Consider the following 41,848-nt stretch of genomic DNA (forward strand, 5'->3'; position numbering starts at 1 on the left):
TCGATGCCGCAGATGTCGAGGCCGACGATGCGGGCGGTGCGGATGCACACTTCCGCGACGCTCGGATGGACTTTGCCCGTCACGTCGATCGCGATCCCGCCGGTGGAGAGGTTGGCGTTGTCGCGCAAGATCACCGTCTCGCCCTCGTGCGGCACGTCGTCGAGTTTGCGTCCCTCGCGCGCGAGCACGTTGTGCATGACGTCGTCGATTTTGATCTTGGTCAGCGGCGCTTCATGTCCTTCGCCTCGGCGCGGGTCGAGGTTCTCGCGCGCGATCAGCTCGGCGATCGTGCTTTTGCCGTCGCCCGTCACGTACGCCGGCATCCGTTCCGCCGCGGCGGCGACCTGTTCGCCGACGACGAGCACGCGGTAGTGGCGGCCTTCAAGATAGCTCTCCACGATCACCGCTTCGGAGAAGCCTTGCGCGATGCGAAACGCCTCGCGCACTTCTTGCTCCGTGACGAGGTTCAGCGAAACGCCCTTGCCTTGGTTGCCGTCGAGCGGCTTGACGACGACGGCACGTTCGATGTCGCGAAAATGCGCGACCGCTTCGTCCTCCGTGTACGCCACGCTGCCGTACGGAACGGGAATCGCGGCGAGGTCGAGCATCTGCTTGGTCAATTCTTTGTCGCAGGCGATGTCGACGCCGATGCAGGACGTGCGCTCGGTGATCGTCGCTTGGATGCGCTTCAGATGCCGGCCGGTTCCCAGTTGGATCAGGGAGCCGGTGTTGAGGCGGTAGTGCGGGATGCCGCGCTTCTCCGCCGCTTCGACGAGCGCTTTTGTCGATTGACCAAGCCCGGTGCGGGCGATGAGTTTTTTTGCTTCTTCAAGTTCGGGTTGCCAGTCGTAGCTCTCCCCGCGTGCAAGCGCGTCCACGAGCGCGAACGACGTGCGCAGGAGATGCGCCATGCCCGCTTCGTTTTTGCATTCGACAAACACGTCATAGACGCCCTCCGCCGCGTAACTCGTCTTGCCGCGGTTGGCGCCGATGCCGGCGAGTTCTGCCAGTTCGATGGCAACGTGTTCGATCACGTGACCCAGGTACGTGCCTTCGTCGAGCCGTTCGACAAAACCGCCCGGCTCGCCCTTGGCGCAGTGATGCTCGCGCAGACCGGGGAAGAAGTCCAGAAGTTTGGCGTTCAGGTTCGGGAATTCATACGATTCCTTGCCCGCGCATTCTTGCAAATCTATGCGCATCACCATGGCGGGTTGATGCGAGTAGAGATTCGGTCCTGGGATGTACCGAATATCCTCGATTTTCATTCGTTGTCCACTCCTCGTCGTCTTGCAATCGGGGTTCGATCGCGCAAGTGAAAGCCGTAGCCGCTCGGCAGGATATGCACGTGAATGCCGCAAAGCGCGAGATCGTCGCCGTTGCGGACATCTTCGATGTTGGAATGAGTGAGAGCGCCTGCGTCAATCACATTGACGGCTCCGGCTCCGATGACGCTGAATTCGAGGCCGTCGACGACCATCGCGGTGTTCTCGTCGATCCCAAGCCCTAAGTGATGCGGGTACTGCGCTACGGCAGAGAACAAACGTCCGAATCGCCCGCGTTGGGCAAAGTGTTGGTCGATGACCACACCGGAAATAAACTCCATGCCCGGCGCCATCTCCACGATGCCGACCTTCGGGTTGGTCTCCGAGACGCCGGAGACGATCATCGTGCTCGACATCATCGAAGCACCGGCGGACGTGCCGGCGAGCAGGAGACCCGATTCATGGCGTTCGTGCAAGGCCGCGTCCATTTTGGTGCCCCCGAGGAGCTTGGTGACGCGGACCTGATCGCCCCCTGTAAAAAAGACGCACGTTGCGTCCTCGATGGCTTTGATCGCGCTTTTGGCGTTCGCGGATTCCCGGTTGGAGACGTCAAACATGCGGACGTCCGCGACGCCGATCGTGTCGAACACTTCGATGTATTCGGCTCCGACATCGATGGGGAGTTCGGTTGCAACCGTCATCACCACGATGCGGGCGTGTTTGCCGCCTGCGAGCCGGACGACTTCGCGGAGGATGGTCATGTCGTGCTTTTTATCCTCTGCTCCGCCGATGATGACCAATTTACCAGATCGAGTACTCAATCCGCTTTTCCTCCTCATTGTGGGAACGTAGACATGTTCAGGATGTAAGTCTGCCCTAGTTGGGCGGGCAATTATTCATGACTGCGCGCTCTTCATGGAAAGACCAGAGCCGAAGCTCTGGCCCGGGGAGATCATCGGTCTTGGTTCGCCATCGCCCGCTCTGCGATTTGCAACGCCCGTTTGACGATGTTTCCCGCATCTTTGGCTTTGATGGCGCCCCAACCTTCCTGTTGCACCGTATCGTAAATCCCCAATTCCTTGGCGGCCTCCATCTTCAGGTGTTCCGACATCACGCCACCGCGACGTTTGCGTCCCATGATGATGTCCCTCCTTTGGTTGTAAAAAACTGAACAACACGCGGGTAGTATGCCCAGAGAAACAAAAAACCACCTCGCTCGTACGAGGTGGCTTGTTTTACAATCAATCGCGAAACGAAAAAAACTCCTCCACACACGCCCTGGCGTGTCGGAGAAGTTTATCTCGTGTTTCATTTATGCATCGTGCCCTTGCGAGAGGGTTACACGTACTTGACCCTCGTCTTTGCAGACCATGAGTTCGACCGTTTCGGTCAGGATGTCTGCATAGCTGTAGGAGACGCGCTTGAAGGAGTTCTCCTGATCCAGCTTGATGACAAATACAGAAGGGTATGTCTCTTCGAGAACGCCGGTGCGCTCGATGGTCTTACGGCGTCCACCGTTTGCACGCAACAAAATTTTCTCACCAACGTGGCGATCCAGGTTGCGCTTGATTTCGTTCAATGCGTTTTTCGCTGTCATCGACACCACCTCTTTCCATCTAAGAGTGTAGCACGAATGACGAACTTTGTCAAATGAGGTTAATTATTATATCAGTGTCCCGAAAAATCTGTCAATGGGCTTTATTTGCCTGTTTTGGCCATTAATAGCCCGGCAAATGTCAGAATCTTCGCTCACACTTCAGTATCCGCTTCCTTTTGTCTGATCGATCAATAGGGGGATCTGGGCAGCCCGATGCGGTATTTGCCCCGCGTTTCCAAGCCTCCGAGACCGTCTGTGCCGGTGATCGTGGACTTCACGACATCGAAGATGTTCACCGTCTGGTTGATCGGCGTGTAGGCGATTTTCTCGGCGATGAACACGGGATCGAGCGCGTGAATCAAGATGCGGTGCGGCGACGACGCAAAGTTTGCCCCGGAATCGAGCAGCGCTTCATAGTGCGACTGGCAGGCGCCCGCGAAGATGATCAGATCGTCGAAACTGCGCTCGTACTTGCGCGCCGCTTTGACCGCTTTGATAAAGTTTTCCGAGTTGCGGTAGTTGAAGACGTTCGACAGATCCTGCCCCTTGCGCAACAGACCGTCATGCCCGGTCAAGATCAAGATGTCCGGGTGATATTGCTGCAGGAAGTGCGGCAGCACTTCCGCCATTCTGGCTTCCGCGACATGGTGCCCGATCGCCGGGATGCGCAGTTCTTCATAGAAAAGCAAGCACTTGTCGAGGTAGGACCCGTCGCCGTCCAAGTGCAGAACCCGCCCCGGCTTTTCAAAAAAATCATGGCTCGCCCGAAACTTGGCGTCTGACCGCATGGCGCGCTTTTCTTCCTCGATCAGACGGCGCATGCGAATCAAGCGCAGCGCGTCGTCTTCTTCGCGCCGAACTCCTGCTGTATAGTCGCGCAGCTCGTTGTCGGTCACGCGTTCGAGGTCCGTCAGGGGGGCATCGGCGAGCAGACGGACCTCCATGCCTTTGAGGACCGCGATGCTTTGGCTGCGGTCGATTTCTACGATGTGAAAACAGATGTCCTTGCCGTACGACTTGCGGGAGACCAACTCCCCGACCTTCCACATCCGACTCCCTCCTTTTTTGTGCGTGATATTGTATGACACCCTTCGCGAGATGGTCACTTGCCGCATATCGTAAAGGAAAGAGGAGGTGATGTCTCGTGTTTGCCGTGATTCCGGCCCGCAATGAAGCGTCCCGCATCGCGTCGGCCGTCCGCAACGTGCGCCTCGCCGGCGCCCGCCAGATCGTCGTGGTGGTCAACGGATGTCACGATGGCACGAGAGAGGTCGTCAAAGGACTGCAAGGCGACGATCTGACGGTCATCACCTTTCGCGAGGCGCTTGGCGTCGACATTCCGCGCGCAATCGGGGCGGCGTATGCGTACTCCCGCGGGGCCGAGCGGGTGTTGTTTTACGACGGCGATCTGATCGGGCATCACCGCGACGAGTTGGCGAAACTGGTGGAATCGGCGCAGAAATTCAACGTCGACCTCGCCCTGACCGACACGTACGGCACGGTGCACGACGCCGCCGACGCCCGCGACACGCTGATTCGGCTGCGCTATGATCTCAACCTCAAACTCGGCCTTGCCGGACGTCTCGGGCTCAGCAACCCCGCGCACGGACCGCACGTCGTCTCGCGGCGGCTGCTGCGGGACGTGCCGCTGTCGTCCTTGGGCAAACCGCCGTTGCTCTTGGCGGAAGCGGCCCGACTCGGGCTTCGCATCGACACGCTCGCCCGCATCCCGCACGCGCGCCTCGGCTCCGCGCACAAAGGGCCGACGCATTACGAACGAATCCGCGAGACGATCATCGGAGATCTGCTGGAAGCGCTGTGTCTCGTGCAAGGGCGCAAATCCGTCCGGGAGTACCGCGGACTGGTGTTCGACGGCTACAACTCCGAGCGCCGGTTTGACCTGCTCTACCGATTCGCCGCCGCTCTGAACAACAAGAAAACCGACTGAGCTTCGTGCTGAGTCGGTTTTTTCTCGTCATGAAACAGAAAACCCCGCCCTCACGAGCGGAGTCTCTCTTGAAAAGATTGAACGATATTTGCCAACAGAGTTTTCAAATCCCCCTTGGCGCGGTATCCCGCAAACAGCGAGTACCCCCAAGCGGTCCCCTTCTCCATGCCGGGGACGTTGCGGAACACATCGGCGGCGTCGAGCTTGTGGTTCGCCGCCAACTCTTGGCGAATGTACATGCGGATCTCCACTTCCTCGCCCCGCGTGTAGCCGACCACCGACACGTCGGCGCCCAAGTCAAACAGCGCCCGCGCGGCAAACGTCGGGATGTTCTCGCAAATCGTCGCCACCAACACATGGTAGCCGCCGATCTCGTGCTGCTCGGCGTTGATCGCCGCTTGGCAGATCGCCCCGCGGTCGCGGCGTTCGTCGGTCATGTAGAGTCGCTGAATCGCTTCATACGTCAGACCCGTCGCGTCTAAAATTTCACCAAACGAGCGGAACGCTTCGGCGTCGCCCTTATGGAAGTTGATCGTATCGGTCATGATCCCCGCCGCCAGCGCCAGCCCTGTCTTGCGGTCGAGCTTCACCCCGAGTTCCTTCAGCAGCCGATACACCAACTGGCAGGTCGACGAAACGGGGTCGTACAGACCGCCGAGCGCCAACTTCTGCAAGTCGTTCTCCGGATGGTGATCCACAAACCAAAACTTCGTCGGAAGCGATTCCCGCAGTTGCACGGGAGACGCGGCGTCCACGACCACGACATGTTGGTACGAAGCGGTGTCCGGGGCGATGATGACGCTCAACTCCAACTCTTCGATCAAACGGTAGGTATGCGTCGCCACCGCCTGCGGAACGCCGACGTCTCCCCCGATGTACCGGGCGAGCGCGTACGCCGCTCCGATCGCATCGCTGTCTGCTTGGTCATGGCAAAGCAACAACGTGCGTTCACCCTTCAATTTCGCGATCGTCTCAGAAAACTTCATGAAACCGTTGCACCATCCTATACGTTCAAATGCCGAATCCTTTAGGTATAATTTCTTATTATATAGGATATGAGTCCACTAGCAAATGCGTTCTTCTTGTCTTACCTCTTATCCTTGCCGAAAAAGCCCCCCCGGATTCAGAAAAAAGCGCCGCACGACGTGCAAAAAAACCACCCAACACGCGGGGTTGGGTGGCCTTCGAAGATACAGCTCGTCCAAACAAAGAACTAGTTCAGTTCGTTTTTGTCGTCGAGAACTGCGAAGTTGTAGTTGACGGAACGGGTGAATTCTTCGCCCTTCGCGTTCACCGCGGTGACGTCCATCGAGACGTTGTAGACGCCCGATTCGGTCGGAGTCGCGATCGCAGCGGTCACTTTGCCGTTTGCGTCGGTGTTCGTCTGCACGTCTTGCACCACGTTGGACTTGCCTTTTTTGTTCGCTTTGACGACTTTTGCGTTCTTGACTTTGCCGGTCGCTTTCGCGCCGTCGAGTTCCACGTTGAAGGCGACGTCCTTCTCCGCCTTCGTGACAACTTTCTTGGACGCGTTGAGTTTCGCTTTGGAGCCTCCGTCGATCGTTGCGACCATGAAGTACGCATCGAGGTCGCCCTTCGCTTGCAGGGTCCAGGTGCCTTTCTCCGGCTTGTCGATGGAGAAGACGTTGTGGACAGCCGTGTCAAACATCACCGAATCGTCGGTGCCTTGCTTCTTGCTTTGTGCTTTGTAGACTTTGCCGGACGGAGACACCAGTTGGACATCGGTTGCGGTCGAGGAGGTCATCACGTCCACGTTCGCGCCGTTGATCCCGCTCTCCAATTGGAAGGAATCGGACACGAGGCCGTTGATCGCGCCGCCGCGCATGATGTTGTTCGACGATTCGTCGATCGAGGTCGAGCCTTCCAGGCCGGTTTTGTTCGCCGAAGCGGTCAGGCCCGCTGCCGGAATCGCCGCGTACGACGTGGTGGTCAGACGCGGACGAACTTGCCACCAGGTTTTCGATGCGTAGTGCATCTTGGTGTGCGAGAGACGTTCCGAGCCGTTGTCGGTGAAACCGTTGTAGCCGTTCGGGAGGCCGAACGCGGAGTAGATCGCAACCGCGCCGTCGTCTTCGCCCGGCAGGAACGCGCGGGAGTAATAGCTCGACGAGAAAATTCCGTCATCTCCGGTGCCGCCCGACATATACGTACGGGTGTAGTTGTTTTCCGCACGACCGTCCGTTTGGGCGCGGTAGTTCGCCATCCACGACGTTTGCAGGGAGTAGACCGCATCGTCCTTCTGGCCCATGATCGAAGCGAGCCAAGAGGTCCAAGTGCTGTACGCCATGTCCGCGAGCTCCGAGCCTTTGTTCGGGGTGGAGAGTTGGTGCACGAGGTTTACGTACGGATACGCGCCGTAGTAAACGAGTGCGGTTTGCGTGTCGATACCGCCCTTGGAGTGGCAGATGATGTTGATTTTCGGCACGCCGTAGTAGTTCGCTACTTTCTTGATGACATCGGCGAGTACCGGACCGTTCGTCCACGGGTTGCCGCCGTTGCCGTCCGCGTCGCGCAATTGAACGAAAGCGGTACGGTAGCCGGCGTTGTACGCCGCGTCATAATACGCATCGGTCGCCGTCCAGGTGGTGTAGTCAGAGTGCAAACCTTGCACGAAGAGGATAACCGGTTTCGAGTAGTCTACGTTGCTTGGAATTGCGCCGGTATACCAGTCACCGAAATTCGCCGTCGCGTTGTCGTTGTGCAGGGTCGGAGCCGGCGCTGCCGCGTGAGCTGCTTGCGGAAGGTTGAGAGCCGCGCCGAGAAGCAGAGCTGCGGTCGCCAATTTTACGAATCGTTTCGCCATTTTGAACGCCTCCATGAGTTTTATTTTTGAAATGTGACTGACATGGCTCTATTTTACCAGAAAAACCTGAATGGTAAGAATATATTTTAATAATACCATGTAAATTTTTACGAAACTGACTGGTCGGTACAAATTAAAGTCCTGCTGGATACGGAGACGATCTCCAATTATAATAAGAAGAAATAGAGAGAAATAAATCATCAGAATATTCACAATAAGTAACAATGGGGGATTCAATCGCGATGAAAAACGTCAGGCAGGCACTTGCACTGGCTGCTATGGCCACGGGAATGACTCTTACAGGCTGCCACACACCTCAAACGGTCACGGAGACGGCCGCTTCCACGGCCCCTCAAGCGCAAAAGTCCACCGACGTCACGGTCACGGCGGTCGCGCCGCAAGACGAAGACGCTTGGCTGTTCCGCAAGCGCCTTGCCAAAGCTGAAGTGCCGGATGCGGTGAAAGCCGCGCTGCAAGCAGGGAAACCGGCCGATGCCAAGTTGATCCGCAAATTTCCGTATCCGTACCGCTCGATGGTGGCGATCTCGTCGGACATCGACGACACGACGCCGGAGGAGTTTGCGGAGTACCACCGCTTTTTAAATACCAAGGAAGAGACGCCGCACGGCAGGGGCTTGGGGCTGGATGTGGGGGATTCGTTCTGGATGTACATGGCGAACGACCAGGGCGGCAAAACCGACCAGTCGGGACACGGCTTGGACGGCGTTCTGACGTACTTCCAAGGCACCGACCCGACCAAGAAAAACTTCGCTCAAGCGATCAAGCACTACTGGAAAGCCGGATGGTTGGACTCCATGCACACGTTCGGCGATTTCTCCCGCAAAAACCACGGCGACGCGGTGTTCAAGCGCGACTATGCGGTCAAAGCGTGGGAAGCGCTGCAGGCGGACGACATCCGGCTCGACGTCTGGATCAATCACGGCAACGAAGCGAACGTGGACGCGTTCGGCGCGTACGACCCGCACCGCTTCTCCGCGTATCAGTCCGGAGACGACCCGAAATCCCCGAATTACCACACCGACCTCACCGTCAAAAACGGCGTGCACTTCGTCTGGGACTCGGTCGGCGAATCGACGGTCGGCTGGGACTCTCCGCTGTTTGAGATCAAATTGCGCGACGGGCAGAAAGTCTGGGGCTTCCACCGCGACACGCAAGACCGCGCCGCCAACGGTTCCATCGACTGGAATTGGGTGCCGCGGGAAATTCACCGCCAGATCAACCAGGGCAACTTGGATTCGCTGGTGGATCACCAGCAATACGCGATCTTCGCGCAGCATCTGGGCGGCTACAACATCGGATTCCCGTTTGACGAGCGCGGCTTGGCGTCGTTGCGCTTGCTGGCACAGTACCAAGATGACGGCAAAGTGCTCGTCGCCCGCACGTCGCGCCTCCTGCACTACGAAGTCGCCCGCAAGTACGTGCAGGTCGCCCAAACGGACTTCGACGGCGAGACGTGGTTGAACGTGACCGGCATCGCCGATCCGCTGTTCGGCCCGCAGCCGCTGACGATCGACGCGGTGCGCGGACTGACGTTCTACGTGAAGAACCCGTCCAAAACCCACCTCCTCCTCAACCTGAAACCGATCAAACCGGAGGACTACCAGTTCAACGCGGCCGATGCGACGGGACAGGAGAGCATCGAGTTTAAGTGGTTCAAACCGGACTACACGGACTACACGTTGACTTCGACCGATCAATAGAAAAAAGAACCCGGCCCGCTTGGGTCAGGTTCTTTTTTTTGCTTACAGCCAGCCTGCGTCTTGCGTTTTTACTTGAACAGTTTGCGGAAAAACGCCAGCGCCGCTTCTGTGCAGACGTTCTCCAGATGGGCAAAGAGATGCGCTTTCGCTTCTTCGCGGGAGAGCGCGAGCGGTGCAGCGCCGTGCTGTTCCAGCCAGCGGTCGGCGAGTTCGTAGCAGGTGGAGTTCCAGCCGCTCTTCAGCCCTTGGTCGTTCAAGCGGCGTTCGTCGATCCCGGCGATGACGAGGTCGCCCGTCTCTTGGAGTTCGATCAGGGCTTTGTCGTAGTCGTTTTTGGAGTCTTTGTCCTGCATGCCGACGGCAACGCGCAGGGCTTTCGTGTCGATGCCGCCGTTGTCACGGACCGCTTCGTAGATGCGCTTCGCCGCGTGCGACAGCTGGCCGTCTTCGTAGCGGGCGTCCACCTCCCACTCATCGCGGAGCACCGCTTGCAAGTACGGGTACAAGTCCCGCGAGACGAGGATCGGTTTTTTCTTGAAAAAACGGCCGTATGCCGCGACGCCCTCGCCCGCCGCGCGGTCCCGCCACAGCCACGGGTCGGTGTCGCTTCCGGTGTGCCACGCTTCCTTGCGCGTGACTCCTTCGAGTGACGGATATTCCGGGATAAAAGAAGACAGCGGCAAGATGCCGATCTCGCGAATCATGTCTTGCACCTGCTCATATGTATCTACAACAGTCGCCAACAAAGCAGTACCTCCTCTTGAATACAAAACCAATTCTTAACATTCAGTATAGACAAAAAGCGCACAACAAAAAAGCACCCGGCGGGTGCTCTTTTAGACGCGCGTGTAACGGTCGGCTACTTTGGAAGCGACGAAGGAATCCGGTTTGATTTTGGCTGCGTAGCCGCTGCCTTCGACCCAGCCGATCAGCTCTTTGATCAGCGCTTGCGTCGCGCCGTTTTGTCCGACGTCGAGATGGACTTCAAGGTTGCGCTTCTGTTCGCGCTTCAGCAACGCGAGCTGTTCGCGCAGTTCGCCGCAGACGAGGAGGGACAGCGACGCTTCGGTGAAGATGCGCTGGCGCATGTTTTGGATCATCGGACGGCTGCGGCGGTGGAAATAGTACCGCGCTCCTTTGCCGATGCGGTGTACGATGATCGCCGTCACGAACGTCGTTCGGTGGCGCGATTCTTTGTTTTGCGAGTCGGAGCCGATGATGATGCGATAGTCGCTCTCCGGCGCTTCGCCGATGTACTCCAACATGTCCTGCACAACGAGAGGGAGCGAGAGTTTGCCTCGGGTTGGGTTGACAAAGTCCATGAGATCACCGCCCTTATACCTGTAGTGTATTCGGACGGTGCTGGAATCATGTAGGTTGTCAGCTCTTTTGGGCGGCAAGCAAGGCGTCTGCCGTGTCGCGCATCAAGCCGGGTTTGTCTTCGAAGCGGACGTGGTCGACATGCGCTTGGTTGAGTGACCCGTCCGGCAGCGCGTCGGCGTTGAAGTTGAGGATGGCGTGGTAGGCGAGTTTAAGGATCGGGTCCATTTTCTCCGGCGTATCGCCGAGTTCGTCGCCGTTTAGCACCACCACTTGCCCCGCGTGTTTGAGCAGGTGGTTGTTGCCGATGAAGATGTCGCCCGCCTGTACATAGTTGGTGATCAGATGGTCGTAATCGCCGCGCAAAAACTTCATGTGCTGCTCAAACGTCGCTGCGTGCAATGCGCCCGGCGCGTTGAAGGTAAGCGTTTGGATGTCGTTTGCCATTGCGGCTTTTTGCGCGAGACCGCCGCCGAGGGAGTGGCCGGTGATCGTGAGGTGCGCGTCTTTGAATTGCGCGGAGACGGTTTGGTAGAGGGCGAGCGCGTCTTCCATCTGCGGGTTGATCAGCTCGGTGAGGTGCGACGCAAACGCGGCGTCGGCGAGGAAATCGCCGATTTTGTCCAGCACGGTTCCGCGATACGCCACGACGACCTCCTGCCCTTTTTGAAACGCCGCGCCAAAAAAGCCGGAGACCGATCGATCCATCGTCGCGACGAGCACCCAGTCGCCCACCACACTCACGTCGACGCCGTCGCGCCATAGAGGGATGCTCGACTGAAGCGCGGTGATCGTATGTCCGTTCGGCAAGTCTTTGAGGTTGGCGGTGTAGACGAAATTGCTCAACTGCGCGTATTCGAGAAACGTTGCCACAGTGATCACTCCTGTTTTTTCAATGAGACTTATGACTTTATTATAAGCAAAAAGCCGACCCGCTGGAGTGGGATCGGCTTTTTTCATATACCGATGATAATTGAAAAGCACGCCTGATGAGCCTCTTCGAACTTACTCTCCATAGAGGTTGTCCAAGCCCCATGTTGTTGCAACGTTTCTCTTATTTCTTGAAAAGGCTGATCATGAAGTAGAACCGTGGCGTACACAGCTGAGAAAGCCGATACACTCGTTGTTTTGAGGAGCAAACCATTGGTTTGACGTTGGATTTTTTCCCGAAACCCTGGGTTCGTGACAAGTTCCGATACCCGCGCCCTGAGTTCCTCTTGAATATCCTGTACTGTTTGTCTCATCTCGTCCACGTTGCGTTTGCGTTTTCGAAGCATTCGCTCTGCATCGTTCAACTTCAAAACCTTCACTGTTTGGATACCCAACTCATTGATTCCTTTGATTTCATACGTTTGATTCGCATATTGGAAGTGTTGATTTGGCCTTAACTTAGAGGGATCTAGAATAGGATTCTCTTTCACATCATGGTTTCCCTTACCAGATCTCGAATTACATTTTTTGCACGAAGGAAGGAGGTTTTTCCATGATACCACAGCAGTGGGATACCGCTCTTTCGGATAAAAATGGTCCGGTTCCATCATGTTTCCGCCGCTATCAAGTTTATCTTCACAGTACGCACACTTTTCATGAGACATTTGATTGAGGGATTTTTTCAAGTCTTTAAAATCTGCATATTTCCAGACCGACTTTTCCTTTCCCTCCTGACGGCTTTTTATAAAGATCTTGATCAGTTCACGTTTTCTCTTCTTGGTAAGCCTGTAGGGAGAGACAGGTCTATTCAAATAAATCATCAATCGCCACCCCAATACCAATTAACCGAAACTGAAAAAGCTCCAGCAACTCACTATTTGGATGCACCATCTTTTGAATTTGACGATATAGTTCCTTCGCCCGTTCACCGTTTTCATCCGAGACCGCTTCTTCAAACTCTTCCTTGATTCGCTCGTACTCTTCGGTCTTGGAGTACTCGACTCCCATCTCAAACTCTTGAATTTCGGAGAGCGACCAACCTTTAAAGGCTCCCGTTCTTTCTCGCCCCAATTCTTCCAAATTGATAAGTTGATCCGCGTTAAGAGATTGCACAATCGAAGCCGAATGCGTGGAAACAATGAACTGGCAATTGGGAAACGTTTCTCGAAGGTCGCGAACGATCCGTTTTTGCCACTTGGGATGCAAGTGTAAGTCCAACTCGTCAATGAGAACAAGAGCTTCTCCAGCAAGAGGGTCAGCCAATTGAGGATTTGCCTGTGCCAATCGCCCGGCAATATCCGCTATCATAGAAAATACAACTTTATAGCCCCCGCTCAGCTGTTCCACCTGCAACTCCCGGTTCTGATCATCGAGAAGCACCATTCGAATTGGATTGCTTCTGATTCTGACATCTCGATAATTATGATTCATCATGCGGGCAATGGCTGTACGAACAGCTGTCAAAGCTCTTGATCGATACGGACGGCCTAGATCACGTTGCATACGCAACTCGTCCTCTTCTTCTCCCTTAAACCATTCAAAAAATCTTCGGAAATCGCTTTTCAAATCCAGACAATGAGTGAGTGCTTTCAAAGGACTCATTTCTCTAGGATTTCTGCTCCTCATAGGAACATCAATCCCAACGCGGGCGATGCTGTAGTAGAGCACCAGAGGCACTTGTTGAATCGGTTGGTCCGAAAAAAAGGTTTCCGAGAGAAAGTCTTTGACCTCTCTCTGAGTTGCGGCCGGCGAACCTGGCCAATCTTGAACCATGGACGATTCTCTTTTGGAGTTTCTCCACTGAAAGCGTCGATTCTGGATGATCGACTCGATAGCAATCGAAGCCCATCTTCTCCCGATCTGTATGTCTAATTGGGAAATGTCAACCTTATCCCCGGCATCTGCTTGAAGCGCTTTGATAATCGGAGCAGCACCGCGAACAATACCCTCCAAGACAGCAGTCTTCCCCACGCCGTTATCCCCTACTAAAACCGTAAACGGCTTCACCTGGTCGTTCTCATCTAAAAAAGAAAATTCCTGATCCGTAAAACTTCTAAAATTTTGAAGTCTGATCTTCTCAAGCTTCATAGGAACCTCCAGTCTATCAATACCCTCGAATCTTCTATTTCCCTCTACATTCAATGTATACCAAATCGTTTCCTTCCAGTCCTCAGCGGAAAAGCGAATGTTTCCCTGCCAAAAAAACGCCATGTGCATCCCTAAGGATCACATGGCGTTTCTCTTCACTCTGCCAACTCATCCGCGAGCTTCGCGTACTCGTCCAGCGAGAGCGTTTCGCCCCGACGGGTCGGGTCGATGCCGGCGCGGTCGAGGGCAGCGAGGATGGTTTCTTTGTCGCGTTTGGGTTGGAGGTTGCTTTGCAAGTTGTTCAGCAGCGTCTTGCGGCGCTGGGCGAACGAAGCTTTGACGAGGTGGAAGAACAGGTCCGTGTCTTTCACCTGCACCGCCGGTTCCTTGCGCACTTTCAGCTTGATCACCGTCGATTCCACGTTCGGTGCGGGCATGAACGCCGACTCCGGCACGCGCGTGACCAACTGCGGCTCCGTCCAGTACTGCACGGCGATCGAGAGCGTGCCGTACTCCTTGCCGCCCGGTTTCGCCGCCATGCGTTCCGCCACTTCCCGCTGCACCATCACGACGATGTTGCGCAGCGGCAGTTTTTCTTCGAGGAGCTTCATGACGATCGGCGTCGTCACGTAGTACGGCAAGTTCGCCACCACGGAGACTTCGCTGACCCCTTCAAAGTGCTGCGCGAAGATCTCGTGCAAGTTCGCTTCCAGCACGTCGTTGTGCTCGATATGTACATTGTCATAGTCCGACAGCGTTTCGCGCAGCACGCCGAGCAACCGTCCGTCCTTCTCCACGGCGACGACCTGCTTCGCCGCTTCGCACAGCTCTTGCGTCAGCGTCCCGATGCCGGGGCCGATCTCCAAAGCGCCGGCGTTCTCATCGAGTTCCGCCGCTTCGACGATTTTGTCGAGAATGTTGCCGTCGATCAGGAAGTTTTGCCCGAGCGATTTCTTGAATTGGAATCCATGCCGGGTCACCACGTCACGGGTGACGGAGGGCGATACGAGTCGTTTCTGCGTCATGGGGTGCTCTCCTCCTTGATCTCGGTGAAGCACGCTTGGAATTCCTCGCGCGAGACGCCGAGCATGTTCAGCTTCTTCCACATCGCTTTGGCGTTGCCGTAGCCGATGCCAAGCTTCTCCCCGAGAATTTCGCGCCGGCGCGACGCGTCCGGGTGCGCGGTCAAACCGTACTCGATCATCTCTTGCCAGGAAAACTCCGGTTCCGTGCCGCTCCATTCCGTGCGCACGCTCTCCAGCGCCCGCCGAATCGAGTCCGGGCTTGCGTTCTCAATGCCGAGGTCGCCGTTCGCCAATGCTTCGCGCTTCGGCAAAAACGCATGCTTGCATCCCGGCACCCGCCGCGACACCAGCCGCCGGATGCGCTCGCCCGGCCCGTCCGGGTCGGTGAACACGATCACGCCGCGGTCTCTGGCCGCTCGCTCCACTTGTTTTAAGAAGCTTTCCGAGACGGCCGAGCCGTTGGACAACAGACAATCCGCCTGCACCGCCGCGTCGATCGCCTGTTTGTCGTGGTACCCCTCGACGACGATCACTTCCTTGATTTTCATACCAATCCTTCACCTCATGTTTGGAAAAAAAGCGAGGACCGCTTCCGGCACTCGCTTTGCGTTCGATCTTGCGTTCTTGGATTACGAAACAAAACTCAACTTGCGACGCCTGAGCCCGATGTTCAGCACGATCCCGATCAAGATGAAGTTCGTCAAAATCGACGAGCCCCCGTACGAGATAAACGGCAGCGTAACGCCGGTCATCGGCATGAGCTGCAGCGACATCCCGATGTTCTCGAAGATCTGGAGCGTGAACATCCCGCTGACCATCGCGCAGATGTACATCCCCGTGCGGTCGCCCGCTTGCAGACCGTTGGCGACGATGCGGTAGATCATCAGGAAGAACAAGAAGATCACCGCCACCGACCCGACAAACCCGAGCTCTTCCCCGATCACGGTGAAGATAAAGTCGGTCTGCTGTTCCGGCACCCACGAGCCCTGCGTCTGCGAGCCTTGGTAGAGGCCCTTGCCGAAGAGCTGTCCGGAGCCGATCGCGACTTTCGCTTGGTAGACTTGGTAGCCAAGCCCGCCCAAGTCGCGTTCCGGGTAGATAAACGTCTCAAAACGGCCGTATTGGTGCGGTTCGAGCAATCCCTTTTTGACCAGCATGTCGAGGAGTTCGAGGAACTGGTCCGGGTAGAGAAAGACCGCTGTGATGACCGCGCCCAGAATCAGGGCGATCACCCCCGCAATCGACCAAAACGCTTTGGGTGGCAGATGCACGAACATCGCCGATCCGACGATCGACATCATCATCATCGTCTGCCCCAAGTCCGGCTCGATGACGATCAAGCCGATCGCAAGCAGCGAATACGCCCCGAGGAACAAGTAGTTGCGCATCGGGTCGGGGCGCCGGCCCTCCTCATCCTCTTGCTCGTTGGCGAGGTACTTCGCCATCATGAGGATGAACACGACCTTGAAAAACTCCGACGGCTGCAACGCGAATCCGCCGAGCGGAATCCAGCCGTGCGCGCCCTTGATCGGCGGGCAGAAAAACACGACGATCAACAGGACGATGGAGACCCAATAGCCGATTTCGACGTAGCGGGTCAAGTTGCGGTAATCGGTGCGAATCAAAAAGATCATGACGCAAAAGCCGACGCCGCACCAGATCATTTGCTTGATCACGTAGGATTTGCTGCCGCCATCCGCGCTGTGTGTGGCGCTGGAGATGGCCAGGAAGCTGGCTACACAAAGGGCCAGAACCACGAGGATCAAAAAGATGTCGAGGTCCTTGAACCAACGTACTTTGTAGCTACTCATAGGTTGTTCGACTCCTACTTGTAGTCTGTACTTCAAAAAGGCGTACCGTACCATTATAGCAAAACAGACCGGGAAAGAGGAGAAGAAATCCTATCCGCCACCTGATTGCTCTAGATTTCCCAGATTAAAAGTTCGACATGCACAACGGCTTCTCTTCCACCAAAAACGCCCGGTGCAACACGTCGATCAACGACTTCGGCACGTTGGTCGAATGGACGCTGCCGTAGCGGTAAAGGCTTTTCATCGTCGCCGAACCCATGAGCAGGGAGGAGAAGTCCTCGATGGAAAGACCTACAGTGGGCATGGGCCATGCGCCGGGGTTCCAACCGATTCCGCAACGGTCCGGATTCAACTCAAAAAACGGAACCGACAGCTTGCCGTCTTGCAACACGATATGACAATACGTGTGCTCATTCAGGAAACTGTCATGGACGATGAGATTAAACTCGCACGTCTGCCCGCCGAAGTTGTGCCCGTGCAGTTTTTTCAGCGTGTCGGCGACGTTCAGGATACGGTACATGATGCCGACGCCCTGCGAGTTGGTTTCGTGGTAGACCGGCACGAGCATGCGGTTGCTGCCGTTGAGCGGGTTTTCCAGCAGATGGTGCAGTTCTTCGTCTTGCGTTACGAAAATCACGCGGTGGAACTGGTCGCTCTGGCTCCGTAAGAACGTTAACAATTCTGACAATGCTTCCGGCGTTTCATACACCAACTCGCGGACGACGACGCTGTTCAAGATGAAGTTGCTCTCGTCCACCTGCTGGTAGTGGTAGATCATGTAGCCTTCCAACTGCTCCCCGTTCTGCACGCCGACGCGCACCAACTGCGAACCGGGCGGGAAGAGGCGGGAGGCTTCGTCGTTCGTTTTCAACATCATGCCGTGACGGGCGCGGGCGAAGCGGTCGTAGCAATCGCGCAGCGCTTGGCTGTGTTTTTCCGCGTTCAAAAAAACAACCCGGTCCTTGCTCTTCCCTTTCGGCAGCGCGGTCGGAGGAACTTCGTAGCGGTTCATCTTGGTGCCGATGCCAAAGCCCATTTTCTTATAAAAGTCGGGGCGGAACGGGTAGAGCAGCGCCATCGACGCCCCCTTCGTTTGGTAGTGGCGCAGGTAGAATTGGAGCAGGTCGTAGGCGATGCGTTGTTTTTTGTGCAGAGCATCTACCGCGACGAGGCCGACGCCGCCTGCGGGCAACACCGTCTCGCCAAAGAAGTTCATCTCATAATCGAACAACCCCATCCCGCCGAGCAACTCTCCGTCGCGGAAGTACCCGTACAGGTTGTACTCGTCAAACTCGCGGTGGCGCTTGCGGAGGCTCTCGGCATACCCCGGACGCTTGTCGGCGGGCACCAAGCCCATAAACGGATACGCGTGTGCCAAGATGTCGGTCAAACGGTCAAACTCGTGATCGTCCGTCAACTTGCGAATGTCTCCCATCGTGTTTCTCCTCCTCAGAAGCTGTGCTTCTTGCTTGCTCTCAGTATACCAAAAAAATCCAGCCTCGAAAGGCTGGATTCTTTAAGGTGATGTTTATAGCGACCATACCCATTACTACAAATATAATACCCAACATAGTTATTTACTGGTATTCTAGTATTGTTAAACCAATTCTATTGACAGGAGAGATCAGTAATGAAATTACCCGAACCACAATCACGAACTTTCTCAAGCTTGATAAGTGATATCGAAACAGGACAAATCAAAATACCTCAATTTCAGCGTGAATTCGTATGGGATATACAGAAATCTGCTCAACTTATGGACAGTATTGTAAAAGGATATCCCATTGGCACATTTATTTTTTGGAGAACGAAGGAAAGGTTACGGTCGGTACGAGATCTAGGAAAGATTCAACTTCCTCAACCAAACGATGGTGAATACATTGATTTTGTTTTGGATGGTCAACAACGATTAACCAGTCTCTTTGCAAGTTTGAAAGGAGCTAAAATCACCAGAGAAAACGGAAAAGAAGATGATTACGCAGAAATCTATCTGGACCTTGCCGCTGATGAAGACGATCATATTGTCACCATCGATATTGCCGATAAAAGCCCGGAATCTATCATCAGGTTGACTGATTTGTTATATGGCGGCATAACATTGCTTACGAAGTATCCTGCTCAATATCTAAGTGCGATCGAAGAATACAAGAGACGAATCGAATCGTATAACTACTCAATCATTCAAATAAGAGAAGCGCCTATTGAGATAGCGACTGAGATCTTCACCCGAATCAATGTAGGAGGTAAGCCGCTATCTGTTTTTGAAATCATGATCGCCAAAACTTTTGATGCAGAAAAAGGGTTCGATCTAGCGGAAAAGTTTAATAACCTTTTAGATGACCTGCGGCCACTTGAATACGAAACTATTTCCGATGCAACCGTTCTTCAAGCTGTGTCGATCATACTGGAGAAAGAGTGCCAGAAAAAGGTCATTCTAAAGTTAGACAAAGAAAGGTATATAGCTATTTGGGAAACAGCTGTCGATGCCATCCATCGGACAGTTGAATACTTCCGAGGATACTATCGAATCCCTGTTTCTCAGTTACTTCCCTACAATGCCTTGCTTGTACCCTTTGCATATTTCTTTTCCAAACACCCCGACAAACCAATCGGCGAAAAACAAAAATACCTTGAAGATTTCTTTTGGCGATGTGCCATATCAGGAAGGTATTCATCTGCAGTCGAATCGAAACTTGCTCAAGATATCAAGCGTATTGACTTGATATTAGAAGGTAAACTCCCAAAGTATGATTGGGCGGTGAATATTTCTGAAAAGTTTATCATTGACAACGGATGGTTTAGCGCGGGAAGAAGTTTTATTAAAGCAATTCTTTGTCTATATGCATACCAGATCCCCACATCGTTTATCGATAACTCCATTGTGAACATCAGTAACTATTGGTTGAAACAAGCTAACAGCAAGAATTACCATCACTTTTTCCCGAAATCTTATTTGAAAAAGAAAAACGAAGATGATTTCTACACCAATCATGTGCTGAATATCACCATCGTGGATGATTTTTTAAACAAACGAGAGATTAGAGCTCAGGCACCCTCGAAATACATGAATAGGTTTAAGGACTTGAATCCCAAATTGGAAGAAGCTATGCGCACACATTTGATTCCAAACCTCGAAGAATTCGGCGTTTGGCAAGATGATTATGATCGTTTTTTCGAAAAACGTGCAAAGTTGGTAAGTAACGAGTTAAGGAAAAGAATCATCCCGCAAGAAATCGATCAAGATCCTGTTATGGTATTACCTGAAGAGTACGAGGAAATTGACCAGTAAACTTACTCAAGCTAATACGAGGGGGTGCAACAAAGGCCATCGTTGCTCAACGAGGGCCTTTGTGTGCCAATTTTGGGAGTTACATAAATCTACGTAATCCTCTAACGACGAATGCATTTTTGAGGAGGACGACGACAGTGCTCTTTCACCATGCACCCACGGCGCCAGAAAACAATCTCGATTCCTCCAAAGTTGCGCCGTACTTCATGTCCTTGGCGCGGATGGCTTTTGACTCGAACAGACTTCGGGTAAAAACATTTCATCTTACGTCCTCCTCTACTAAAAATCTGTAGTAGGAGGATGCTTCCAACAAAGCCCCGTAACGTATACTTGACGTAATGAAAGGGTTAAGCTAAGATGGAATTTGGAAGCTTACATATTTTCCGCCCTGACTTTTGGCGAAGTCAGTTTGGTGGGGCATCAATTTGGAGCATCTCCTCCTGTTGGTGTGACTACCCCTGCTGTTGGCGCGGTAGGGGTTATAAGGTGCAAGGGGACTATAGTAGTCTTCTTGTGCCTTATTTTTATCAGACCCTCCCAAGAACAAGACTAAAGCCGCGTTCTCGTTATTGACATTATATTCTAGAACAAAGCATTACACAACCATTTTTCGCACTTTTTTCTGCGCGATTATCTTTTTTCTTTAAGCCGCAAGTTTTATTCGTTAGATCGGTCAACTTTCTTGTTGTTATCCTTCAAGAAATTGCAGATCCCATTGATACCAGAACCAGTTCCAGAGAAAACAAACCTTCTTTTTGATTCATCGTAGCTACCACCGTATCCATTTAGCTTAGGATTAGAATGAGACCAATCCATGCGGCCAATCCCAACTAGATAACCATCAACATCCATGTCTTCCTCGAAATCATTGATCAAATAATGAACGTACTTACCAATCCCTTGAATTGTTGCGGCTAGACCTATAATATATTGAGACCTGTCGTAACATTTGTCTGGCATTTCTTCAAAAATGCTATCAATGATCTCGGATACTTCGTTTCTTTTTTCTGTATAATTATCAAGATTTAGTACACCGTTGTTATCTTTATCTGTCCCTGCAATCATGTAAGAGATCGTATTTCGCAAGGTAGACAATACCATTAGCTCTTCTCTTTTTTCGCTTAACGATGTTTTTTCCATATCTACACCCAAAGTAACAAGCGTTTCATTCGTGGCCGCTAGTTCTTTTGCCATTCGATTATACAGATCTGTATTATCAAATTTCAAAGAAACGGATTTTGTAGGTTTGGATGCCAACAGATTAAGGTCGTGGAATAACTGTTGCTCATGAGCTTTGCTCATGTTATCGAAAATAACAACTGGGATACACATTTCCTCTAGTCTAGAAAGCCTTTCTAATGCTTCATTCTTTCTTGATCCATTTGCTTTCTCAGCGTCTTTTCGTGCAATGTCTAAAGCCATTTTGATCCCTTCCACACGATGTTGCCCATCATTGATACTGAGATTCGAGTTTATATCGATGCTTACCTGATTCGTGGCCTCTTCATACTTAATATAGCCCCTACAAGTAGCTGTAACAGCACTAAGAAAGCAGTAATTGTCTCGATGCAAGCCATTCAGGATATAGTTCGCAATAGATTTGGCGCGTTTTTTGTTTATTTTCCTTTGCACTTCTTCGAAAACCACCAAAAAACGTTCAGCGGCTTTGAACGGTATCGTTGTTATGAAGATGTTCCTTCCAAATTGTGTTCCAGTTGCACCAGAAAAGCTTACAAAAATATTACTAGGCGAAAAATGGCTCATCTTGAAATCCCCTTCCAAATTTGGTTTCTCTGGCTTCAGTTTACATCCTTGCCGTATACAGAGTCAATATTCGATTCGTTTTACAAAAAAATATAATGCCGCTTTCGATACGCAGGCTTCTTTACAATAATTTTCACCACCCTTCAAATGCTTCATCTCTTTGGTGGGGAAATTAGCGGCATACAATTTTTTGAAAGGTAGGTTGTGTATCTCTCATCAATATTCTACTTTTCCATCTTCCACATGAACTTTGAAAAGAGAGTCTCACAAAAATAGACAGGACTTTCACAAAAAATCTTCTAGTAGATTGTACTAGTGGTGATACTCAATCAATTTTCTAATATTCAATGATTGTTATAGATCAGGTGATATACATAAATGACGGCAACTGGTATGGTTCCGTTTTAAAAAAGAATCCGACCCTGGGAGGCCGGATTCTTTTTTATAGATTTTGCGTCAGGGCAGGCTTTTTGCTCTTGCCGCCCTTGTAGTTGACGAAGCTGATGCTGAGCACGATCAGCACCAAGCCGGCGAGCAAGGAGTAGGTCAGCGGCTCGCGGAGGAACACGGTGCCGCAGAGCACGGCGATCAGCGGCACGAGGAACGTAAATGAAGCCACTTTGCTGGCATCTCCGCCGTTGACGAGTTTGTAGTAGATCGAGAACGCAAGCGGCACTCCGAGCACGGTGCCAAACGCCAGTCCGCCCAGATACGAGCCGCTCCACACGATGTCGCCGAAGCTTTCCGTTCTTGCCCCGACGACGGTGAGGATCGCGCCGCCGAGGATGCATTGCATGGCGACCATCCACATGGAATCGACGCGGGTGCTTTGTTTTTTGATGTAGATGACGCCGAGCGCCCACGCGAGCACCGTCAAGAGCGCGAGCACGACGCCGAGCACGGACACATCACCGGTGAAGCTCTGCGCGGAGATGACGACGATGCCGAGGAAGCCGATGAGCAGGCCGGCGATCTTGAGCGGGTTCATGTTCTCCCCCAACCAAAGCCAAGAGAACAGTCCGATCAGAACAGGTTGGAAGTAGACCAGAACGGAGAAGAGTCCGCCCGGCAGGTACAGGAGACCGACCGTTTGGAACCCGAAGAAACAGGTGATGTTTAAGATCGCGGAGAGGAGATAGCGGCTCCAGTTGGCGCGAAAGTTAAGTTTTTTCCAAGTGGGCAGCAGGAAGAACACGAGGATGATGCCTCCGAGCAAGGAACGCATGCCCGCAAACAGGATCGGCGGGGTGTATTGCAACGCGATTTTGTAGATCGGCCAGGAGACGCCCCAGATGATGACCAAGACGGCCAAGAGCAACGGGGTTTTCCAAGCTTGTGCAGATTGTGATTTCAAAACGAGACTCCCTCCCTTATCGTTCTATGATACAGCGATTGACTAAGGGGGTCTAATAAAAATTACGCCCTCCGAAGAACTGAGCGAAAAAAAGCGGACGTCTGGGTAGACAGACGTCCGCTTGCTTTATTTTTTGTAGAAAAGCGGCTCCTGCTTGCTCTTGGCGTGGAGCATGATCTGATCCACCAACGCGACGCGATCCGGCTCGGTGGCGAAGATAGGGTTGTTTTTAAAAAACGATGTTTTCTTGAACACTGCTTGTTTCACAAGTTCCACCTCATTCGTGATGCTGATCGTATTGAAAAAAGAGACCACCAGCGAACCCAGACCTATCCCAAGCAAAACCTTCCATTTTACTTTGCCAAAAATCGTGAAACCGAGCCCTTCCTCCTATTTGCAACTTCGGTTTCGCTTGCAAAAGTAAAGGGAAACAAGCACCGAAATACTTGTTAACAAAATAATACAAAGCTATAATGAAAAATAAAAATAACATAGAGGTGATATAATAAAAAAAACAACTGCATTACTTGCAACACTGGTTGTTGTAGGTGTAGCTGGAGGGCTGTACGTTGGAGTGGACAAGTCCGAAACCTCTGCCACTCCAGAGCAAGCAGCTAAGCAAGCAGTCACCCATTATCTTGATGCCGTGAAAAGCGGAAACGTCGATGAGATGATGAAGGCTACCCTCGACAATAGGTTTAAGGATGACGCTTCAAAACGTGAAGTTTATCAAACCTTTAGCAACGACCCAATACAGACAGACAAAACCAAAATTCTTGCAATCAACAAGGTGGACAATTCTCACTTGAATGCAACCATTCGAATCTCCACCAAAAACACTGGCACACATGACCTCACGATCCCAGTCGTGAAAGAGGGTGAGCAGTGGAAATTGGTCATTGATGGTCAAGAAGTGACCAAGAACAACGACTAAGGGATACTGGGAGAGGGGAACACCTGTGAAAGTTTCGAAGCGTTTTGGTTTTGCTTGTTCACTGTTTGCCACGCTAAGTTTTCTTGCGAGCGCGGCAACCGCATCTCCGGGTCTTTGCTACTATTCTTTTGGTAACGGTCAATGGGGATCTGGTGGTTTTACAAACTCCATCGACAGCCCGATTTTTATCGTGACCAACTCTAGCAAAGTATGCACGATTAATGGTTGGCAGGATACGGGCACAAGCACCTCTCCTGCCAACGTTGAGTACAGGTTGTATCAATATGGCATTCTCTCGAACACGTTGTATGGAAGCACACGGATCAGTGGGAACTATCCCCAAAGCGGTTCGTGGTACTCCTATACCTACACAGGCGTTGACCCGAATCAGAAATATTTTTTGAGAATGTATCCGCACAGCTCCGCTGGCATGAGCGGTGCGGGAAACGCATACGACGGATATTGACCACCCAAAGGAGACGATCTCAAATGAGGTCGTCTTTTCTTCTTGACGATCTACTTTTCCGAGTGAAGACCGTCTTCCAAAACGATGCCTCCGAGCAAGGAACGCATGCCCGCAAACAGAATCGGCGGGGTTTATAACAAAGCGATTTTGTAGATCGGTCAACAAGAGCGGGGTGCCCCGACCTTTTGACTCTGTGGTTTCAAAACAAAACTCCCTCCCTTATCCCTTTATATACAGCGAATGATTTAGCAGAAAAAAGCAGACGTCTGCTTGCTTTATTTTTTGTAGAAAATCGGCTGGTGCTTGCGTTTGGCGTGGAGAGTCGTTAGTTGTAAGGGGTCTTATAGTTGATTTCTGTTTCAATTTGCGGACTGTCAGATAGGTCGATAATCACTGAGTTTTCATCCACAAACCTCTTCATCCGTTCGTAAGTGGCATTTTTCAAAAGTACATAATATCGATTTTGATAATAGATGATGATATCTCGACCTACGAAGTGTTTTTGTAAGGCTTCCTCGTCGAACTTATGCCATACGGTAAGTGGGAATGGAGGGTAATCTTTTGACATATCGTTACCACCTCTCTAAGGAAATAGTATCAAAAAATCCGCTAGCATGCCGCTCGGCTACTAACGGATTTTTTGAAGATAAAAACCTGAACGGCAACATGTTTGCAGCAGCATCCTTTACTAGATCTGCAACCCGCTCGGGATCAGGTCGTAGCAACCGGTCTCTTCCCGAAGCAAGTGGAACCACTCCTGTTGCTCCTCCTCCGGGACACGTTTGGTGCGGAGGATTTGTTGGAGGAGGCGGAAGGCGTCGAGGAGTTCGGCGTCGCCGGGGGTGCGGTCGGACGATTCCAAGTCTGCTTGCAACGCTTCCAGTCGGCGGTACGGTTGCAGCACGCCCGCTTCGTACTCGTCGCGGTTCGGGTTGGCGTTCGGCGTCGAGACCGCGATGGCGAGGCAGCGCCCCAGAAACTGCGGGCGGAGCGATTGCTCGCGGCTGCCCTCCAAGAGCGCGTGCAGTTTCTTTCGATCCTCCCGCTGGTCATAGCTGAACGCTCCGATGCTCGGCACGTTGCGCGCCGTCAACGACGTCAACACGCTCTTCGGACCGAGTTCGACCGTTTGGGTCACACCCGCACGCAGGAGATACCGAAGCGTCCTCTGCCATTGCACCGGCTGTTGGATTTGCGCGGTCAGCAGGTCGACGATCGCTTCACGTCCGGGATACGGCTTGGCGGTGACGTTCGCAAGCACCGGCCAACGCAACGGGAAAAACCGATGCCGCGCCAGCTCCTCCCGCAGTTCTTCCGCCGCTTCCTCCATCAAAGAGGAGTGGAACGGCGGCGAGAGCGGCAGGTGCACGACGGAGCCGCCCAGTTCCGCGACCCGCGCTTCCAGCGCCCGCATCTCTTCCAAATGGCCGGAAACCGCCGCTTGCCGCTCCGAATTGTAACAGGAAATCCGCACAAACCCGTCGCCTTGGGACAGTTCCCGGCACGCTTGCTCGATCTCCCCCGCGTCCACGTTGCGCACGATCATCATCGACGCATGCCCGAGCGCCGCCACTTGCGCGGACAGCCGCCCCCGCACGCGGACGATTTGCAGGGCATCGGCAAACGCGATCCCGCCGCTGCAAGTCAGCGCCGCATACTCGCCCAAGCTGTGCCCCGCCGCAAATTCCGGCAGCACGCCCAGCTCTTGCTGGAACACGCGAAACGCCGTCACGCTCGCCGTCAAAATCGCCGGTTGCAGATGCTCCGGCCGGTTCAACTCGCTCACATCTCCCTCGTGCATCAGCCGGGCGAGATCATAGCCGAGGAGGTCGCTTGCTTCTTCCACCGTGCGGCGGGCGATCTCGTGCCGGTTGCAGAAGTTTTGGGTCATGCCGATGTATTGAGAACCTTGGCCGGGGAAGAGAAGTGCGATTTTTTCCACGGTTAGCTCACCTCTTTGCGCAGGGATTCAAGATAGCGGGCGAAACTTTCGATGGTCAGATGGTTGAGGTACTCGCGGGCCGGCAGTTGCAGCCCCGTCAATTCGTTGACGCGCTGGATGATCCGAATGCCCATCACCGAGTCGCCGCCCAGTTCATAGTAGTTGTCGCGCACGTCGAACTCCGCGATGCCAAGCGCCTCGCTCCAGATGCGCGCGACGAGCAACTCCATCTCCGTCGGAACGTGGCCGCTCCCGGAGTTGAGGAGAACGTCCGCAACTTGCCCAGACGTTGCACGTTCAGAAGCGCGGGCGCGGGTCGAGCGAAACTCGCCTTCCGCCGCGTCCGGAATCTGCACCCAGCAACGCTGGCGGGCAAAGGGATAGAGCGGCAACGAGACTTTCGCCGGGATTTCCACGTAGAAATCCCTCCAGCGCACGTCCGCTCCTTCCACATACGCAGCAGCCAAACGGTTTGCATTCTCGTCGCCTTCGCCGAACACGCGGCCCGCCTCCGCTTCCTGCGCCAAAAGTTCACGCAGTTCGTCCCGATTGCGGAACACCAGTGCCACTCGATGCTCGTAATGCCCGCGCCCGGTTTGCGCGGTGTAGCAGAGACTGTGCAGGGGCAGTTCGTTTTTTTCCAAGAGGAGGCGGTAGGCGGTCCATAACTGCCGCAACGCCGCCGTGGTTTTCGCGGAAATAGGAAGGACATAAGCGCCCTCTGAAAAAACGCCCCTCTCCGTCACCGCTTCCACCGGCGGCTCCTCCAACACGACGTGGCAGTTTGTCCCGCTGAAGCCAAACGACGAGATGCCCATCCGACGCACAACGCCGGGTGCCGTCTCCCACGGGCGAAGTTTGGTGTTCAGGTAAAACGGCGAGTCCATAAAGTCGATCTGCCGGTTCGGGCGGTTCACATGCAGGGACGGCAGCAGTTCGCGGTGTTTGAACATCAGCAGCCCCTTCACGACGCTCGCGAGACCCGCCGCTTCATAGAGATGCCCGATGTTCGGCTTCACCGAGCCGATCCCGCAAAACTGCACGGCATCCGTATAGCGGGCAAACGCCCGCTTCAGCGCGTTGATCTCCATCGGATCGCCAAGCTCCGTGCCCGTTCCGTGCGCTTCCAGATAGGAAAGCGTCTCCGGGTGAATCCCCGCCGCTTCCCACGCTTTGACCAGCACGTCGGTCTGCGCCGCCGGATTCGGCGCGGTGATGCTCATCGACGCGCCGTCTTGGTTGATCGCCGAGCCCTTGATCACGCCGTACACATGATCGCGGTCGCGCTGTGCCGCCCGCAGCGGTTTCAAGAAGACCGCAATCGAACCTTCCCCGATCCCCGTCCCGTCCGATCCGTCGGAAAAAGCCCGCGTGCGCTCGTCCGACGACTCCATGCCGAGCTTGAAGTTCCCGCTCGCAAGCGGCACCGTGTGCAACTTCACCGAGCCGACCAGCGCCGTCTCGCAATCTCCGTTGCGGATGCCTTGGCATGCGAGGTGCAACGCAACGAGGCTCGCCGAGCATGCGGTGTCCACGACGAGGGTCGGGCCTTTTAAATTCAGCAGGTACGACAAGCGCGTCGGCAGAATCGAGCTCAAGTTGCCCGCGATCGACTGCGGGACGGATTCCGGGTCGGCGTCGAGGATCATCTTCTGGTAGCTGTCCTTGACGTTGTTGGAAAAACCGACGTACACGCCCGTGGAACTTCCCGCCAACTGCCCCCCGCCGTAGCCCGCGTCTTCCAGCGCGTGAAACGCCGTTTGCAGGAACAGGCGCTGGTTCGGGTCCATCAAACTCGCTTCCTTGGGCGAGAGGCGGAAGAACGCCGGGTCAAACTCGTCGATGTGCGGGAGGTACGCGCCGTCCGTGTAGCGCAACTCCTCCTCCGGCGTGCCGAGAAAGCGCAGGTAGCGGTCGATGTCCGCACGCCGCTCGTCTGGAAACGAGCGCACCGCGTCGAGGCCGGCACGCAAATTTTCATAAAATACGTCCGCGCTTTCCGCCCCCGGCAGGTCGGCGGCAAGGCCGATGATCGCGATGTCGTCGGGACGCGCGTTTTGTTCTTGCTCGCGGAGCAGTTGGATCGCTTGCACGGCGGCGTCGCGGTCCATTTTTCCGGCGGTGGCCGATTCGAGGAGCAGCCTCAGCAGTTGTTCCATGACCGTCCCCCCTTTGCTGTCAAGGTCTCCAGTGCTTGGTCGATGGTGAGCGTGCCGTTTTCGATGTTGTCGAGCAGGCGGTAGAGGTCGTCTGCGTCGTTTTTTTCCGAAATGGCTGAAGGGGTCGGCTCTTGCGGCGCGGCGGCGGCGATGGGGGTGGCGGACAGCGTGCCTTTTTGTGTAAGGAAGTTCGCCAGTTGTGCGACCGATGGGTGCGCGAACAGGTCCGCCATCTCGAGAATCCCCGGGTAGAGCGCCTGCAATTTGCCGTGGATCACCCCGAGCAACAGCGAGTTGCCGCCCAGTTCGTACAGCGAGTCGTGAATGTTCAGTTCCTCCACGCCCAACACGTCGCGGATGAGGCCCGCGAGTTGCCGTTCGATGTCGGTGTACGCGCCATCGGCGCGGCCTGCGAGCTTTACAGGCTGCGAAGAGGCCGGACGCCCAGACGGTTGTGTCGGCTGAGCCAGAGAGTTCGTTTGCGCGGGCACTCGTCTTCCGGTCGATGCTGTCGGCATCGGCAACCAGCAAGGCTTTCGATCAAACGGCGTCGTCGGCACGTGCACGATCTGGAACCGCTTCCGGGGATAGAGACGCGCCGCGTCGAGTTCCGCGCCCTGCATGTAGAGCTCGGCGAGGACGTGCAACTGCGTTTCGTCCTCATAGCCGCCCGCCTGCCATTCGTGGAGATGCTCTCTCACGGCAGACTCCAACTCCTCCTGCGCGAGCGCAAATTCCGCCGTCGCTGTCGCCGTCGACTCCGGCAATTGCGCTTCTTCCAACCGCTCCTGAAGCCGTGCCGCCGCGTCCAACTTGTCCACCGCAACCACAGCGAGCCGATGGGAAAAATGCCCCCGCCCCACAGCCGCCGAGTAGCAGATCTCCTCAAAACTCCCCTCCGCGTTCGGTAAAAACGTCACATACCGGCACACCAATTCCCGAAGCGCCGCCCAACTGCCCGCCGACAGCAACAAAAGTTGCGTCTTGCCGCTCTCCTCCGTTTTTTCCAAGGACGGGGCCTCTTCCAACACCACGTGCGCGTTTGTGCCGCTGAAGCCGAACGACGAAATCCCCGTGCGGCGCGGCGTTGCTCCCGCCGGCCACGCTTGCAACCGCGCATTCACATAAAACGGCGTCTCCATAAACTTCACCCGCCGATTCGGCTCTTGAAAATGCAACGTCGGCGGCAGTTCCCGATGGCGAAGCGCCAGCGCGGACTTGATGAGCCCGGCAATCCCCGCCGACTGGTACGAATGACCGATGTTCGACTTCACGGAGCCGATGGCGACGAACTGCTTCTGATCCGTATAGCGCTCAAACGCCCGGCTCAGCCCGTCGATTTCAATCGGGTCGCCGATCTTCGTGCCCGTTCCGTGCGCTTCGATGCAGGAAATCGTCGTCGGGTCGATGCCCGCGTCCTTCCACGCCCGAAGCAGCACATCCGTCTGCGCGTGCGCGTTCGGAAACGTGATGCCCGCCGAGAGACCGTCTTGGTTGATCGCCGTGCCCTTGATCACCGCATAGACCGGATCGCCGTCCTGCAACGCCTGTGCGAGCGGCTTCAACAGCACGACGCCCACGCCCTCGCCCATCGCCGTTCCGTCCGACGCCGCGTCGAACGTCCGCGTCTTGCCGTCCGAAGATTCCATGCCGACATGCTCTTCCGGTTTGTCCTGCGGGATCAAGTTCAAACGCACGCCGCCCGCGAGCGCCATCTCGCAATCTCCGTTGCGCAACGCGAGACACGCTTGGTGAATCGCGACCAACGACGACGAACAGGCCGTGTCGATCAACATCGCCGGCCCTTTTAAATCCAGCAGATAGGAAATCCGGCTGGAGATGATCGACGCGAGATTGCCCGGCACCGCCGCGGCGCGCAGAGCGGGGTCGGGCTCCGCTTCGTCGAGCAACTGCCGATAGGTAAACCCGCCGAGGTCGCCGATATGCCCGGCAAACACGCCGGTGCGCGATCCCACGGCGCGCGCCCCGCCGTATCCGGCATCTTCGAGCGCCTCCCACGCGCACTCCAAAAACAACCGCTGCTCCGGGCTCATCAACCGTGCTTCCGCCGGAGTCATGCGGAAAAACTTCGCGTCAAACCCCGCCACATCGTCCAAAAAGCCCCCGTCCAGATACAAAATCGGCTGCGGCGTCCCCCGACTTTCCAAAAAAGCGTCGGCAAACTCCTTGCGTGCCGCCGGAAACGGGCGTGTCGCATCCACGCCGCTGCGAATGTTTTCCCAAAACTCCCGCGGGTTGTCCGCCAGCGGAAAGCGCAGCGCCATCCCGATGACGGCGATCTCCCGGGGATTGGGTTCTTCCGCGTCAGGCGCTTCTTGCGCTTCAAATTCCTCCAGGTCAAAATCCGGCAACTCGTCGAGATTCAAGTCAGACAGTCGGAGCATGTTGTTCTCTCCCGCTCGAATATTTGCCCGCCAGATGTTGCAACAGTCTGACGTACAGCGTCAGCAAGTCTTTGATTTTTTCCTTGCGCAGGCGGCGTCCGTCCAACAGGAACGTCAAATTCAGCCCGTCCTCGAACGCTTCCACTTGCAGCACCAGATCGTACACCTGCAACCAATCCACGTTCCCCGACCACAGCTCGCGGTTGTAGAAGCACGGCAAGATGCTGTGCTCCACGCGCGTTCTCTGCATCCGGCTCACGTCGTTCCACGAATACACCGCTTCCGATTGCGGACCTGCCTGCACGAGTTTCATCGCGTCGGGAAGCAGTTTGTCCATGTCCAGACGCAGCGGCGCGATGCGCTTGACGTCGTCGATGACTTGGATTTCGACGCTCTTCTGCCCGGCGACTTGGCCGAGCAAGTTCGCGTAGAGCACGGCGAGCAGATCGTGCAGCGTGCCGCCGTTCTCTTCCGCCGCCCGGCGAAGTGCCGTCGCGAGCGCCGCTCCCGTGCGCAGACGAACCGAATCTTCCCCGCCGCCGCCGCGCGCGTAAAACGCCGACGGCAACGTGATCGACTGCAATTGAAGCGTACGCGGCGTGCTCAAGATGTGCTCCGCCATCTGGCGAATCGTCGGCATCGAGTACGGGTCGGAAATGTTCACGCGCCCCGGATAGAGCAACTCCAACCGTGAGACCACTTGCGCCACCAGCGTCGACGTCGCGCCGAGTTCGAAATAGTTGTCCTCCACGGAGATCCCGTCGCGCTGCAACGCGTCTTGCCACAGCTTCAAGATCGCTTCTTCCACCTCGTTTTGCGGCGGGATGACCGTTTCACTCGCCTGCAAGTCGCGAATGCACGCTTGCAGCTCCAGAATGGCCGTGTCAAACTCGCCCTCTTGATAGCGCTCGCCCAGCTTGTAGCGCTGCAATTTGCCGCTCGTCGTCTTGGGAATCGAGCGCACCGGCAACACATAATCCACTTGCAACCCCATCTTGCGCGCCAAGCAACGCCCGACGTTCAACGCCAGCGGGGCAAAATCGGCAATCTTATGCTTATACGTCACGAAGACCAAAATCAAATCGCGCTGCAGCTTCTCATCGAACAGCCCGGTCACGGCGACTTTCCCCAATTCCACGCCGTCCACTTCTTCAGCGACGCGCTCGATGTCGTGCGGATAGAGATTCTGCCCGTTGACGAACAGGATGTCCTTGGCGCGGCCGGTCACCACCAAGCGGCCGTCGCGCCAAAAGCCCAAGTCGCCCGTGTTCAACCAACCGTCAGGCGTGAAGGCCCGCTCTGTCGCCGCCGGGTTGTTGTAGTAGCCCTGTGTCACGCAAGCTCCGGAGATTTGAATGCTCCCCACAACGCCATCCGGCAGTTCGCGCCCGTCCTCGTCGGCAATGCGCAGACGAACATCGGAAATCGGCCGTCCCACTTCCAAAAAACGCACCGCATACGGCTTGTCCGCGTCGGCGTCCGACAGCTCCACGACCGGCTCCCCCGTCTGGAGCGTCCGGCGGTCGACCGAAACGGGGCGCATCCATTCGCCCGGCACCGGAAACGCCGACCCGACCGTCGATTCCGCCAACCCGTACACCGGAAACATCGCCGACGGCTTCAACCCGTACGGCCCCATCGCGATCAAGAACCGCTGGCACAACTCGTACGAAATCGGCTCAGCTCCATTAAACAAGAGGCGGAGCGAAGACAGGTCCCACTCCGCCGCCGCCCGCGGCTTGAGCGTTGTCAAAAACAGCTTGTACCCGAAGTTCGGCGAAGACGAGAGAGTGACGCGGTGCTCGTTGATCTTCGAGAGCCACAACGACGGACGGCGCATAAACGTCTCCGTCGGAATCAAGTAAAAAGGAATGCCGGCGCACAGCGACATCAAGTGCATGCCGATCAAGCCCATGTCATGGGTCAACGGCATCCAGCTCAGGCACGAATCTTCACTCGTAATCTGCGCCCCCTCAAGAATGGCGCGCAAGTTGTGCAAGACGTTGTCATGCGTGAGGATGACGCCCTTGGGATCGCCCGTCGATCCGGACGAGAATTGAAGGAAGGCGATCTCCTCCGGCTGTGCGGAAAAAACATCCCCAAGCGGTGCCCCGTCGCAATCGGCGGCGGCCATCAACTCTTCCACGCGCAGCTTGCGGGCGGCCAACTCCGCAACGCCCGGCACCTCTCCCATCGCGGCTGAAAACTTCGTCCACACCGCCTCTTCCACAGCCAATACCGGGTTGTCCAACACGTCCCAAATCTTCAACAATTTCAAACGGTGCTCGTCGTTGCTGCCCACCGTACAGGGAACCGGCACGAAGCCCCCGAGCACGCACGCCCAAAAGACATGGAGAAATACAGACTCGTCCGAAATCTGCAACACCACTTCTTGCTTCGGACGCAAACCAGCCCGTTGTAACAAATACAAAACACGCAGCGCCCGTGTATAAAGTTCACCGTAGCGGCAGAACAGTTCTTCCTGACTGCCTCGAATCCATGTCAGTCCAGCTTGTACGTTTGAAACTCTTTGCAAAGTTTCAATCAAGGTCGTGTCAAGTACCACGGTACCGCCTCCCTATTCGTGTGACCCTCTATGCAAATCGGCGAAATCGCCTGTCAATAAATGCTATCCTGATGCAATTGAATGAGAAATGATGAATTAACCGTTCGTGACTTATCAGTATTATATAGCCCCCAACTTCAAAAATCTAGGGTCTGTATCAAGTGTATCTTGAAAACGCGCGCCCTGCCATTGATAAAAAGTATAGAAAAAAAAAGAGATCCGGCAAGGATCTCTTAATTTCTTACAAATATTGGTTTATTTCTCTAGAAGCGGAAGATTTCGTGCGCGTTTTTCGTCGTCTGCATCACGACCTCTTCATAGGAGAGTTCGCGCAGAGCGGCGATTCGCTCCGCCACGTGGCGGACATACGCCGGTTCGTTGCGTTTGCCGCGGTACGGTTCCGGCGTCAGGTACGGCGCGTCGGTTTCGACGAGCAAGCGGTCGAGCGGAACTTTGGACGCGACTTCGGCGGGGCGTTTGCCGTTTTTAAACGTCACGGGGCCGCCGAAGGAGATGTAGAAGTTCAGCTTCATGCACTCTTGGGCGAACTCCCACGAACCGGAGAAGCAGTGCATGATCCCGCCGACTTGCTTGGCGTTTTCTTCTTGCAAGATCTTCAAGATGTCGCCGTGCGCGTCGCGGTCGTGGATGATGATCGGACGGCCCAGTTCCTTGGCGACGGCAATCTGCTTGCGAAACGACTGTGCCTGCAACTCCGGCGTCGTCGTGTCCCAATAGTAGTCGAGGCCGATCTCGCCGATGGCGACGACCTTCTCATGCTTCGACCAATCGTGGAGCTTCTGGTAGTGCTCGTCGGTTAAGTCGTTGATGTCGGTCGGGTGGTAGCCGACGAGCGCGTAGACGTCCTCGAACCGCTCAGCGATTTCGATGGCGCGCAAGTTGGAGTCGTAGTCGTAGCTTGGGATCACCATCTTGCCAACGCCGTTCGCGCGGGCGCGGGCGACCAACTCCTCCAGTTCGCCTTCGAACTTCGGCGAGTTGAGGTGCGTGTGCGTGTCGACCAGCAAGATTTCCGACATCTTACTTCACCAACGCGCCGTTCGGGATCGGGCCGGAGACGGTCGCGAGCACGAGGTCGTCGCCGGCAGATGCGGCGAGGATCATGCCGTGCGACTCCACGCCGCGCAGTTTGACCGGCTTGAGGTTGGCGACGAGGATGACTTTCTGACCGACCAGCGCTTCCGGCTCGTAGTATTTCGCAATGCCGGAGACGACTTGGCGCTTCTCTTCACCCAGCGACAGTTGCAGTTTCAGGAGTTTATCCGCTTTCGGAACGCGCTCGCACTCGAGGACTTCGGCGACGCGCAGTTCCACTTTCATGAAGTCGTCGATGCCGATCAGCGCGACGCCTTCCGGAGCTTCGGTTTTCGCTTCCGGCGCTTTGGTTTCAGCCGCTTCCGTTTTGACAGCTTCGGTTTTGGTTTCGGTGGTTGCTTGGGTTTCAGACACAGTGTTGCCTCCTAACAGTTCTTCGATGGCGTTGACTTCTGCTTTGACGTCGAGGCGCGGGAACAGCGCATCGCCTTTTTTCACGTTCAGGCCGCTCGGCAAGTTGCCGAATTCGCGGGTCGACTCCCACGTGGTCGCTTCACCCGGCGTGAGACCGAGTTGCTCCCAGATCACGCCCGGCGACTTGATCAGGAACGGCTGCACGAGAATGGAAGAGATGCGCAGCGACTCAGCAAGGTTGTAGAGCACGGTGTTCAGGCGGGACTTGTTTCCTTCGTCCTTCGCGAGCACCCACGGAGCCGTCTCGTCGATGTACTTGTTGGTGCGGGAGATCAGATCCCAGATCGCGCCGAGGGCGAGGGAGAATTGCATCTTATCGAGCGCTTCTTCGGCGCGCTTGACGCTGTCCGCCGCCACCGCGTAGAGGGTGGTGTCAAACTCGGTCGCCTCGCCGCGCTCCGGCAAGATGCCGTCGTTGTACTTCTCGATCATCGCCACGGTGCGCGACAGCAAGTTGCCGAGGTCGTTGGCGAGGTCGGAATTCAAGCGGGTGACGAACGACTCCGGCGTGAACTGGCCGTCTTGGCCGAACGGCACTTCGCGCAGCATGAAGTAGCGCAGCGCGTCGAGGCCGTAACGGTCGATCAGCGGCACCGGGTCGACGACGTTGCCTTTGGACTTGGACATTTTGTCCCCGCCGGAGAGGAAGAATCCGTGGCCGAATACTTTTTTCGGAAGCGGTTCGCCCAGCGCCATCAGGAAGATCGGCCAGTAGATCGTGTGGAAGCGCACGATGTCCTTGCCGATGACGTGCACGTCCGCCGGCCAGTACTTCTGGTACTTCGCTTGCAGTTGCGGATCGTCGGAGCCGTAGCCGATCGCCGTGATGTAGTTGGTCAGCGCGTCCAGCCAGACGTAGACGACATGCTCCGGGTCGGACGGCACTTTGATGCCCCAGTCAAACGTCGTGCGCGAGACGCAGAGGTCTTGCAGACCCGGCTTCAAGAAGTTGTTCAGCATCTCTTGCTTGCGGGATTCCGGCTCGATGAACTCCGGGTGCTCTTCGTAGTATTGGATGAGGCGGTCGGCGTACTTGCTCATGCGGAAGAAGTAGGACTTCTCCGTCATCTCGGTCACGCCGCGGCCGCAGTCCGGGCAGTTGCCGTTTGCAGCCTTGACCTGCGTTTCCGTCCAGAACGATTCACACGGGGTGCAGTAGAGGCCGGTGTATTCCGCCAAATAGATGTCGTCTTGGTCCAAGAGGCGTTGGAAGATCTGCTGCACGACTTTCGTATGACGCTCTTCGGTGGTGCGGATGAAGTCGTCGTAGGAGATGTCGAGTTTTTTCCAGAGGTCTTGGATGCCGGCAACGATGCGGTCGACGAACGGCAGCGGCGCGAGGCCCGCTTTTTCCGCGCGCTCTTGGATTTTCTGACCGTGCTCGTCGGTGCCGGTCAAGAACATGACGTCAAAGCCGCGCAGACGCTTGTAACGCGCCATCGCGTCGCACGCGGTCGTGGTGTACGCGTGCCCGATGTGCAGTTTATCGGACGGGTAATAGATGGGAGTGGTGATGTAGAACGACGGATTAGCCATCAAAGTTCGCCTCCTTGGAAAATAAAAAAAGCCCTGCGTCCCATGCCGGGACGAGAGCTGTCTCTCGCGGTACCACCTGGCTTCGCGCTCTCTTCGCAAAGAGCGCCTCCACGGGTCATTTCCCAAGATCGGAACATCCGGTAAATGACCGCGGGCTGTATCGGGCCCTCCCGTCGAAGCCTCACGCGCCGTTCTTCTATAGAAAACGAAGACGGAAAACGAACGCGCTCGACCTCAAAGGCTCCGGAACCATCTTCCCCGCGCGCCCCCTGCCGGTTTCCACCCTCCCGGCTCTCTGGAAAGTCCGCTTGCGGCTACTCATTCCTTCATCGCCTGTGCGTATTGCAAGATTCCTTACAAAAACATATCTTTTCCACACGCTAACATATTATACATCCTTCGTCAACTATTGCAAAAATCATTTTCCGGTGAGAAACTGATTTTATCCCATTTTCGAAAAAAGCTGGGTGCCCAGAAAATTTTTTATCCAAAAGCTTCTATTTCGCTCCCAACCCTATTGACTATTATGGGAGTAATTGGTACGCTAAGGATGTCGAAAGTTTGTCGAATGCTGTAGAAACCAAAAAAGAGATAAAAAACCGAACAAATTGGGAGAGTGTAGACAATGAAATCTACGGGTATCGTACGTAAAGTTGACGAGCTGGGCCGTGTTGTAATTCCGATCGAACTGCGCCGCACGTTGGGTATTGGCGAGAAAGACGCGTTGGAAATTTACGTGGACGGAGAGCGTATCGTTCTCAAGAAATACGAGCCGGCGTGCGTATTCTGCGGTTCTGCAGACGACATCATCCACTTCCGCGGCAAGAACATCTGCTCCGTTTGCATCGGTGAGATGAGCCGCTAATCTATACAGACGAAAGCCCCGTGCATGTCGGCACGGGGCTTTTTGATTGGGGGGAAAGCCTCGCGGGCGGTACTTGCGGGGCTTTTTTGTTTGTAGAGAGCGCCTCGCCGGAGTTGGCGGCGAGGCTTTCTTGCTGTCGGGAAAGCCGCGTTTCTCGGCGGCTGCGAGGGGCTTTCTCTGCTAGTCTACCATCACTTCGTTGTAGACTTCGCGCTTTTGCAAGCCGCGTTCCTTGGCGACTTGTTTGACGGCGTCCTTTTTCGACAGGCCGTTTTCGACAAGAGAATCGACATGTTCCGACAAACTCAGCGTTTCCCAGTACGGTTTTTCGACAAACTCATTTGCCAGTTCTTTTGGCAATCCTTCCAGTACGAGGACGTACTCTCCGCGCGCCTCATTTTCCGAAAGCCAGGAAATTGTCTCGCTGATTTTCCCGTGAGAAAACTGCTCATAGCGTTTCGTCAGCTCTTTGGCCAGCACGATCTCGCGGTCGCCGAGCACGTCCAGCATGGCTTTCAGCGTCTCTTCCAAGCGGTGCGGCGCCTCGTAGAAGACCAACGTCTCCGTGCGGGCACGCAGTCCGGTCAGCTCCTCCACCCGCTTCTTCTTCTCGCGCGGCAGGAACCCGACAAACGTAAACCGATCGGTCGGCAACCCCGACGCGATCAACGCCGTCACCCCCGCGACACAGCCGGGAATCGGCACGACCGTTAGACGTTCTTCGACAGCAGCGCGAACGATGTCGGCTCCCGGATCGGAGATGCCGGGCGTGCCGGCGTCGGTGACGAGCGCGACGGAACGCCCTTCGCGCAAGATCGAGAGGATGTGCTCTTCCTTGCTGTGCTTGTTGTGCTCATGGTACGAGATCAAGCGCGCGCCTTCGATCCCGAAGTGGGTAAGCAGTTTGCGCGACTGGCGGGTGTCTTCCGCAGCGATGACCTCGACCTGTTTGAGCGTTTCAACGGCGCGGTACGTCATGTCGTCCAAATTGCCGATCGGCGTGGCGACGAGGTACAGCGTGCCGGTCTGTTGCGTTTCTTGAAAACTGTAGCGGTTGTGGAAAGTCATCGGGCAAATTCTCCTCGTCCGGCATAGATGTCGAGGATGGCCTGTGTGTACGAGCCGTCCTCGTTATGTACGATCAGCGGCGGGTCAATCCGCAACTCCGGTTTGCCGCCCTTGATCCCTTCAATCAGTACAATATTCGGGCGCTGATGGGCGCGCGGGTGCACGAGCAAGAGTCGCTTGGGCTCGATCCGATGCGCTTTCATCTCGGCGATGATCTCCGCCAGACGGTCCGGGCGGTGCACCATCGCGAACTTTCCTTGGTACTTCAGCAGTTTGGCGGCGGTCGTCACCACGTCTTGCAGCGTGCAGGTCACTTCATGCCGCGCGATGCGCACATGCGGGTTGAGACTGGCATCGCCGACACCGGCGGGGCGGTACGGCGGGTTGCAGGTAACGGTGTCGAAGCTCTCGTGTCCAAACCGCTCCACCGCTTCCCGGAGGTCGCCGTTGACGATCTCAAGCGAGTCTTGCAACTGGTTGCCGCTGACGTTGCGCGCTGCCATGTCGGCGAGGCGTTCTTGGATTTCGAGACCGATGATCCGCTCCCGGCGCGGGAGGTCGCTGCGCGAGGCGAGCAAGAGCGGGATGACGCCGTTTCCGGTGCCCATGTCGAGGACGCGGTCCCGGTTGCGAAGCGTCACATAATGCGCGAGCAGCACGGCATCCAGCGAGAAGGAAAACACTTCGTCGCTCTGGATGATCCGCAACCCCTTCGTCTGCAGATCATCGAGCCGCTCGCCCGGTTTCAAATCAAATGACATCAGGAATTCACTCACTTCCGGACAATCTTGCGTTCACAATCTTGCTATCCCTTCGACATCTGGCAAAGCATCCCTGCTTTCAGGGTTCCCCAAGCTTTTCATGGAGTTATCATTTTCTTTTGAGATGATGCTTCGGTTCCCATACTGATGATGTCACGTCATGAAAAAAAGGAAGTGGAACGCCATGTTCGATGTGAAACAGCTCTTGGAGCATTCTGGATATATCGTGTTGTTTGGATCGTTGTTNCCATGTTCGATGTGAAACAGCTCTTGGAGCATTCTGGATATATCGTGTTGTTTGGATCGTTGTTGTTGGAACTGATCGCGTTGCCCGTTCCGGGAGAAGTGTTGCTCAGTTATGCAGGCTTGTTGATTTTCCAAGGCCGTCTCAACTGGGGGTTGAGCATCTTGGTGGCGGGTCTCGGGGCGAGCGCCGGGATCTCGCTTTCCTATTGGATCGGGTATCGGCTGGGGAAGCCGTTTTTTGAACGGTACGGGTCCAAGTTTCACTTGGGCCCCGATAAATTGGAGAAAACATCGCAATGGTTTGCGCGCTACGGCAACAAGATGCTGATCGTCGGCTACTTCATCCCCGGCGTGCGGCACATCACCGGGTATTTTGCCGGAGTGACGCGGATTCCGTTTCGGAAGTTTGCGCTCCATGCGTATACAGGTGCTTTTTTGTTCACGGGCACGTTCATCTCGCTTGGCAAAGTGCTCGGGCCGAAGTGGGACGAATTCCACCATTCGATCAAAAAATACCTGATCATCGGCGGCATCATCGCCGCCGCGGCGGTCGTGGTCGTCTATCTGTATCGTCGGTACCGCGAACAGATCCACGCCGGAATCAAAGGAGCGCTGGGCTGGGCGTTGCGGACGTTCCATTCGCTTGGCAGAGTGCGTTTTTGGGTGACGGGGGTTGCCGTTGTGTTTCTGGGATTGTTTGCGCTGATGGCGGGAATGATTCAGGACTTGTTGGCGCATGAGTTTGCGGAGTTTGACCGCGTGGCGTCGTATGTCGTCCATGCGGCGGGAGCGGACTTCAACCCGGAGTGGATTCGAATCGGCAGCGAAGCCGTTTCCTACCGCCTGCTGATTCCGCTGCTGGTTCTCACCTTGCTTTGGATTTGGAAAAAAGGCCGTCAGCGGCGGCTGGAAGCTCTGTTTCTCCTGCTCGTGCTGGTCGGCGGGGAAGCGTTGGACGAAGGGCTGCGGCGGTTGTTCCATCGACCGGGTCCGGAGGGGTTGATGAACACGTTCCCCAGCGAGCAGACCCTGATGGTGCTCTCCGTCTACGGTTTCGCCGCCTATCTGTTCGTGCGGCACAGCGGACGGGCTTGGGTGCAGACGTTGCTTTCAGCGGTCGTCCTCGTGTTGTCGTTCTACGTCGGGGTCTGCAACATCTTGCTCGACGCGCAGTTCCCAAGCGACGTCGCGGCGGGCTATGTGTTCGGCGGGGTGTGGCTCAGTTTGAACATTCTGCTGTTGGAAGTGTTTCGCTGGTTGCAGTGTGGGAAGGATGGGCCGCGACAGCGACCTCCCGATGGTCGCATATGAGGTGAAAAGGGGATTCCATATCCGATGGTTTCAGAAGCTTGATTTCTGTATTCGTGCCTTCAGTAATACCCGTTCACCACAACATTTTATATTAGAGCCAAAAAAGAGACCTGCCGCTTCCAAAAGGTCTCTTTCCCTTACACCTATTCGTCATTACCCGTTGCGGCCCAAAAAACGCAACAGGAGCAACGAGGCTTCAACCCTTTCCTCGCGAAGGAACGTCTATTCTTGCAACAGTTTCAGAAACTCTTCGAAGCTATTGCTCGTCAAATACGTGACAGGATCTAAGTCGGAGGACTCTTCATGATTCCAAACGCAGACCTGCGGCTCTTCGTTATTAGTATTACGGTAATCTAAGCACACAAAATCACCTGCAAATAGAACTGCGATAGGCAATAACTCGGTACCTACTAAATTTTCGTCTGAAACAATTCTTTCTTCTAACAGAGTTCTAACGACTCCAATGTCGTAAAACTCATCCTCCCTTTCCCCAGTTACTTTAAATATGCATAAAAACCTATCTATCATGTAACTGCGGTTCTTGCAAACGAAACTATCTCTTACAGGAGAAGCACCGTTGTATTTTTTATAAATTCCTTATATGCATTTGGAAGCATTATTCTCCACTTGCTTTCTTTTTCGGAAAGAAGCGCGTCGTCTGGTAACGGGTAAATGATAGTTTCATCCTTGAATTCCATATGAATAACCTCCCTCTCCTTACTTCTTACTTACGTAATTCTTCAATGGAATTGAAAAATTTTCCTCACCTTGCCATAAAAAACTCCCGGCTCCGGCGCGGAGCTGAGAGTTTTTTAGGAACCGGGGTCTTTCCCGCCATTGAGAATTTTTTGCGTAAGGGCTTGGTCGCTTGGCGGCAGCGTGACTTCGAGGGTGGAGTAGCCTTTGTAGTCGCCGTTCTTGTCCTTCTCCACTTTGATTTTGCCGTAGGTGGGATAGGGTTTGGTACTCAGCGTGTACGAGGCGCTCAAGTGATCGTCCGCCACGCGCTTGTCGAGTGCGTCGCTGGGCAGGGCGACCAGCGGGTCGGGGACGTTTTGGCCCTTGGCAAACGGGTCGGGTTCCATCACGCAGCCCATGCAAAGCGAGTAGACGTAGCTGACTTTTT

The 41,848-nt window shown here is 55.1% G+C and carries 37 protein-coding genes (1 of these 37 running past the window's edge); 7 read left to right on the top strand and 30 right to left on the bottom strand.

The features are described from left to right. The 5 genes from cphA to yabG all read right to left on the bottom strand — a co-directional run. Positions 1–1,265, bottom strand: partial view of a cyanophycin synthetase gene (cphA, locus tag EL26_RS11120; RefSeq protein ID WP_038088321.1) — the beginning only. Its footprint begins 1,372 nt before the window's first position; 1,265 of the gene's 2,637 nt are visible here — the first part of the coding sequence; the start codon lies at positions 1,263–1,265; the stop codon falls past the left edge of the window. After that, the gene (locus tag EL26_RS11125) at positions 1,262–2,083 is read right to left on the bottom strand and encodes a cyanophycinase (protein WP_238546096.1); all 822 of its coding nucleotides are present in this window, start codon (positions 2,081–2,083) and stop codon (positions 1,262–1,264) included. The genes cphA and EL26_RS11125 overlap by 4 nt, the downstream gene beginning before the upstream one ends. 131 nt (positions 2,084–2,214) lie before the next feature. Further along, positions 2,215–2,400 (bottom strand): small, acid-soluble spore protein, alpha/beta type, encoded by a 186-nt coding sequence (locus tag EL26_RS11130; protein ID WP_038088327.1) that lies wholly within the window; start codon positions 2,398–2,400, stop codon positions 2,215–2,217. Between the two features lie 174 nt (positions 2,401–2,574). Then, the gene (gene veg, locus EL26_RS11135) at positions 2,575–2,859 is read right to left on the bottom strand and encodes a biofilm formation stimulator Veg (protein ID WP_038088330.1); all 285 of its coding nucleotides are present in this window, start codon (positions 2,857–2,859) and stop codon (positions 2,575–2,577) included. 188 nt (positions 2,860–3,047) lie between these two features. Then, positions 3,048–3,908, bottom strand: coding sequence for a sporulation peptidase YabG (gene yabG, locus EL26_RS11140; protein WP_038088333.1), 861 nt, complete (start codon positions 3,906–3,908; stop codon positions 3,048–3,050). Positions 3,909–4,003: 95 nt separating this feature from the next. On the opposite strand from yabG, the gene EL26_RS11145 reads away from it, so the two are divergent. Then, positions 4,004–4,807 (top strand): glycosyltransferase family 2 protein, encoded by an 804-nt coding sequence (locus EL26_RS11145; RefSeq protein ID WP_038088335.1) that lies wholly within the window; start codon positions 4,004–4,006, stop codon positions 4,805–4,807. 50 nt (positions 4,808–4,857) lie between these two features. Here EL26_RS11145 and EL26_RS11150 read toward each other — a convergent pair whose 3' ends face one another. Both EL26_RS11150 and EL26_RS11155 read right to left on the bottom strand, forming a co-directional pair. Beyond that, positions 4,858–5,793 carry a DHH family phosphoesterase gene (locus EL26_RS11150; RefSeq protein ID WP_038088337.1) on the bottom strand — a complete coding sequence of 312 codons (936 nt, stop codon included), beginning with the start codon at positions 5,791–5,793 and terminating at the stop codon, positions 4,858–4,860. A gap of 227 nt (positions 5,794–6,020) precedes the next feature. Further along, on the bottom strand, positions 6,021–7,631 hold the full coding sequence (locus EL26_RS11155) for an esterase/lipase family protein (protein WP_038088341.1): 1,611 nt from the start codon (positions 7,629–7,631) through the stop codon (positions 6,021–6,023). Positions 7,632–7,873: 242 nt separating this feature from the next. Here EL26_RS11155 and EL26_RS11160 point away from each other — a divergent pair, with 242 nt between their 5' ends. Continuing rightward, positions 7,874–9,352: a hypothetical protein gene (locus EL26_RS11160; RefSeq protein ID WP_052036264.1), complete on the top strand. Its 1,479-nt coding sequence runs from the start codon at positions 7,874–7,876 to the stop codon at positions 9,350–9,352. 68 nt (positions 9,353–9,420) lie between these two features. Here EL26_RS11160 and EL26_RS11165 read toward each other — a convergent pair whose 3' ends face one another. The 9 genes from EL26_RS11165 to EL26_RS11205 form a co-directional block, all read right to left on the bottom strand. Next, positions 9,421–10,095: an AlkZ-related protein gene (locus EL26_RS11165; RefSeq protein ID WP_152559245.1), complete on the bottom strand. Its 675-nt coding sequence runs from the start codon at positions 10,093–10,095 to the stop codon at positions 9,421–9,423. A gap of 93 nt (positions 10,096–10,188) precedes the next feature. After that, complete coding sequence (locus EL26_RS11170) at positions 10,189–10,674, bottom strand: ribonuclease H-like YkuK family protein (protein ID WP_038088346.1); 486 nt, start codon at positions 10,672–10,674, stop codon at positions 10,189–10,191. 58 nt (positions 10,675–10,732) lie between these two features. Further along, a complete protein-coding gene (locus tag EL26_RS11175) occupies positions 10,733–11,545 on the bottom strand; it encodes a Tle-like phospholipase domain-containing protein (protein ID WP_038088349.1) in 813 nt (270 codons plus the stop codon). A gap of 83 nt (positions 11,546–11,628) precedes the next feature. Then, positions 11,629–12,423, bottom strand: a complete 795-nt coding sequence (locus tag EL26_RS11180; RefSeq protein ID WP_038088352.1) for an HNH endonuclease family protein — start codon at positions 12,421–12,423, stop codon at positions 11,629–11,631. Next, positions 12,407–13,690 (bottom strand): AAA family ATPase, encoded by a 1,284-nt coding sequence (locus EL26_RS11185; protein ID WP_161780710.1) that lies wholly within the window; start codon positions 13,688–13,690, stop codon positions 12,407–12,409. The genes EL26_RS11180 and EL26_RS11185 overlap by 17 nt, the downstream gene beginning before the upstream one ends. A 155-nt stretch (positions 13,691–13,845) precedes the next feature. Then, the gene (gene rsmA / locus EL26_RS11190) at positions 13,846–14,715 is read right to left on the bottom strand and encodes a 16S rRNA (adenine(1518)-N(6)/adenine(1519)-N(6))-dimethyltransferase RsmA (RefSeq protein ID WP_038088357.1); all 870 of its coding nucleotides are present in this window, start codon (positions 14,713–14,715) and stop codon (positions 13,846–13,848) included. After that, on the bottom strand, positions 14,712–15,263 hold the full coding sequence (rnmV, locus tag EL26_RS11195; protein WP_038088360.1) for a ribonuclease M5: 552 nt from the start codon (positions 15,261–15,263) through the stop codon (positions 14,712–14,714). The genes rsmA and rnmV overlap by 4 nt, the downstream gene beginning before the upstream one ends. Positions 15,264–15,344: 81 nt before the next feature. Next, positions 15,345–16,526, bottom strand: coding sequence for an FtsW/RodA/SpoVE family cell cycle protein (locus tag EL26_RS11200; RefSeq protein ID WP_038088363.1), 1,182 nt, complete (start codon positions 16,524–16,526; stop codon positions 15,345–15,347). A gap of 124 nt (positions 16,527–16,650) precedes the next feature. Further along, the gene (locus EL26_RS11205) at positions 16,651–17,961 is read right to left on the bottom strand and encodes a GNAT family N-acetyltransferase (RefSeq protein ID WP_052036265.1); all 1,311 of its coding nucleotides are present in this window, start codon (positions 17,959–17,961) and stop codon (positions 16,651–16,653) included. A gap of 195 nt (positions 17,962–18,156) precedes the next feature. Here EL26_RS11205 and EL26_RS11210 point away from each other — a divergent pair, with 195 nt between their 5' ends. Then, positions 18,157–19,815 carry a DUF262 domain-containing protein gene (locus EL26_RS11210; RefSeq protein ID WP_038088365.1) on the top strand — a complete coding sequence of 553 codons (1,659 nt, stop codon included), beginning with the start codon at positions 18,157–18,159 and terminating at the stop codon, positions 19,813–19,815. Positions 19,816–20,472: 657 nt separating this feature from the next. Here EL26_RS11210 and EL26_RS11215 read toward each other — a convergent pair. The 3 genes from EL26_RS11215 to EL26_RS25495 all read right to left on the bottom strand — a co-directional run bounded on the left by EL26_RS11215 (position 20,473) and on the right by EL26_RS25495 (position 23,200). Beyond that, positions 20,473–21,579 (bottom strand): DNA sulfur modification protein DndB, encoded by a 1,107-nt coding sequence (locus tag EL26_RS11215; RefSeq protein WP_038088368.1) that lies wholly within the window; start codon positions 21,577–21,579, stop codon positions 20,473–20,475. Between the two features lie 442 nt (positions 21,580–22,021). Next, a complete protein-coding gene (locus EL26_RS11220; RefSeq protein WP_052036266.1) occupies positions 22,022–22,933 on the bottom strand; it encodes a DMT family transporter in 912 nt (303 codons plus the stop codon). 126 nt (positions 22,934–23,059) lie between these two features. Continuing rightward, on the bottom strand, positions 23,060–23,200 hold the full coding sequence (locus tag EL26_RS25495; protein WP_161780711.1) for a hypothetical protein: 141 nt from the start codon (positions 23,198–23,200) through the stop codon (positions 23,060–23,062). Between the two features lie 238 nt (positions 23,201–23,438). Between EL26_RS25495 and EL26_RS11230 the strand changes: the two genes are divergently transcribed. Together EL26_RS11230 and EL26_RS24970 are read left to right on the top strand one after the other, a co-directional pair. After that, complete coding sequence (locus EL26_RS11230; protein WP_476688800.1) at positions 23,439–23,867, top strand: Rv0361 family membrane protein; 429 nt, start codon at positions 23,439–23,441, stop codon at positions 23,865–23,867. A 25-nt stretch (positions 23,868–23,892) separates the two neighbouring features. After that, positions 23,893–24,333 (top strand): hypothetical protein, encoded by a 441-nt coding sequence (locus EL26_RS24970; protein ID WP_152559247.1) that lies wholly within the window; start codon positions 23,893–23,895, stop codon positions 24,331–24,333. Positions 24,334–24,658: 325 nt separating this feature from the next. Here EL26_RS24970 and EL26_RS11235 read toward each other — a convergent pair whose 3' ends face one another. The 7 genes from EL26_RS11235 to metG all read right to left on the bottom strand — a co-directional run bounded on the left by EL26_RS11235 (position 24,659) and on the right by metG (position 36,471). Continuing rightward, positions 24,659–24,901: a hypothetical protein gene (locus EL26_RS11235; protein ID WP_038088376.1), complete on the bottom strand. Its 243-nt coding sequence runs from the start codon at positions 24,899–24,901 to the stop codon at positions 24,659–24,661. A 120-nt stretch (positions 24,902–25,021) separates the two neighbouring features. Continuing rightward, complete coding sequence (gene fabD, locus EL26_RS11240; protein WP_038088379.1) at positions 25,022–26,275, bottom strand: ACP S-malonyltransferase; 1,254 nt, start codon at positions 26,273–26,275, stop codon at positions 25,022–25,024. Between the two features lie 2 nt (positions 26,276–26,277). After that, positions 26,278–28,434, bottom strand: a complete 2,157-nt coding sequence (locus EL26_RS11245) for a type I polyketide synthase (protein ID WP_052036267.1) — start codon at positions 28,432–28,434, stop codon at positions 26,278–26,280. Then, positions 28,419–30,839, bottom strand: coding sequence for a type I polyketide synthase (locus EL26_RS11250; RefSeq protein WP_052036268.1), 2,421 nt, complete (start codon positions 30,837–30,839; stop codon positions 28,419–28,421). Before EL26_RS11250 ends, EL26_RS11245 begins: the two co-directional genes overlap by 16 nt. Continuing rightward, on the bottom strand, positions 30,823–33,405 hold the full coding sequence (locus tag EL26_RS11255; RefSeq protein WP_052036269.1) for a non-ribosomal peptide synthetase: 2,583 nt from the start codon (positions 33,403–33,405) through the stop codon (positions 30,823–30,825). Before EL26_RS11255 ends, EL26_RS11250 begins: the two co-directional genes overlap by 17 nt. A gap of 263 nt (positions 33,406–33,668) precedes the next feature. Next, on the bottom strand, positions 33,669–34,433 hold the full coding sequence (locus tag EL26_RS11260) for a TatD family hydrolase (RefSeq protein ID WP_038088449.1): 765 nt from the start codon (positions 34,431–34,433) through the stop codon (positions 33,669–33,671). A 13-nt stretch (positions 34,434–34,446) separates the two neighbouring features. Then, entirely contained in the window at positions 34,447–36,471 is a 2,025-nt protein-coding gene (gene metG / locus EL26_RS11265; RefSeq protein WP_038088383.1) for a methionine--tRNA ligase, read from the bottom strand. A gap of 625 nt (positions 36,472–37,096) precedes the next feature. Between metG and EL26_RS11270 the strand changes: the two genes are divergently transcribed. Continuing rightward, positions 37,097–37,336 carry an AbrB/MazE/SpoVT family DNA-binding domain-containing protein gene (locus EL26_RS11270; RefSeq protein ID WP_038088386.1) on the top strand — a complete coding sequence of 80 codons (240 nt, stop codon included), beginning with the start codon at positions 37,097–37,099 and terminating at the stop codon, positions 37,334–37,336. Between the two features lie 180 nt (positions 37,337–37,516). Here the strand turns inward: EL26_RS11270 and rsmI are convergent, their stop codons facing one another. Both rsmI and EL26_RS11280 read right to left on the bottom strand, forming a co-directional pair. Then, entirely contained in the window at positions 37,517–38,404 is an 888-nt protein-coding gene (rsmI, locus tag EL26_RS11275) for a 16S rRNA (cytidine(1402)-2'-O)-methyltransferase (protein ID WP_038088389.1), read from the bottom strand. Then, positions 38,401–39,165, bottom strand: coding sequence for a tRNA1(Val) (adenine(37)-N6)-methyltransferase (locus tag EL26_RS11280; RefSeq protein WP_038088392.1), 765 nt, complete (start codon positions 39,163–39,165; stop codon positions 38,401–38,403). The genes rsmI and EL26_RS11280 overlap by 4 nt, the downstream gene beginning before the upstream one ends. Before the next feature lie 249 nt (positions 39,166–39,414). On the opposite strand from EL26_RS11280, the gene EL26_RS11285 reads away from it, so the two are divergent. After that, positions 39,415–40,722: a VTT domain-containing protein gene (locus EL26_RS11285; protein ID WP_052036270.1), complete on the top strand. Its 1,308-nt coding sequence runs from the start codon at positions 39,415–39,417 to the stop codon at positions 40,720–40,722. 222 nt (positions 40,723–40,944) lie between these two features. On the opposite strand, the gene EL26_RS11290 is transcribed toward EL26_RS11285, so the two are convergent. Together EL26_RS11290 and EL26_RS25500 are read right to left on the bottom strand one after the other, a co-directional pair. Further along, positions 40,945–41,316: an SMI1/KNR4 family protein gene (locus tag EL26_RS11290; protein ID WP_238546097.1), complete on the bottom strand. Its 372-nt coding sequence runs from the start codon at positions 41,314–41,316 to the stop codon at positions 40,945–40,947. A gap of 218 nt (positions 41,317–41,534) precedes the next feature. After that, positions 41,535–41,848, bottom strand: a 314-nt coding sequence (locus EL26_RS25500; protein WP_161780712.1) for a hypothetical protein, incomplete at its 5' end; no start/stop codon positions are given.

Origin of the sequence: Tumebacillus flagellatus (assembly GCF_000714935.1) — a bacterium.
Taxonomy (GTDB): domain Bacteria; phylum Bacillota; class Bacilli; order Tumebacillales; family Tumebacillaceae; genus Tumebacillus; species Tumebacillus flagellatus.

Coding starts and splice junctions, on each gene's coding strand:
- EL26_RS11130 (WP_038088327.1), bottom strand. CDS start 2,400: ATGGGACGCAAACGTCGCGGTGGCGTGATGTCGGAACACCTGAAGATG.
- veg (WP_038088330.1), bottom strand. CDS start 2,859: ATGACAGCGAAAAACGCATTGAACGAAATCAAGCGCAACCTGGATCGC.
- yabG (WP_038088333.1), bottom strand. CDS start 3,908: ATGTGGAAGGTCGGGGAGTTGGTCTCCCGCAAGTCGTACGGCAAGGAC.
- EL26_RS11150 (WP_038088337.1), bottom strand. CDS start 5,793: ATGAAGTTTTCTGAGACGATCGCGAAATTGAAGGGTGAACGCACGTTG.
- EL26_RS11155 (WP_038088341.1), bottom strand. CDS start 7,631: ATGGCGAAACGATTCGTAAAATTGGCGACCGCAGCTCTGCTTCTCGGC.
- EL26_RS11160 (WP_052036264.1), top strand. CDS start 7,874: ATGAAAAACGTCAGGCAGGCACTTGCACTGGCTGCTATGGCCACGGGA.
- EL26_RS11170 (WP_038088346.1), bottom strand. CDS start 10,674: ATGGACTTTGTCAACCCAACCCGAGGCAAACTCTCGCTCCCTCTCGTT.
- EL26_RS11180 (WP_038088352.1), bottom strand. CDS start 12,423: ATGATTTATTTGAATAGACCTGTCTCTCCCTACAGGCTTACCAAGAAG.
- EL26_RS11185 (WP_161780710.1), bottom strand. CDS start 13,690: ATGAAGCTTGAGAAGATCAGACTTCAAAATTTTAGAAGTTTTACGGAT.
- rsmA (WP_038088357.1), bottom strand. CDS start 14,715: ATGACGCAGAAACGACTCGTATCGCCCTCCGTCACCCGTGACGTGGTG.
- rnmV (WP_038088360.1), bottom strand. CDS start 15,263: ATGAAAATCAAGGAAGTGATCGTCGTCGAGGGGTACCACGACAAACAG.
- EL26_RS11200 (WP_038088363.1), bottom strand. CDS start 16,526: ATGAGTAGCTACAAAGTACGTTGGTTCAAGGACCTCGACATCTTTTTG.
- EL26_RS11205 (WP_052036265.1), bottom strand. CDS start 17,961: ATGGGAGACATTCGCAAGTTGACGGACGATCACGAGTTTGACCGTTTG.
- EL26_RS11210 (WP_038088365.1), top strand. CDS start 18,157: ATGAAATTACCCGAACCACAATCACGAACTTTCTCAAGCTTGATAAGT.
- EL26_RS11215 (WP_038088368.1), bottom strand. CDS start 21,579: ATGAGCCATTTTTCGCCTAGTAATATTTTTGTAAGCTTTTCTGGTGCA.
- EL26_RS11235 (WP_038088376.1), bottom strand. CDS start 24,901: ATGTCAAAAGATTACCCTCCATTCCCACTTACCGTATGGCATAAGTTC.
- EL26_RS11245 (WP_052036267.1), bottom strand. CDS start 28,434: ATGGAACAACTGCTGAGGCTGCTCCTCGAATCGGCCACCGCCGGAAAA.
- EL26_RS11250 (WP_052036268.1), bottom strand. CDS start 30,839: ATGCTCCGACTGTCTGACTTGAATCTCGACGAGTTGCCGGATTTTGAC.
- metG (WP_038088383.1), bottom strand. CDS start 36,471: ATGGCTAATCCGTCGTTCTACATCACCACTCCCATCTATTACCCGTCC.
- EL26_RS11270 (WP_038088386.1), top strand. CDS start 37,097: ATGAAATCTACGGGTATCGTACGTAAAGTTGACGAGCTGGGCCGTGTT.
- rsmI (WP_038088389.1), bottom strand. CDS start 38,404: ATGACTTTCCACAACCGCTACAGTTTTCAAGAAACGCAACAGACCGGC.
- EL26_RS11280 (WP_038088392.1), bottom strand. CDS start 39,165: ATGTCATTTGATTTGAAACCGGGCGAGCGGCTCGATGATCTGCAGACG.
- EL26_RS11285 (WP_052036270.1), top strand. CDS start 39,415: ATGTTCGATGTGAAACAGCTCTTGGAGCATTCTGGATATATCGTGTTG.